General features: G+C 71.0%; 59 protein-coding genes, 1 tRNA gene and 2 pseudogenes (1 of these 62 cut by a window edge). 37 read left to right on the plus strand and 25 right to left on the minus strand.

The annotated features are described in order from the left end of the window. Window positions 1-73: pseudogene (locus tag EXE48_RS14650) on the minus strand (IS6 family transposase); the annotation flags it as partial. A 102-nt stretch (window positions 74-175) separates the two neighbouring features. Between EXE48_RS14650 and EXE48_RS14655 the strand changes: the two are divergent. From EXE48_RS14655 to EXE48_RS14670, 4 genes are all read left to right on the plus strand, one after another. Continuing rightward, the gene (locus EXE48_RS14655; protein WP_053770688.1) at window positions 176-544 is read left to right on the plus strand and encodes a universal stress protein; all 369 of its coding nucleotides are present in this window, start codon (window positions 176-178) and stop codon (window positions 542-544) included. Then, on the plus strand, window positions 541-1,131 hold the full coding sequence (locus EXE48_RS14660) for a GNAT family N-acetyltransferase (RefSeq protein WP_137711948.1): 591 nt from the start codon (window positions 541-543) through the stop codon (window positions 1,129-1,131). Before EXE48_RS14655 ends, EXE48_RS14660 begins: the two co-directional genes overlap by 4 nt. Before the next feature lie 50 nt (window positions 1,132-1,181). After that, entirely contained in the window at window positions 1,182-1,805 is a 624-nt protein-coding gene (locus EXE48_RS14665) for an adenylate kinase (RefSeq protein ID WP_053770690.1), read from the plus strand. Between the two features lie 115 nt (window positions 1,806-1,920). After that, a complete protein-coding gene (locus EXE48_RS14670) occupies window positions 1,921-2,826 on the plus strand; it encodes a DUF106 domain-containing protein (protein ID WP_053770691.1) in 906 nt (301 codons plus the stop codon). Between the two features lie 45 nt (window positions 2,827-2,871). On the opposite strand, the pseudogene EXE48_RS14675 reads toward EXE48_RS14670, so the two are convergent. The 4 genes and pseudogenes from EXE48_RS14675 to EXE48_RS14690 form a co-directional block, all read right to left on the minus strand. Beyond that, window positions 2,872-3,071 (minus strand): annotated as a pseudogene (locus EXE48_RS14675) (PfkB family carbohydrate kinase); the annotation flags it as partial. Window positions 3,072-3,075: 4 nt separating this feature from the next. After that, the gene (locus tag EXE48_RS14680; protein ID WP_053770693.1) at window positions 3,076-4,323 is read right to left on the minus strand and encodes a DHH family phosphoesterase; all 1,248 of its coding nucleotides are present in this window, start codon (window positions 4,321-4,323) and stop codon (window positions 3,076-3,078) included. Window positions 4,324-4,397: 74 nt separating this feature from the next. Continuing rightward, the gene (locus tag EXE48_RS14685) at window positions 4,398-4,862 is read right to left on the minus strand and encodes a universal stress protein (RefSeq protein WP_137711949.1); all 465 of its coding nucleotides are present in this window, start codon (window positions 4,860-4,862) and stop codon (window positions 4,398-4,400) included. Between the two features lie 129 nt (window positions 4,863-4,991). Beyond that, complete coding sequence (locus tag EXE48_RS14690) at window positions 4,992-6,623, minus strand: heme-binding protein (protein WP_053770695.1); 1,632 nt, start codon at window positions 6,621-6,623, stop codon at window positions 4,992-4,994. 379 nt (window positions 6,624-7,002) lie between these two features. On the opposite strand from EXE48_RS14690, the gene EXE48_RS14695 reads away from it, so the two are divergent. Further along, the gene (locus tag EXE48_RS14695; RefSeq protein ID WP_053770696.1) at window positions 7,003-7,599 is read left to right on the plus strand and encodes a PadR family transcriptional regulator; all 597 of its coding nucleotides are present in this window, start codon (window positions 7,003-7,005) and stop codon (window positions 7,597-7,599) included. 49 nt (window positions 7,600-7,648) lie between these two features. Here the strand turns inward: EXE48_RS14695 and EXE48_RS14700 are convergent, their stop codons facing one another. Further along, complete coding sequence (locus EXE48_RS14700; protein ID WP_053770697.1) at window positions 7,649-8,452, minus strand: SDR family NAD(P)-dependent oxidoreductase; 804 nt, start codon at window positions 8,450-8,452, stop codon at window positions 7,649-7,651. Window positions 8,453-8,595: 143 nt separating this feature from the next. Here EXE48_RS14700 and EXE48_RS14705 point away from each other — a divergent pair, with 143 nt between their 5' ends. The 4 genes from EXE48_RS14705 to EXE48_RS14720 all read left to right on the plus strand — a co-directional run bounded on the left by EXE48_RS14705 (window position 8,596) and on the right by EXE48_RS14720 (window position 11,674). Further along, entirely contained in the window at window positions 8,596-8,805 is a 210-nt protein-coding gene (locus EXE48_RS14705; protein ID WP_053770698.1) for a DUF8149 family protein, read from the plus strand. Window positions 8,806-9,036: 231 nt separating this feature from the next. Continuing rightward, window positions 9,037-10,059 (plus strand): ABC transporter substrate-binding protein, encoded by a 1,023-nt coding sequence (locus EXE48_RS14710; protein WP_137705417.1) that lies wholly within the window; start codon window positions 9,037-9,039, stop codon window positions 10,057-10,059. Beyond that, window positions 10,059-10,859 carry an ABC transporter permease gene (locus EXE48_RS14715; RefSeq protein WP_053770700.1) on the plus strand — a complete coding sequence of 267 codons (801 nt, stop codon included), beginning with the start codon at window positions 10,059-10,061 and terminating at the stop codon, window positions 10,857-10,859. Before EXE48_RS14710 ends, EXE48_RS14715 begins: the two co-directional genes overlap by 1 nt. After that, window positions 10,847-11,674: an ABC transporter ATP-binding protein gene (locus tag EXE48_RS14720; protein WP_137711950.1), complete on the plus strand. Its 828-nt coding sequence runs from the start codon at window positions 10,847-10,849 to the stop codon at window positions 11,672-11,674. The genes EXE48_RS14715 and EXE48_RS14720 overlap by 13 nt, the downstream gene beginning before the upstream one ends. 32 nt (window positions 11,675-11,706) lie before the next feature. On the opposite strand, the gene EXE48_RS18840 is transcribed toward EXE48_RS14720, so the two are convergent. Both EXE48_RS18840 and EXE48_RS14725 read right to left on the minus strand, forming a co-directional pair. Continuing rightward, window positions 11,707-11,877 (minus strand): hypothetical protein, encoded by a 171-nt coding sequence (locus EXE48_RS18840; protein ID WP_167551889.1) that lies wholly within the window; start codon window positions 11,875-11,877, stop codon window positions 11,707-11,709. Between the two features lie 86 nt (window positions 11,878-11,963). Then, window positions 11,964-12,188, minus strand: coding sequence for a hypothetical protein (locus tag EXE48_RS14725; protein ID WP_053770702.1), 225 nt, complete (start codon window positions 12,186-12,188; stop codon window positions 11,964-11,966). Between the two features lie 159 nt (window positions 12,189-12,347). On the opposite strand from EXE48_RS14725, the gene EXE48_RS14730 reads away from it, so the two are divergent. Both EXE48_RS14730 and EXE48_RS14735 read left to right on the plus strand, forming a co-directional pair. Further along, on the plus strand, window positions 12,348-13,502 hold the full coding sequence (locus EXE48_RS14730) for a BMP family lipoprotein (protein ID WP_053770703.1): 1,155 nt from the start codon (window positions 12,348-12,350) through the stop codon (window positions 13,500-13,502). Further along, entirely contained in the window at window positions 13,499-15,901 is a 2,403-nt protein-coding gene (locus tag EXE48_RS14735; RefSeq protein ID WP_137711951.1) for a methyl-accepting chemotaxis protein, read from the plus strand. The genes EXE48_RS14730 and EXE48_RS14735 overlap by 4 nt, the downstream gene beginning before the upstream one ends. Here EXE48_RS14735 and deoC read toward each other — a convergent pair. Together deoC and EXE48_RS14745 are read right to left on the minus strand one after the other, a co-directional pair. Beyond that, window positions 15,898-16,563 (minus strand): deoxyribose-phosphate aldolase, encoded by a 666-nt coding sequence (deoC, locus tag EXE48_RS14740; protein WP_053770705.1) that lies wholly within the window; start codon window positions 16,561-16,563, stop codon window positions 15,898-15,900. The two genes, EXE48_RS14735 and deoC, sit on opposite strands and share 4 nt — an antisense overlap. Window positions 16,564-16,717: 154 nt before the next feature. Beyond that, window positions 16,718-17,080 carry an Hsp20/alpha crystallin family protein gene (locus EXE48_RS14745; RefSeq protein WP_053770988.1) on the minus strand — a complete coding sequence of 121 codons (363 nt, stop codon included), beginning with the start codon at window positions 17,078-17,080 and terminating at the stop codon, window positions 16,718-16,720. A 223-nt stretch (window positions 17,081-17,303) separates the two neighbouring features. On the opposite strand from EXE48_RS14745, the gene EXE48_RS14750 reads away from it, so the two are divergent. Beyond that, entirely contained in the window at window positions 17,304-18,644 is a 1,341-nt protein-coding gene (locus EXE48_RS14750) for an aminotransferase class III-fold pyridoxal phosphate-dependent enzyme (protein ID WP_053770706.1), read from the plus strand. Between the two features lie 27 nt (window positions 18,645-18,671). Here the strand turns inward: EXE48_RS14750 and EXE48_RS14755 are convergent, their stop codons facing one another. After that, on the minus strand, window positions 18,672-19,328 hold the full coding sequence (locus tag EXE48_RS14755) for a non-canonical purine NTP pyrophosphatase (protein ID WP_053770707.1): 657 nt from the start codon (window positions 19,326-19,328) through the stop codon (window positions 18,672-18,674). Window positions 19,329-19,432: 104 nt separating this feature from the next. Between EXE48_RS14755 and EXE48_RS14760 the strand changes: the two genes are divergently transcribed. Then, entirely contained in the window at window positions 19,433-19,840 is a 408-nt protein-coding gene (locus tag EXE48_RS14760) for an SHOCT domain-containing protein (RefSeq protein WP_053770708.1), read from the plus strand. Between the two features lie 13 nt (window positions 19,841-19,853). On the opposite strand, the gene EXE48_RS14765 is transcribed toward EXE48_RS14760, so the two are convergent. Then, the gene (locus EXE48_RS14765; RefSeq protein ID WP_053770709.1) at window positions 19,854-20,954 is read right to left on the minus strand and encodes an Rv3195/Rv3626c family protein; all 1,101 of its coding nucleotides are present in this window, start codon (window positions 20,952-20,954) and stop codon (window positions 19,854-19,856) included. Window positions 20,955-21,053: 99 nt separating this feature from the next. On the opposite strand from EXE48_RS14765, the gene EXE48_RS14770 reads away from it, so the two are divergent. From EXE48_RS14770 to EXE48_RS14780, 3 genes are all read left to right on the plus strand, one after another. After that, window positions 21,054-22,130 (plus strand): M28 family peptidase, encoded by a 1,077-nt coding sequence (locus EXE48_RS14770; RefSeq protein WP_053770710.1) that lies wholly within the window; start codon window positions 21,054-21,056, stop codon window positions 22,128-22,130. Window positions 22,131-22,224: 94 nt separating this feature from the next. Next, window positions 22,225-22,299: transfer RNA gene (locus tag EXE48_RS14775), tRNA-Glu, on the plus strand. Window positions 22,300-22,481: 182 nt separating this feature from the next. Continuing rightward, on the plus strand, window positions 22,482-22,946 hold the full coding sequence (locus tag EXE48_RS14780; protein WP_053770711.1) for a DUF302 domain-containing protein: 465 nt from the start codon (window positions 22,482-22,484) through the stop codon (window positions 22,944-22,946). Between the two features lie 28 nt (window positions 22,947-22,974). On the opposite strand, the gene EXE48_RS14785 is transcribed toward EXE48_RS14780, so the two are convergent. Continuing rightward, window positions 22,975-23,205 carry a hypothetical protein gene (locus tag EXE48_RS14785; RefSeq protein ID WP_137705423.1) on the minus strand — a complete coding sequence of 77 codons (231 nt, stop codon included), beginning with the start codon at window positions 23,203-23,205 and terminating at the stop codon, window positions 22,975-22,977. Window positions 23,206-23,301: 96 nt separating this feature from the next. Between EXE48_RS14785 and EXE48_RS14790 the strand changes: the two genes are divergently transcribed. Next, window positions 23,302-25,197 carry a helicase C-terminal domain-containing protein gene (locus tag EXE48_RS14790; protein WP_121600168.1) on the plus strand — a complete coding sequence of 632 codons (1,896 nt, stop codon included), beginning with the start codon at window positions 23,302-23,304 and terminating at the stop codon, window positions 25,195-25,197. A gap of 325 nt (window positions 25,198-25,522) precedes the next feature. Continuing rightward, window positions 25,523-25,714, plus strand: coding sequence for a DUF7317 family protein (locus EXE48_RS14795; RefSeq protein ID WP_017344020.1), 192 nt, complete (start codon window positions 25,523-25,525; stop codon window positions 25,712-25,714). Between the two features lie 102 nt (window positions 25,715-25,816). On the opposite strand, the gene EXE48_RS14800 is transcribed toward EXE48_RS14795, so the two are convergent. Next, window positions 25,817-26,962 carry a 60S ribosomal export protein NMD3 gene (locus tag EXE48_RS14800; RefSeq protein WP_121600169.1) on the minus strand — a complete coding sequence of 382 codons (1,146 nt, stop codon included), beginning with the start codon at window positions 26,960-26,962 and terminating at the stop codon, window positions 25,817-25,819. Window positions 26,963-27,102: 140 nt separating this feature from the next. Here EXE48_RS14800 and EXE48_RS14805 point away from each other — a divergent pair, with 140 nt between their 5' ends. The 5 genes from EXE48_RS14805 (at window position 27,103) to EXE48_RS14825 (ending at window position 31,222) form a co-directional block, all read left to right on the plus strand. Beyond that, entirely contained in the window at window positions 27,103-27,456 is a 354-nt protein-coding gene (locus EXE48_RS14805; protein WP_053770715.1) for a DNA-binding protein, read from the plus strand. Beyond that, the gene (locus tag EXE48_RS14810) at window positions 27,457-28,050 is read left to right on the plus strand and encodes a DUF7411 family protein (RefSeq protein ID WP_053770716.1); all 594 of its coding nucleotides are present in this window, start codon (window positions 27,457-27,459) and stop codon (window positions 28,048-28,050) included. A 93-nt stretch (window positions 28,051-28,143) separates the two neighbouring features. After that, the gene (locus EXE48_RS14815) at window positions 28,144-28,599 is read left to right on the plus strand and encodes a DUF892 family protein (protein ID WP_053770717.1); all 456 of its coding nucleotides are present in this window, start codon (window positions 28,144-28,146) and stop codon (window positions 28,597-28,599) included. Between the two features lie 106 nt (window positions 28,600-28,705). Further along, complete coding sequence (gene hisS, locus EXE48_RS14820) at window positions 28,706-30,028, plus strand: histidine--tRNA ligase (protein WP_137705425.1); 1,323 nt, start codon at window positions 28,706-28,708, stop codon at window positions 30,026-30,028. An 87-nt stretch (window positions 30,029-30,115) separates the two neighbouring features. Then, entirely contained in the window at window positions 30,116-31,222 is a 1,107-nt protein-coding gene (locus EXE48_RS14825) for a CNNM domain-containing protein (protein WP_053770719.1), read from the plus strand. A gap of 82 nt (window positions 31,223-31,304) precedes the next feature. Here EXE48_RS14825 and EXE48_RS14830 read toward each other — a convergent pair whose 3' ends face one another. From EXE48_RS14830 to EXE48_RS18500, 5 genes are all read right to left on the minus strand, one after another. Beyond that, window positions 31,305-31,718: a DoxX family protein gene (locus EXE48_RS14830; RefSeq protein ID WP_053770720.1), complete on the minus strand. Its 414-nt coding sequence runs from the start codon at window positions 31,716-31,718 to the stop codon at window positions 31,305-31,307. 52 nt (window positions 31,719-31,770) lie between these two features. Then, complete coding sequence (locus EXE48_RS14835; protein ID WP_137711952.1) at window positions 31,771-32,613, minus strand: Nmad3 family putative nucleotide modification protein; 843 nt, start codon at window positions 32,611-32,613, stop codon at window positions 31,771-31,773. A gap of 17 nt (window positions 32,614-32,630) precedes the next feature. Beyond that, window positions 32,631-33,224: a DJ-1/PfpI family protein gene (locus tag EXE48_RS14840; protein ID WP_137705426.1), complete on the minus strand. Its 594-nt coding sequence runs from the start codon at window positions 33,222-33,224 to the stop codon at window positions 32,631-32,633. Between the two features lie 112 nt (window positions 33,225-33,336). Further along, window positions 33,337-34,248, minus strand: coding sequence for an acyltransferase (locus tag EXE48_RS14845; RefSeq protein ID WP_137711953.1), 912 nt, complete (start codon window positions 34,246-34,248; stop codon window positions 33,337-33,339). A 62-nt stretch (window positions 34,249-34,310) separates the two neighbouring features. After that, window positions 34,311-34,487 (minus strand): hypothetical protein, encoded by a 177-nt coding sequence (locus EXE48_RS18500; RefSeq protein ID WP_158293556.1) that lies wholly within the window; start codon window positions 34,485-34,487, stop codon window positions 34,311-34,313. A gap of 146 nt (window positions 34,488-34,633) precedes the next feature. On the opposite strand from EXE48_RS18500, the gene EXE48_RS14850 reads away from it, so the two are divergent. Beyond that, complete coding sequence (locus tag EXE48_RS14850) at window positions 34,634-35,707, plus strand: aldo/keto reductase (RefSeq protein ID WP_137705427.1); 1,074 nt, start codon at window positions 34,634-34,636, stop codon at window positions 35,705-35,707. Between the two features lie 479 nt (window positions 35,708-36,186). Here EXE48_RS14850 and EXE48_RS14855 read toward each other — a convergent pair whose 3' ends face one another. Then, window positions 36,187-36,582, minus strand: a complete 396-nt coding sequence (locus EXE48_RS14855) for a universal stress protein (protein WP_053770725.1) — start codon at window positions 36,580-36,582, stop codon at window positions 36,187-36,189. A 160-nt stretch (window positions 36,583-36,742) separates the two neighbouring features. On the opposite strand from EXE48_RS14855, the gene EXE48_RS14860 reads away from it, so the two are divergent. From EXE48_RS14860 to EXE48_RS14890, 7 genes are all read left to right on the plus strand, one after another. Continuing rightward, window positions 36,743-38,029 (plus strand): ABC transporter substrate-binding protein, encoded by a 1,287-nt coding sequence (locus EXE48_RS14860; RefSeq protein WP_053770726.1) that lies wholly within the window; start codon window positions 36,743-36,745, stop codon window positions 38,027-38,029. After that, window positions 38,026-38,880 carry an ABC transporter ATP-binding protein gene (locus EXE48_RS14865; protein WP_241992028.1) on the plus strand — a complete coding sequence of 285 codons (855 nt, stop codon included), beginning with the start codon at window positions 38,026-38,028 and terminating at the stop codon, window positions 38,878-38,880. Before EXE48_RS14860 ends, EXE48_RS14865 begins: the two co-directional genes overlap by 4 nt. Continuing rightward, the gene (locus EXE48_RS14870; protein ID WP_137711954.1) at window positions 38,880-39,713 is read left to right on the plus strand and encodes an ABC transporter ATP-binding protein; all 834 of its coding nucleotides are present in this window, start codon (window positions 38,880-38,882) and stop codon (window positions 39,711-39,713) included. The genes EXE48_RS14865 and EXE48_RS14870 overlap by 1 nt, the downstream gene beginning before the upstream one ends. Continuing rightward, a complete protein-coding gene (locus EXE48_RS14875; protein ID WP_053770728.1) occupies window positions 39,714-41,810 on the plus strand; it encodes an AMP-binding protein in 2,097 nt (698 codons plus the stop codon). It abuts the gene before it with no gap. Then, window positions 41,811-42,764 (plus strand): branched-chain amino acid ABC transporter permease, encoded by a 954-nt coding sequence (locus tag EXE48_RS14880; RefSeq protein ID WP_053770729.1) that lies wholly within the window; start codon window positions 41,811-41,813, stop codon window positions 42,762-42,764. It abuts the gene before it with no gap. Window positions 42,765-42,851: 87 nt separating this feature from the next. Further along, entirely contained in the window at window positions 42,852-43,898 is a 1,047-nt protein-coding gene (locus EXE48_RS14885) for a branched-chain amino acid ABC transporter permease (protein WP_053770730.1), read from the plus strand. Window positions 43,899-43,964: 66 nt separating this feature from the next. Next, window positions 43,965-45,128, plus strand: coding sequence for a phenylacetate--CoA ligase family protein (locus EXE48_RS14890; protein WP_053770731.1), 1,164 nt, complete (start codon window positions 43,965-43,967; stop codon window positions 45,126-45,128). A 54-nt stretch (window positions 45,129-45,182) separates the two neighbouring features. On the opposite strand, the gene EXE48_RS14895 is transcribed toward EXE48_RS14890, so the two are convergent. Together EXE48_RS14895 and EXE48_RS14900 are read right to left on the minus strand one after the other, a co-directional pair. Beyond that, a complete protein-coding gene (locus EXE48_RS14895) occupies window positions 45,183-46,028 on the minus strand; it encodes an amidohydrolase family protein (RefSeq protein ID WP_137711955.1) in 846 nt (281 codons plus the stop codon). Next, window positions 46,021-46,494, minus strand: coding sequence for a PaaI family thioesterase (locus EXE48_RS14900; protein WP_053770733.1), 474 nt, complete (start codon window positions 46,492-46,494; stop codon window positions 46,021-46,023). The genes EXE48_RS14895 and EXE48_RS14900 overlap by 8 nt, the downstream gene beginning before the upstream one ends. A gap of 151 nt (window positions 46,495-46,645) precedes the next feature. Between EXE48_RS14900 and EXE48_RS14905 the strand changes: the two genes are divergently transcribed. The 4 genes from EXE48_RS14905 to EXE48_RS14920 all read left to right on the plus strand — a co-directional run bounded on the left by EXE48_RS14905 (window position 46,646) and on the right by EXE48_RS14920 (window position 48,619). Further along, the gene (locus EXE48_RS14905; protein ID WP_053770734.1) at window positions 46,646-47,203 is read left to right on the plus strand and encodes a peroxidase-related enzyme; all 558 of its coding nucleotides are present in this window, start codon (window positions 46,646-46,648) and stop codon (window positions 47,201-47,203) included. Window positions 47,204-47,292: 89 nt separating this feature from the next. Then, window positions 47,293-48,033, plus strand: coding sequence for a helix-turn-helix domain-containing protein (locus tag EXE48_RS14910; protein ID WP_053770735.1), 741 nt, complete (start codon window positions 47,293-47,295; stop codon window positions 48,031-48,033). Between the two features lie 47 nt (window positions 48,034-48,080). Beyond that, window positions 48,081-48,269, plus strand: coding sequence for a hypothetical protein (locus EXE48_RS14915; protein WP_053770736.1), 189 nt, complete (start codon window positions 48,081-48,083; stop codon window positions 48,267-48,269). Window positions 48,270-48,379: 110 nt separating this feature from the next. Further along, window positions 48,380-48,619 (plus strand): HalOD1 output domain-containing protein, encoded by a 240-nt coding sequence (locus EXE48_RS14920; protein ID WP_121600179.1) that lies wholly within the window; start codon window positions 48,380-48,382, stop codon window positions 48,617-48,619. A gap of 45 nt (window positions 48,620-48,664) precedes the next feature. Here the strand turns inward: EXE48_RS14920 and EXE48_RS14925 are convergent, their stop codons facing one another. Continuing rightward, the gene (locus EXE48_RS14925; RefSeq protein ID WP_137711956.1) at window positions 48,665-50,023 is read right to left on the minus strand and encodes a M28 family peptidase; all 1,359 of its coding nucleotides are present in this window, start codon (window positions 50,021-50,023) and stop codon (window positions 48,665-48,667) included. Between the two features lie 81 nt (window positions 50,024-50,104). Further along, window positions 50,105-50,440 (minus strand): DUF7113 family protein, encoded by a 336-nt coding sequence (locus EXE48_RS14930; protein WP_053770739.1) that lies wholly within the window; start codon window positions 50,438-50,440, stop codon window positions 50,105-50,107. 124 nt (window positions 50,441-50,564) lie between these two features. On the opposite strand from EXE48_RS14930, the gene EXE48_RS14935 reads away from it, so the two are divergent. Beyond that, complete coding sequence (locus EXE48_RS14935) at window positions 50,565-52,433, plus strand: ATP-binding protein (protein ID WP_137711957.1); 1,869 nt, start codon at window positions 50,565-50,567, stop codon at window positions 52,431-52,433. A gap of 51 nt (window positions 52,434-52,484) precedes the next feature. Here the strand turns inward: EXE48_RS14935 and EXE48_RS14940 are convergent, their stop codons facing one another. Continuing rightward, window positions 52,485-52,895, minus strand: coding sequence for an RDD family protein (locus EXE48_RS14940; protein WP_053770741.1), 411 nt, complete (start codon window positions 52,893-52,895; stop codon window positions 52,485-52,487). Window positions 52,896-53,034: 139 nt separating this feature from the next. Between EXE48_RS14940 and EXE48_RS14945 the strand changes: the two genes are divergently transcribed. Further along, window positions 53,035-53,191 carry the 5' portion of a universal stress protein gene (locus EXE48_RS14945; protein WP_053770742.1) on the plus strand. It continues 305 nt past the right edge of the window, so 157 of the gene's 462 nt are visible here — the first part of the coding sequence; its start codon is at window positions 53,035-53,037; the stop codon falls past the right edge of the window.

Here is a 53,191-nt window from a genome sequence, read left to right on the forward strand (position 1 = left end):
GTGTTGCCTCTCGCTCCACAAACTCTAAGTTGATCTCGTCTAAACAGCCGCTGAGGCGGTCGTTTTCGGGCATAGAACACTTTGAAAACGCACCGCCTCACATTTCAAACCTTATCTGAACACCGCCTCGGACGCCGGAGATCCACTTTTGTACCGTCGCGTGGAGGGATGGGGCATGAAAGTGCTCTGCGGGATCGGCGGCAGCGACGACTCGTTCCGCGCGCTCGACCGGACGGTCGAGCGCGCGGCGGTCGCGGACGACGACCTGACGATCGCCGTGGTCGACAACGAGGACTCGTCGGTCGCCCCCGAGGACGTGCTGGACCGCGCCCGGGAGGCGGTCGACGACGCCGCGATAGACGCCGAGGTGCGGCGCGTCGAGGGCGACCCGGGGAGCCGGCTGGTCGAGATCGCCGAGACCGAGGGGTTCGAGGAAATCGTCCTCGGCGGCGGCCACACGAGCCCGATGGGGAAGATCACGATCGGGTCGATCGCGGAGTTCGTCCTGTTGAACGCAAAGACATCGGTGACGCTGGTCAGATGAGCGACCGAGGCTACCCGGACGCGGTGGCGGACGAGTTCCCGCCGCCGCCGACCGCGTTCACTGACCGCGAGGACCGCGAGATCGAGGTCCGGCCGTACGAGGGCGACGAGGCGGCCCGCGAGGCCCTGGTCGAGATGTACGACGACTTCGACCCGGCCGACCGCGCGCAGGGGATCCCGCCGGGCGGGGAGGAGCGCATCCGCGAGTGGCTCGGCGCCATCCTCGCCGACGACTGCTACAACGTGATCGCCTGGTGCGGCGACGAGGCGGCCGGCCACGCGACGCTCGTGCCCGACGGCGACGCCTACGAGCTGGCGATCTTCGTCCACCAGGAGTACCAGCGCGCCGGGATCGGCACCCACCTCATCCGCGGGCTGCTCGGGCACGGGCAGGCGAACGGCGCCGCGAAGGTGTGGCTCACCGTCGAGCGGTGGAACCGCGCCGCGGTCTCGCTGTACAAGAAGATCGGCTTCGAGACCTCGGACGCCGAGAGCTTCGAACTGGAGATGGGGCTGCGCCTCTGCGCCGCCGAGGCGGCCGCGGAGGAGGCCGGCGGATCCGCGGACGAGCCCGACGGCGACGAGTAGGGCTGGCCGGAATCTTCAAGCCTTTAGGGGCGGCCCGCGACCGCTCCGGTATGAGTCACCGAATTCTGCTGTTGGGGGCGCCCGGCGCCGGGAAGGGGACGCAGAGCGCGAAGCTCGCCGACGAGTACGGCGTCGAGCACGTCACGACCGGCGACGCGCTCCGCGCGAACAAGGAGATGGAGACGGAGTACGGGACGCCCAAGTCGTTCATGGACGCGGGCGAACTGGTCCCGGACCCGGTCGTCAACGAGATCGTGAAGGCCGCGCTCGAGGACGCCGACGGGTTCGTCCTCGACGGCTACCCGCGCAACCTCGACCAGGCCGAGTACCTCTCTGAGATTACGGACCTCGACGCGGTCGTCCTCCTCGACGTCGACGAGGAGGTCCTCGTGGACCGCCTCACCGGCCGCCGCGTCTGCGACGACTGCGGCGCGAACTACCACGTCGACTTCCAGCCCCCGGAGGAGCCGGGCGTCTGCGACGAGTGCGGCGGCGACCTCGTCCAGCGCGAGGACGACACCGAGGAGACGGCCCGAGAGCGCCTCGAAGTGTTCTACGACAACACCGAGCCCGTGGTCGACCACTTCCGCGACGAGGGCGTCCTCGTCGAGGTCGACGGCGAGGCGACCCCGGACGAGGTCTTCGAGCGGATCCGCGACGTCGTCGAGAACTGACGCGGCGCGCCGAGGGGCGACGCGCGCCGCCGCGAACCGATCCGCGTCGCCCCCGGAAGCGATTCGAGCGGCGATTCTACAAGGTTCTTAACCGTCGACCGCTAACCGGCCGGTAATGAGCAAAGTCGAACGGCGAGTCCGCTCGCTGGTCCGCGAGGACGGCGAGATGCGGGACGCCATCCAAGTCGTCCTCGACAACGCCAGCGGCGGCGAGGTCCGCTGGGTCGACGTTCGCGACGAGATCACGAGCGGGCAGTGGGGCCGGCTCATCGAGAAGGAGATCCTCGTCGACGGCGAGGAGGGGTTCGCGCTGGCCGACCGCGACGGCATCGAGGCCGGCATGGAGGACGACGACGGGGGCGGCGGCGACGTCGAGACGCCCGAGACGACCAGCTGGTCGAAGTGGGACAAGCTCGCCGGGCTGGCGACCGTCGGCGCGTTCGTCGGCTACGCGGTCCCGCCGGTCCGCGACGCGATCGCGGGCGCCATCGACGTGGTCCTCGGCCCGCTCCTGAACCTCGTCCCGTTCTACGTCGTCATCATGGTCATCGCGCTCGGGACGGGGCTGTACTCGACGCTCCTGCGCGCCGGGCTCATGGACATGGAGAAGATGGGCGCGTACCAGGAGCGGATGAAAGACATCCAGGAGCGCCGGAAGGAGGCCGAGAAGCGCGACGACGACGAGGCGCTCGACCAGATCCAGGAAGAGCAGATGGAGGCGATGGGCGACCAGCTCGGCATGTTCAAAGAGCAGTTCCGCCCGATGGTGTGGATCATGTTCCTCACCATCCCCGCGTTCCTCTGGATGTTCTGGGTGATCGGCTACCGCGGCTCCGACGCCGCGTACCCGGCCGTCGCCGCCCAGGAGCTCGTCGTCCCGCTCGCCGGGACCGTCACGTGGGACACGGGGATCGTCGGCCCGATCCAGATGTGGATCCTCTGGTACTTCCTCTGTTCGATGGCGTTCACGCAGCTCGTCCAGAAGAGCCTCAACATCGAGATGTCGCCGTCCTCGTCGTAGGCGACGCCCCGACCGCTCGGTTCGTTTCCTCCCCGCTCACTTTCGCTCCGCGAGGAGCTCCCCGAACGCGTCGTCGCCGAGGCCCGTCCGGAACGCGGGCGGCGAGCCGAGCCGCGCGAGGTCGACCGCGACGTTGGCGGGCGCGCCGCCGGGGCGGCGGGCGTCGCCGTCGACCTCGCGCAGCGTCTCCTCCGCCTCGGCGCGAAGCCGACGAGCGCCTCGCCGGCGACGAAGACGTCCGCCATCCACCTACTCGGCCGTCGCGGCCCCGTCCTCGCCGCCCGCGGCGTCGACCTCCTCGGCGACCGCCTCGAACGCCGCGAGGATGACGCGCTTACACGCCTGTCCCTCGGTGCTCCAGTGGTGGGCGTAGTCGAGCATGTCGTCGTAGATGTCGGGCTTACAGCCCGCCGCCTGCGGGTGGCCCCCGCCGTTCACGCGACCGGCGACCTCGTGCGCGTGGCGGAAGTCCTCGGAGCCGCGGATCGACGCCGACCCGGCGGGCTTGACGATCACGGCGGCGTCGGCGCCGGCCTCGCGGAGCGCCTCCGCGACCTCGTTCTGCGAGCAGCGGCCGTAGGTGACCGCGACGCGCCAGTCGCCGACCTCGTGGGTGACCGCGCGGCCGACCGCGAGGTCGATCCGGGCCTCCTTCTCGACGCGTCGCTCCTCGACGAACGACCGAACCGTCTCGGGGAGGTCGACGCCGTACGCGCCGATCACGGCCGCGTACTCCTCGGCGCCGGCCCAGTAGGAGTAGTCGGCGAGGTCGTCGGAGCGCGGGTCCTCCTTGATCCAGAGGTCGTGGTCGCGCGTGACCGCGGCGAGGTCGGTCCAGCGGTCGCCGAACGCGTGGTCGAGCGACCGGAGCGTCACGTCGGCGGTGCACTCCTCGTCGGAGTCGCCGACGACGAGGTCGACGCCCGCGTCGCGCACCGCGGCCGCGGTCGCGTCGTCCCACTGGTGGTGGTCGAACCAGCGGATCGCCGCGGTCGCGTCCGCGAGCGCCTCCAGCGGCTCCGCGATCGGCTCGTAGTCGTCGGGACAGAGGTCGCAGACGAACAGGTCGATCCCGTCGTCGGCGTACGCCTCGACCCGTTCGAGCGCGGTGTCGATCGAGTACGGCCCGGCCGAGAGCAGCCCGACCGGCGACTCGGCGTGGGCGTCGGCGAGCGGGTCGCCGTCCGCCGTCTCGTCGCCGTCGTCGTCCGCGTCGTCGCTCTCGTCGTCTGCCTCTTCCAGCCGCGCCGCGATGGCGTCCTCGAAGGGCGCGACGTCGAGCGCGGCGTCGTACGCCTCGCGGACCATCGCGGCGCAGGCGAGGCCGTCGGCGTCGCCGTCGGCGATCACGACCGCCTCGCTGCCCTCGATCGCCTCCCGCGCTCGGCGCTCGGCGCGCTCGTCGTCCAGCGAGTCCGGGTAGAAGAATCCCTTCCCCGGGAGCTTCGTGTACCGCGACCGGGGGGCGTCCCCCGCGTCGATGAGGTCGTCGTCCATACCGTCGTGGCGGGCGGCAGCCGGAAAACTCCGCCGCTCTCGCGTCGGCCGCGGCGTCGGGCCGCCACGCTCCCTCAGACGGTCGTCCGGCGCGGGTCCTCCTCGGTCAGTTGGCGGACCGTCAACACGGGGATCGGACAGGTCCGAACGACGCGCTCGGCGACGGAGCCGATGAGGAAGCGGTTCTCGCCGTGGCGCCCCCTGGTACCCATCGCGACGAGGTCGGCGTCGATCGAGCGGGCGTACGCGTCGATCTCCGACGCCGGCCGGCCCTCGCGGACCTCGATGGTCACGTCGAGGTCGCCGTCGCGTTCGTGCGCCGCGGTCGAGACGCGGTCGAGCGCGTCGCGCCCCTGGTCGTCGAGCGCGTCGCGGAGGTCCTCGCGGACCGTGTCCGGCGACGACTCCACCTCGCCGGCGTCGACGACGTACACCGCGTGGACCTCGGCGTCGAACCGCGCCGCCACGTCGACCGCGACCGAGACGGCCCGCCCGACGCTGTCCGAGCCGTCGGTCGCGACCACGATGGTGTCGAACATGCCCGTTCGTTCGCCGCAGCGCTACCTAAAACCCGGCGGTCGGAGGGGGACGCGCAAGCCCCGGACGGCGAGAGCCGATCGACCGGGTCCGCCCGACGGCGAGAGCCGACCGCGCGGTGGCCGAGCGACCTACGCCAGGAAGACGTGCCGCGGGCGGTCGGCGAGCACGTCGCGGCCCCACTGGACGGTCTCGGAGAACTCGTCGGAGCGGAAGAAGCCCATCGCGTCCTCCTTCGCGTTCCACTGGCTGGCGATGAACATGTCGTTCTCGTCTTCGACGTTCACCATCAGGTCGGTCTCGACGTGGCCGTCCATCTCGCCGAGCAGGTCGCCGACGTCGTCGAACGTCTCGACGAACTCCGACTGGTAGTCGGGCTTGACGGTGTAGAACATCCCCATCGTCCCGAAGCCGGACTCCTCGCCGGCGCGGGCGACGATGTCGGGCAGCTCCGAGAGGAAGCCGCCGGCCGTCTCCGCCGCCGACGCCGTGTCCCAGATGGAGACGACCGCGGCGCGGTCGGTGTGGCGCCCCTCGTACACCGCGGTCTTGACGTGGGTACCGTAGTGGTCGAAGTTGCCGCGGAGCCCCTCGACCTCGTCGAACAGCTCCTCGGTGTCGGCCTCGCTGTACAGCACGGTGGCGTACACGTCCTCGCCGTGAGGCTTCCCGGCGTAGATGTCGAGGTCGGCGAGCTCGCCGCGGATGTCCTCGTCGTCGGCCCCGTCGCCGTCGTGACCCCCCTCCTCGCCGTGTCCGCCGCCCTCGCCGTGGGGGTGGTCGCCCTCGCCGGCGTCTCCGTCGCCGTGCGGGTGGTCGCCGTGCGCGGGACCGCCGCCCGCGCCCGAGCGGTCGTGGCCCTCGCCGCGGCCGTGCCCGTCGTCGCCGTGATGGCTGCCCTCGTCGCCGTGGTGGCCACCCTCGTCGCCGTGGCCGCCCCCGCCGTGGGGGTGGCCGGCGCTGTCGCGCTCGGGGACGCGGCCGGTCGGGACCGTCTCCCCGGCGAGGAAGGCGTCGAGGTCGGTCGGCGGGAACCGCCGGCCGACGTAGAAGTCACCGAACTCGCCGTACCGCGAGGAGGCGGGGTCGAACCGCATCTCGTAGACGATGTCCTTGATGTCGGTCGGGTCCGCGCCGAACAGCGTGACGCCCCACTCGTGCTCGTCGAAGCCGACCGAGGAGGCGATCACCTGCTTGATTTTCCCGGCGTACTCCTTGCCGACCTCGCCGTGGCTCGCCATCAGCTCGGCGCGCTCCTCGAACTCGAGGTCGTACCAGTTGTGTTCCTCGCCGCGGCGCTTGCTCATCGGGTAGAAGCTGACGTACTCCTCGTCCGGGATATCGGGCTTCAGCTTCCCCTCGATGTACCGGCGGAGCCCCTCGTCGACGGCGTCGGCGCCCGCCTCGAAGTAGTCGTCGGAGACGTACCCCGACACCTCGGTGACGGAGACGTAGGAGGTCTCGCGCTCGGTGAACTTCGCGAGCGCGGTGTCCTCGAAGCGGCGCTCGATCGCGGAGAGGTCGTCGAGCGACGGCCGGAAGTGTAAGCAGAGGAGGTCGGCCTTGTGTCCGAGCACGGAGAACAGCGCCGACTCGCCGTCGTCGGCGTCGGCGACCAGTTCGCGGTGTTTCAGAAAGGCCTCGCCCTCTTCGATCGCCCGCTCTCGCTCGGACTCGGGCGCCTCGCGCCAGGCGTCCCAGTCGATCGAGCGGAAGTCGTGCAGCGAGAACCACCCTTCGGCGGTCTGTGGAGCCTCGACCATACGCCGGGTTGGTGCCCCGCGACTTAGGGGTTTGCGGGTCGTCCCGAGACGCGGTAACGGGCCGGACCGTCGCGGCTCGCGTCGGAGCGGAAAGCGGCACTGACGGTTCCGAAGTCCCAGCCCTTCGGATGTACCTGAGTACCTTGGCCAACAGGGACTCCGTTGCCGAGACCGCCGAAGCCCCAGCCCGCACCGCACCTCACGCCTCCCCAGCCTCGCCGCTCGCTTCGCTCGCGACTCCCTCGCGCGTGCTCCTCGGCCGCAAGGCGGCCTCGGAGGCACGCGCCGACAGCCGCTCGAATCGTCCGGATCGTCGCGGCTCGCGTCAGCAGTCACCGTGACCGAAACCCTTTCGACGCGACCCCGAAATGTCCGGACGATGCGGAAAAGCGGCCCGCCGAAAGGACTGATCTCGTACCTCGTGTTGGAGCTGCTCGACGAGCGACCGCGGTACGGGTACGAGCTGCTCGGCGAGATAACGGAGATCAGCGGCGGACACTGGGAGCCCTCCTACGGCTCGGTCTACCCGATCCTCTACAAGTTCGAGGAGGAGGGCGTCGCCGAGCGCGTCGAGCGCGCCGACGAGCCCGACCGGAAGTACTTCGCGCTCACCGACGCGGGCCGCGAGGAGCTGGCCGAGAAGCGCCGCGCGATCGGCGGCGAGGCGAAGGACTTCGGTGACGTCGTCCTCGGCTTCTACCACCTGTACGCGGCGCTCGCCACCGACGGCCGGTTCGAGGTCGACGGCGCGGACGCCGACTGGGCGTTCTCGGAGCGGTACAGCGCGTGGATCGTCGAGCAGATGATCCGCCACCACGAGCGCGACTTCGGCGAGTTCGAGCGGATCGACGCCTCCCCCGAGGAGTTCTACGCCCGGGAAGACGGCGCCGCGGCGGACGGGGCCGAGCCGGATTCCTCCGAGACCGAGCCCGCGGACGACGCCGAGGAGCCCTCCTCCGGCGCCGCCGACGACTGACGCGCGGCGCTCCGTCCGCGCCGGCGCTCCCGCCTCGCAGCGTCGCGACTCACCGGTTGAGCAGCCGCCACAGGAGCCCGCCGGGGAGCCCGGCGCGGACGAGCCGGTCGTACAGCCGGTCGGGGAGGACGCGCGCCAGCCGCGGCAGCCACCGCGCCCGGCGGCTCACCCGGTAGCGCGTCTCCGGTCGTTCCGCCGTCGCCGCGGTCACCACGCGCTCGACGACCGTCTCGACGTCGGTGGCGGCCGGGGAGTACCCCTCGAACTCCCGATAGGCGTCGGCGTACGGCCCCTCGCCGCCCGCGCCCTCGACCGCCGCGGCGGCCCGCTCGTTGAACCCCGTCTGCACCGGCCCCGGCTCGACCAGCGCGACGTCGACACCGAGCGGCTCGACCTCGCGGCGGAGCGCGTCGACGTACCCGTCGAGCCCGGCCTTCGCGGCGCTGTACGCGCCGTGGTACGGCAGCGCCACGGAGCCGACCATCGACCCGACGACCACGACGCGCCCGCCGCGCTCGCGGAGCGTCCGGAGCGCCGCGGACGCGGTCACGTGGACCGCGGTCAGGTTCGTGTCCACCTGCCGGCGGAACGCCCCGGCCGAGGTGTCCTCGACCGACGCGATCTCGTAGCCGCCGACGCAGGAGACGACGGCGTCGAGCGGGCGCTCCGCGAGCAGGTCGCGAACCGCCGCCTCGTCGCGGAGGTCGACGACGGCGGTCTCGACCGCGTCGGGCAGCGCCGCGAGGCCGTCCGCGTCGCGGTCGACGCCGAGGACATCGTGCCCGGCGGCCGCGAGCGAGCGCGCGACGCCCCCGCCGATCCCGCCCGCGGCCCCCGTCACGAGAACGTGCATGCCGGAGGATCGCGGCGGGGTTAGTAGACGGTGGCGGTTCGGGTCGCCGGAGGTGGACTCGGCCACGCGGGCGGCGCCGTCGGCGTCGGTCTCCCCGGTCGACGCCCGAAGGCATATATCCGACACGGGCGATGGTCGGCGTAATGTCCACCGACGAGCCGTCCGTCCCGATCGTGTGCGACGAGTGCGAGACGGAGACCCGCGTGCCGCTCGACGACCTCGCGGACGCGCTCGACAAGCACAACGCCCAGAAGCACGGCGGTGAGTCCGTCGCGGAGGTCGACCCTGCGATCAAGGACCGCCTCGCCGACCTCGTCGCCGAGGACTTGGGGCTGTTCGACGAGGAGGCGTGAGCGAGCGCCGCCGAACCCCCGTTCGCGAGCGCTCGCTGGCAGCGACACGCATCGACGCGGGAAGATGGGAGCAATAATTGCGTCGTTCGGTGACGGATTGTGATACTGAATAGGATGTTAACAGGGTTTTCGGCCCCTCTAACGTCGGATTCTACGATTGCTCTTGTCATCGGAATCCGCCGCAGTTGCTGGTGACGCGAGGGTGTTCCCCGCCCGGCGGCTTGGAATGGTATGTACGACTCAGATCGGACAGCGTCGCGGCGGTCGTTCCTCGCGGCGGCGGGCGGAACCGCGACGGTCGGCCTCGCGGGCTGTACGGGCGGCGGCGGCGGACTCGACGAACTGACGGTGGCGCACATGCCGATCTATCCCGACCTCCAGTGGTACGTGATGGAGGGCGAGGGGTACTTCTCCGAGGTCGACGCCGAGATCACCGGCCAGGAGTTCGGCAACGGTCCCGCGATCGTCCAGGCGCTCGGGGGCGGCGACATCGACATCGCCATGTTCGGGATCGTCCCCGCGATGATCGCGATCGACCGGGGTATCTCGGCGCAGGTGACCGCCGCGAACATCCGCGAGCCGATGGGGATCATGGCCGAGTCGTCGTTCCACGAGACGTTCGAGCAGCAGGGCGCAGACGCGTTCGCGGCGTGGGAGGCCGAGCGGGGCGAGCCGTTCACCTTCGGCACGTTCCCGCAGGGGAGCGTCCCGGACGTGCTGCTCCGCTACTGGCTCCGTGACGTCGGCGTCGACCCCACCGAAAACGACAGCGTCGAGATCATCGAGATCAACGGCGCGAGCTCCGTCTGGCAGGCGATCGCGAACGACGAGATCGACGGCACCTCGATCATGGAGCCGGTGCCGACCATCGCGCAGGCGGCGGGGTCGTCCGTGACGATGCTCCGGACCGCGGCCGAAGTCCTCCCCGGCCAGCCCGCCGCGGTCACGCTGATGAGCGACGCGGTGCGGGACTCACCGATCGCCGCACAGTTCCTCGAGCAACACGCCCGCGCGACGGATTTCATCGGCGAAAATCCGGACGCGACCGCCGAACACGTCAACGAGGGAATCGGGATGCCCGTCGACCGTGCGCGCGACGCGCTCGACTCGCCGTTGTCGAACTTCATTACCGACCCGAACGAGATCACGGACGCGACGCAGGTGTTCTCCGAGTTCGCGGCCGGGAACGGTCAGATCGACGAGCAGCTCTCGACCGACCGGATATTCGACCTGGAGGTGTACGACTCGCTCTGATGGCGACCGAAACCACCCCTGTCGGCGGGGGCGAGACGCTCTCGGGTCTCGGACTCGGCGACGGTCGGCGGCTGCTCCGCGGCGCCATCGGGGTCGCGGCGTTCCTCGTCGTCTGGCACGCCGTCTCGCTCACGCAGGACCCGTTCGTCCTCCCCTCGCCGGTCGCGGTCGCGGGCGCGTTCGCGAGCGAACTCGCCGCGGGCGACATGACGACGGCGCTCTACCAGAGCGTCCGGCACTGGATCCCCGGCACGGTCGCCGGAACGGGACTGGGGGTCGCCGCCGGCGTCGCGTTCGGGTGGAGCCGCCTGCTCGACGACCTGACGGCGCCGCTGGTACGGACGCTACGCCCGGTGCCGCCGCTCGCGCTGATCGGCTTCGCGATCGCGTGGTTCGGGATCAACGACTGGGGCGCCGCCTTCATCATCGCGGTCGGCGCGTTCTGGATCAACTTCTACGCGGCGTACGGCGCGGTCGAGGGCGTGAGCGAGGACCTCCTCGACGTGGGCCGGACGCTCGGCGTCCGCGGCGACCTCGACGCGGTCCGGTCGATCGTGCTGCCGGCGTCGCTGCCGGGGATCATGACCGGGATCCGGACCGGACTGGGCCGGTGCTGGATGCTCGTCGTCGCCTCGGAGATATTCGGCGTCCCCGGGGTCGGCCGCGAGATCATCCGCGCCAGCAACAACCTCCGCGTCGACCGGGCGATCGCGTACATCCTCGTGTTGAGCCTGATGTACCTGCTCGTCGACGTGGCGTTCCGCGCGGTCGAACGGAGGGTCTTGGCGTGGCGGGCGTGAACGGTGACGGGGCGGCCGACGCCGCCGAGCGCAACGGACGAGACCCCCCAGCGCCGAGCGAGGCGAGCGTCGCGCTTGACGGCGTCGGCAAGACGTACCCCGGTGACGGCGACGGCGGCTCGGTGCGAGCGCTCGACGACGTGTCCTTCTCGGTCGCGGACGGGGAGTTCGTCTGTCTGGTCGGGCCGTCGGGCTGCGGGAAGACGACGCTGTTCCGGATCGCGGCCGGGCTCACCGAGGCGACCGACGGCCGCGTCCTCCTCGACGGCGCCGAGGTCACGGGCCCGACGACGGACATGGGCGTCGTGTTCCAGGAGTACCACCTGTTCCCGTGGCTCACCGTCGCGGAGAACGTCGGCTTCGGCCTCGAACGGAGCGACCGCTCGCCCGCCGAGCGCGAGGCGCGCGTCGACGAGATGCTCGACCTCGTCGGGCTGACGGAGTTCCGCGACGCCTACCCGAAGTCGTTGTCGGGCGGCATGAAACAGCGCGTCGCCATCGCCCGGTCGCTCGCGGTCGACCCGGACCTCCTCCTGATGGACGAGCCGTTCGGCGCGGTCGACGCCCAGACCCGCGAGATGCTCCAGCGCGAACTGCTCGACGTGTGGGAATCGACCGGCAAGACCATCCTCTTCGTCACGCACGACGTGGCGGAGGCGGTGACGCTCGCGGACCGCATCGTCGTGATGGCCGCCGACCCGGGGCGCGTCCGCGCTATCGTCGACGTTGACATCGAGCGCCCGCGCGACCGCGGCGACGCCGCGTTCGCGGAGCGCGTGGGCCGCGTGCGAGAGCTGATCGGGGCCGGGCCGTAGCCGGCCCGACGCCGGCTCCCGCCCGTCGGCGCCTACGCGCCGTCCCCGTCGCCTTCGACGCTCGCCGCCAGCTCGTCGACGTGGGTCCGCAGCGTCGCCAGCGTCGCGTCCGCGTCGGCGTACCCCTGATCGTAGTCGCCGAGCGCGGCCGCCGCTCGGTCGAGAAAGCGTTCCACCGCCTCGTCGGTCGGCTCGTCGGACATGCGCGTCGCTCCGCCCGCGAGCGGCTTATGTCTCCCGGCGTCGCGGTCGCCGTCCCGGCGGGAGCGCCGCCGGTGCGCGGGCCTCGTCAGCGGCGCCGGAGCGCGTGCGTCGTGTATCCGACCGCGACGACGAGGGCCGCCGAGAGCAGCGTGCCGAGGACGGCGGGCGACGCGGTGACGTAGTCGCCGAACGGATCGGTCAGCGCGAACACCGCCACGATGAGCGCGACCGAGATGGCGATACCGACCGCGCCGAACGCCTTGAACGCCGCGTCGAGGTCGAAGCCCTGTGATCTCCGTTGGTGACTCATACACTACCGTACGGACTCCGGATATAAATCCGCCGAGTGGGATTCTCAGGTCGGGGGAACGGCGAGGCCGCGGTTTGTGAGACAGTGCGACAATATTCACTATTAGCGTTGATAATTTGCTCGCAGAAGTTTTACACCCCATTCATCGATGTCGCCGTGATGACCGACACGAGCGGTATCACGCACTCGCGCCGGCGGTTCGCGGTCGCCTTGGGGACGGGCGTCGCGGGCGCCGTCGCCGGGTGTCTGGGAACCGATCCGAGCGGAACGGCGTCGATCGACGACGGAGACGACGCGGCGAGCGACGCCGGCGACGAAGGGCCGGCGGTCTCGGCCGACGCGAGCGCGACGATCGGCATGGTGTACGCGCTCGGCGGCCTCGACGACCGCTCGTTCAACGACGCGGCCAACCGGGGGATCCAGCGGGCGCGCCTCGACCACGACGTGGCGTTCACCAACCAGGAGCCGAGCTCGATGGCCGACTTCGAGACGACGCAGGCGGCGCTGTCGGCGTCCGAACGCCCCGACTACGACCTGATCTGCTGTATCGGGTTCCTCCAGGCGGACGCGCTCTCGACGGTCGCGGGCGAGCACCCCGACCAGCAGTACGCCATCGTCGACTCCGTCGTCGACCGCGACAACGTCGCGAACTACGTGTTCCGCGAGCACGAGGGGTCGTTCCAGGCCGGCCACCTCGCCGGACTAGTGACGGGCCGCGACATCGCCGTGGGGGCCGGCGGGACCGTCGCCGAGGAGCGAACCGTCGGCTTCGTCGGCGGCGTCGAGTCGCCGCTGATCTCGAAGTTCGAGGCCGGCTACCTCGCCGGCGTCGCGCACGCCGACGGCGACGCCTCCGTGCTGCGGACGTACGTGGGCGCCTTCGACGACCCCGAGGCCGGCTACGACGCAGCCGCGGAGATGTACGATCAGGGCGCGGACGTGGTGTACCACGCGGCCGGCGGCAGCGGCCTCGGCGTCTTCCAGGCCGCACAGGAGTACGGCCGGTACGCGATAGGCGTCGACTCCGACCAGTCGCGGAGCAACCCGCGGTACGCGGACGTGATCCTGGGCTCGATGGTGAAACGGGTCGGGACCGCGGTGTACGACGCCGCCGAGCGGACGATAGAGGACTCGCTCCGGACGGGGTCGACGACCGCGCTCGGGCTCGCGGAGGACGGGGTCGCGCTCGTGTACGGCACTACGCTCGGGCCGGTGATCCCCGAAGACGTGCGCGCGGCCATCGCCGACTCCGGCGAGCGGATCGTCGCCGGCGAGCTGTCGGTGCCCACCGATCCGGAGGCGGTCGGCCGATGAGCGCCGGACCGCTCCAACGGCTTGCGAGCGCCGTCGGCAGCGTCCTCCCCGACGCGGTCCGCCGCCGGTACGCCGCCAAGTTCGCGCTCGCGTTCCTCGTCGTCGCCGCGGTCGTCGCGGCCGGCGGGGCGTTCACGTACCTCCAGACCGGGGACGCGGTGGAGACCGACGCCACGACCCAGCTGGCGGAGACCAGCGGGCTCCAGGCGGACGCGATCGGCTCGTGGACCGAGCGGATGACCACGCAGACCCGGTCGATGTCCGCGGCCGACGAGCTCCGGTCCGACCGCCGCGCGGCGGCGTACGTCCTGTTGAAAGACCAGCTTCTCTCCGAGGACATCGTCAGCATCCACCTCGTCGACGCGGCGCAGGACCGCGTCGTCGCCAGCACGGAGCGGCCCCTGGAGGGGCGCGCGCCGAGCGAGCTGAACGCGCCCTGGAGCGACGCCGACGTGCCCGAGGGCGTCGGCGAGGACGACCGCGTCTGGCGCTCCGCCCGGTCGTACCGCTCGCCCGTGCTCAACGACCGGCCGGTGATGGCGTTCGCCAGCTCCGTGCCGCGGGCCGACGGCCGGTACCTCGTCGTCGTGACCCGGATCCAGCCGCAGCTCGAACGGATCCAGGACACCGACACCGGCGAGGAGACGACGATCGTCAACGCCGCGGGCGAGACCGTGCTGGACGTCGACGGAACGGTCGACGGCGACCGCCACGAGGAGGGGGTCGCCGCGGTCCGCGACGGCAACGCCACGACCGCGACGCAGATCGGCGACGGCGAGGTCCACGCGTATGCGGCCGTGCCCGGCACCGACTGGGTGGCGGTGACGAGCGTCGCGAAGTCGACGGCGTTCGCCGTGCGCAACGACGTGGGGAACTCGGTGCTGCTGTTGCTCCTCCTCACGCTCGCGTCGCTCGGGGCCGTCGGCGTCGTGCTGGGCGGGCGCACGGTCGTCCCCCTCGCGCGGCTCCGCGACCGCGCCGAGCGGATCGAGTCCGGCGACCTCGACGTCGACCTGTCGACCGGCCGGGTCGACGAGATCGGGCGGCTGTTCACGAGCTTCGCCGAGATGCGCGACGCGCTCCGCGAGCGGATCGCGGAGGCGGAGACCGCCGCCGACGAGGCCGAGGCGGCCCGCGAGGAGGCCGAGGCGGTCACCCGCGACATGGAGGCGAAGGCGGCCGACTACAGCGAGGTGATGGGCGCGGTCGCCGACGGCGACCTCACCCGCCGGATGGACCCCGACGCGGACCGCGAGGCGATGCGCGAGATCGCCGAGGAGTTCAACGACATGGTCGCGCAGCTGGAGCGGACGACCGCGCGCGTCGCCGCCTTCGCCGGCGAGGTCGACGACGCCAGCGCGGAGCTGGCGGCGGGCGCCGACGAGGTCGAGACCGCGAGCGGGACCGTCAGCGAGCAGATCCAGGAGATCGCGGACGGCGCGGTCCGGCAGGACGAGCGGCTCGACTCGGTCAGCGACGAGATGAGCGACCTCTCGGCGAGCATCGAGGAGGTGGCGTCGTCCGCGGCCTCCGTCGCGGAGACCGCCGAGGCCGCCGCCGAGCGCGGCGAGGCGGGGCGCGAGGCCGCCGCCGAGGCGCTCGACGAGATGGACGCGATCGAGGCCCGCTCCGCGGCCGCGGTCGAGCAGATGGCGGCCCTCGACGAGCGCATGGACGAGATCGACGAGGTCGTCGAGTTCATCACGGACGTGGCCGAGCAGACGAACATCCTCGCGCTCAACGCCTCGATCGAGGCCGCCCGCGCCGGCGAGGCCGGCGAGGGATTCGCGGTCGTCGCCGACGAGGTCAAGCAGCTCGCGGAGGAGACGCAGGAGGCGGCCGCCGAGATCGAGTCGGAGATCGCGGCGGTCCGCGAGGAGACCGACGAGACCGTCGCGGACATCCGCGAGACGAACGCCCGGATCGACGAGGGGTCGGACACCGTCCGCGAGGCGTCGTCGTCGCTGGAGGCGGTCGTCGACGCTGTCGAGGAGACGAACCACGGCGTCCAGGAGATCAGCGAGGCGGCGGAGGACCAGGCGCGGTCGACCCAGCGCGCGGTCGAGGGCGTCGAGGACGTCGCCGAGGTGAGCGGCGAGGTCGCGAGCGGCTCCGAGCAGGTGTCCGCGGCCGCCGAGGAGCAGACCGCGACCGTCACCACCATCGCGGAGAACGCGGACCGGCTCCGCGACCAGGCCGCGTCGCTCTCGGAGTCGGTCTCGGCGTTCGAGGTCGACGTCGCGCCCGAGGAGATCGACGGCGCGGAGGCGGACGGCGCCGGCACCGACGGCGCGGCCGCCGGGTCACCGACCGAGACGGAGGGCAACTCGCCGGGCGACCTCGGCCTCGCCGCCGACGGCGACGGCCGGGACCGACCTGCCGAGGGGGACGACGCCTAGTCCGCCGACCGCGCCTCGCCGTCGGCCTCGGGGTGTCCCTCGGCGATGGCGACCCCCGACGAGGCGCCGATCCGGACCGCGCCCGCGTCGAGCATCGCCGTCGCCTCCTCGTAGGAGCCGACGCCGCCGGAGGCCTTCACCGGCAGGTACTCGCTCATCAGCTCGACGTCGGCGAGCGTCGCGCCGCCGTCGGCGAAGCCGGTCGAGGTCTTCACCATGTCGGCGTCGGCGGCGACCGCGGCCTCGCAGGCGCGGCGCTTCTCGGCGTCGTCGAGGAGCGCGGTCTCGATGATCACCTTCACCGGGACCGGCACGGCCGCGACCACGTCCGCGAGCTCGTCGGCGACCGCGCCGTCGTCGCCCGCCTTCAGCCGGCCGACGTTGATCACGATGTCGACCTCGTCGGCGCCGGCCTCCCAGGCCGTGACCGCCTCGTCGCGTTTCACCTCGGGGGCGTGCTGGCCGTGCGGGAACCCGACCACGGTGGCGATCGCCTCGGGCGCGTTCTCGTAGTCGGCCGCCTCCGCGACGTAACACGGCGGGATACAGGCGTTCATGCCGTGGGCGGCGGCCTCGTCGAGAACGGTCCGGGTGTCGTCCCAGGTCGTCTCCGGGCCGAGGACGGTGTGGTCGATGCTGGCGGCGAACTCCTCGCGGTTCATGCGTCTCCCCTCGCGGCGCGGCCTCAAAGGCGTGCTGGGTCGCACCGCCGGCTCCGGGCGAGCGACGCTGAAAAAACGCGGCTACGGACGAGAAACGAGGGACGGAACACGGACGGCCGCCGACCGGCGGCTCACCGGCCGGCGGGGGTCCGGCTCAGCTCTCGATCTCGATCTCCGTGCCGGAAACGGCGTCCTCGACGGTCACGGGGAGCCGCACCGTCAGGATGCCGTTCCGGTACTCGGCCCGGATGCCGTCCTCGTCGATCGCCTTCGGGAAGCGGAACCGCCGGTGGTACGTCCGGCGGGTCCCGCGCCGCTCGTCCTCGTGTTCGCCGGCGACGTTGAGCACGCCGTCGTTCCACGAGGCGGTGATCTCGGCGGGGTCGAACCCAGGTAGTTCGACCGAGAGGACGAACTCGCCGTCCTCCTCGTACAGTTCGTAGTCGTTGCTACCGGATTCGAACAGTCGGCTCGGGAAGTCGAGTCCTTGCGTCCAGGTGTTCGCCGGTTCGAGCATGGGCATTGGTGACCACCTCGAACTCGGTTACTAGTAGGGCGGCGATTCTATAAAAATCCAACGAATTTTGGGGGTAATTAACAACCGCTTTCGGACGGCGGACCGCCCCGGCGAACGGGCCCGTTGCCGGACGGTCGGTAAGGTGCGACGCGTTCGGTTGGATATTTCTCCAACGTTTTCGCGATCGCCCCGGATTTATTTCGTCCGCGTGCCACCCCGACGCATGGATCGCGACACCGTCACGCCCGCCGTCTCGGACCTCCCCGGCGAGCGCGCTCGCGAGTGGGTCGACTACCACCACGAGTCGGCAGCGCCGAGCACCTACGTCTACGAGTTCGTCTGGGACCGCACCGCCCCCGCCGAGGGCCCGTTCTGTACCGACGTCGACGGCAACGTCCTCATGGACTTCACCAGCCACGTCGCCGCCGCGCCGCTCGGCTACAACAACCCGCTGATCATGGACCGGCTCGCGGAGTTCGACCTCGTGGACCCCCTGAAGATCGCCGGCCAGGACTTCTACGCCGCCGGCGGCCCCGCGCCCGGGGACGGGATACCCGGCTCGTCGGGGCTCATGGACCGGCTCACCGACCTGACGAGCCACTACGACATGGACACCGTCTTCCTCTCGAACTCCGGCGCGGAGGCGGTCGAGAACGCCATCAAGATCGCCTACGACGCCTCCGACGGCGCGAAGTACGCGATCACCTTCGACGGGGCGTTCCACGGCCGGACGCTCGGTGCGCTCTCGCTCAACCGCTCGAAGTCCGTGTACCGCCGCGACTTCCCGGAGGTCAGCGGCATCACGGAGGTCCCGTTCTGCGAGGACCGGACCTGCTCGCCCGAGACCTGCTCGTGCGGCTTCTTCGCCGACGGCGTCTCCCGGCTCCGGCGGAAGCTCGACCCGAAGCGGGGGAACGTCCACCCGGACGACGTGGCGTACCTGATCATGGAGCCGATCCAGGGCGAAGGGGGCTACCGGTTCCCCTCCGAGGCGTTCACCGACGAGATCGCGGCGCTCGCCGACGAGCACGACATCACGGTGATCGCCGACGAGATCCAGACCGGCGTCGGGCGCACCGGCGAGATGTGGGGCTCGGACCACTACGCGTACGAGCCGGACGTGATCACGAGCGCGAAGGGGCTTCGGGTGGGCGCGACCGTCTCGCGGAGCGACGTGTTCCCCGAGGAGACCGGCCGGCTCTCCTCGACGTGGGGCGCCGGCGACGTGATCGCCGCGGCGCAGGGCGCGCTCACCCTCGACGCCATCGAGGAGGCCGACCTCATGGACAACGCCGTCGCTCGCGGCCGGCAGTTCACGGAGACGATGCGCGACGCCGCCCTCGACCCCGTCGAGGACGTGCGCGGGAAGGGGCTGCTGCTCGCCGTCGAGTTCGACACGAAGGAGCGGCGGGACGCGGTCGTCGACGAGGCGTTCGCTCGCGGCCTCCTCACGCTCGCGTGCGGCCACAAGGTCCTCCGGATCCTCCCGCCGCTCGACGTCACCGAACGCGAGATAGACCTCGGCGCCGACCTCCTCACGGACGCGATCGCGGCCGCGGTCTGAGGGCGCGATCGCCCCGGAACGACCGACCTACCGGTCCGCGTACCACTCCGCGAACTTCTCTAAGGCCCGGCCGCGGTGCGACACCGCGTTCTTCCGGTCGGTGTCCATCTCAGCGAACGTCTCCCCGTCGTGTTCGAAGATCGGGTCGTAGCCGAAGCCCCCGTCGCCCCGCGGCGCGACGATCCGGCCCGGCACGTACCCCTCGAACAGCTTGACCGGGAGCGGGTCGGCCGCCCCCGCGTCGCCGTCGCTTCCGCCGCCCTCACCCTCTTCGTCCGGCCCCGCCGCGGCGGCCGCGTCGCGGTCGCCCCGGTCCACCGGGTCGGGGCTCGCGGCGAACCCCTCGCCGTCGCAGTAGCCGAGGACGCAGCGGAAGGCGGCGCGGCGGTCGTCGAGGTCGGCGGCGATGTCGTGGACGCGCTCGATCCCGAGCGTCTCCTCGACGTACGAGGAGTACGGGCCCGGGAAGCCGTCGAGGCCCTCGACGAACAGCCCCGCGTCGTCGACGAGGACCGGCGCGTCCGCGTGGCGGTACGCCTCGCGCGCGCCCCGCGCCGCGATGGGGCCGAGCTCGTCGGCCTGGACCTCCGCGTAGTCGAAGTCGAGCCGCTCCACCGAGCCGTCCGGGAGGTACCGCTCCGCCTCGCGCACCTTCCCCGGGTTCGTCGTCACGTACCTGAGCACGGATCGCCGTGGGCGCGCCCGCGAGGAATAGGCGTCGGTCGCGGGCGGTCGCCCCGGCCGCCGCCGGCAGTACGTTTTTCTCGGGGCGACGACAGCACTCGCGTATGGCCCTCCCCACCTTCGAGAAGAAACGACTCATCGGGCTCATCGCGATCCTGTCGTTCGGTCTCACCTCGCTTTCCGCCGTGCTCTTCCCGGGCCAGTTGGTCGGGCTCGGACCCGCCCTCTTCATCACCGGGTTCTTCATCCTGATCCCGCTGGTGCTGGTGCTGGGCGAGGACTTCCCGCTCGTCGCGGCCGACGAGCCCGACGCGTCGGCCGCGGGCGACGCGACGGCCGAGCGGCCGGTGGCCGCGCTGCGCGACCGCTATGCGAGCGGCGAGATCGACGAGGCGGAGTTCGAGCGCCGGCTCGACCGGCTGCTCGCGACCGAGGACCTCGACGAGCGGCTCGACCGGGTCGAGTCCGACCGCGGCGACCGGCACCGGGAGCGCGACGTAGAACTGGAGTGAGTCGGCGCGGGGCTCAGGGGTCGACGCGGACGAGCCACGCCTCGGGGTCGTCGATCTCCGCCCCGGTCGGCAGGTTCTCGGCGCGCTCCCACACCGCGCCCGCGGCCTCGATGCCGCGCTCGTCGGCGACGTGCCGGAAGAAGGCGGCGCCGCGCTCGTACTGCCGGCGCTTGAGCCCCAGTCCGAGCAGGCGCTGCGCGAGCCGCCGCACGGGCCCGCCGCCGCCGCGGCGCTCGTCCAGCTTCCGCCGGAGGTCCGCGTACTCGCCGTCGAACGCGCGGTCCATCAGTACCTCGGCGTACCCCTCGACCGCGGTCATCGCGGCCTGGAGCTCCGCGAACGCGTCGGGGTCGAGCCCGCGGCCAGTCATCCCCTCGACGCCGCCCGCGCCGCCGACCATGCCCTCCACCCCGCGCTCGACGCGCGATTCGAGGTACTCCGGGAGCCACGGCGCCGCGCCGAACTCGGCGGCGTGGGTCACCTCGTGGAACGCGATCCAGCGGCGGAACCGCGGGTACGCCACGTCGAGCGCGCTCGCGACCGCGACGATGTTCGGGTGGACGAAGTAGAGCCCGTGCTCGGCGTCCGGCTCGTCGGCGAGCAGGAGGGGATCGTACTGGCCGAGGACGTTGCGCGCGAGGAAGCCTAGGGCGAACGCCATCGACCCCGTGTTTGCGACCCGCGAGAGGTCCCGGGCGAACCCGGCACCGGGCGCGGGCCCCACAGGGCCCGACGAGGCGTCGGCGATCACGTCCAGCGAGTCGGTGCCGGCGTCGCCGCCCGGGTCCGCGCCGATCCGACCGCCCGCGTCGCCCGCCGCGGCCGCCTCGATCGGGTCCATCACGCGCCGGAAGGTGTCGACGCTCGCGTCGATCCAGTGGTGGCGGTTCTGTACCTCGACGGTGTCGGGCACGTCGAACTCGATCCCGGCGACCGCGGCCAGCCGCGAGCGGGCGTCGCGCACGTCGCCGGCGTACCCCGCGCGCTCCGCGTCGGAGAGCGCGACCGATCCGGGGTCGGTGGCGTCCTTCGCGGCCGCCGCGGCCCGGTCCCAGTCGACGACGCCCGGCCCCTCGGCCTCGGCGACGGTCCGGACGCTTCGGAGGATGTCCATACGGATCGGACGGGCGGGCGCCTCAAAGCGCTTGTGTCGACCGGTCCCGGCCGGATCCGACACCGACGTGTTCTTGCCGGCCGCCCCACAGCCATCGGCATGGACGACGCGCGCAGAGCGTTCCTCGACGACCTCCTCGCGACGCCGAGCCCCTCGGGCTTCGAGACGGCCGCCCAGCGGGTGTGGACCGACTACGTCCGCGAGTTCGCGGACCGGGTCGAAACCGACGCCTACGGCAACGCCGTCGCGGTCCACGAGGGCGACCCCGACGCGCCGACGGTCGCGGTCACCGGTCACGCCGACGAGATCGGGTTCATCGTCCGCGACGTGCTCGACGACGGCTTCCTCCGGATCGGGCGGATCGGCGGCTCCGACCGCACCGTCTCGAAGGGCCAGCACGTCACGGTCCACGCCGACGAGCCGGTCCAGGGCGTCGTCGGACAGACCGCGATCCACCTGCGGGACCAGGCGGACGACGAGCACGAGGACGTCGCGGGCCAGTTCGTCGACGTCGGCGCCGAGGACGCCGCCGAGGCGCGCGAACACGTCGAGGTCGGCGACCCCGTCACGTTCTCGACGGGCCGTCGCGACCTCGTCGGCGACCGGATCGCCGCCCGCGGGGTCGACAACCGCGCCGGCGCGTGGGCGGCCGCGGAGGGGCTGCGACGCGCCGCCGACCGCGACGTCGACGCCACGGTCTACGCCGTCTCGACGGTCCAGGAGGAGGTCGGGCTCCAAGGCGCGCGGATGGTCGGGGTCGACCTCGACGCCGTCGACGCCTTCGTCGCGGTCGACGTCACACACGCCACCGACAACCCGGACATCGACCGCGAGCACCGCGGCCCGGTCGAACTCGGCGCTGGCCCGGTGATCGGTCGCGGCAGCGCGAACCACCCGGTCCTCGTGGACCTCGCCCGCGAGGCGGCCGCCGACGCCGGCGTCGACGTGCAGCTACAGGCGGCCGGCACCCGCACCGGCACCGACGCGGACGCGTTCTACACGGTCCGCGGCGGCACCCCGGCGCTCAACGTCTCGATCCCGAACCGGTACATGCACACGCCGGTCGAGGTGATCGACACCGGCGACTTGGACGAGGTCGCCGACCTCCTCGCCGCGATCGGGGCCGCAGCGGGCGATCACGCGGCCGGGCCGGAGCCGTTCGCCGTCGACGTCTGAGCGAGATCTGCCACGACAAACCGGGGCACGGCGTGGTCGAAACGGAACTGTTTTACAATCCGCTCACCTACCGTTGATTGCGTCGAACGGACGCGCTCTGGTGGTGTAGTCCGGCCAATCATCTTGCCCTCTCACGGCAAGGACCTGGGTTCAAATCCCAGCCGGAGCATCTCACTTCGTCGCCTTCTCGCCGCCCGGACCGGCTCCGTAGCGGCGTCCCCGTCGGTCCGCGGCTTCGCTCTCTACTCACCACAGCGCCGCCGCTCCGCGGCTCGACTGCTGTCCGTTCGAGGTAGCGGCAGGTGTTGAACGGCGAGACGGGTTTTACACGCTGGCGTGCGAGGCGTTGCCATGAGCGACGCCGCACGCCCCGCGCCGACCGCCGCCGACGCGCTCCACACGACCGTCGACCTCCCCTTCGACGACGCGGTGCCGTTCGTCCAGCTCGAACACGAGCTCGCGGACTTCGAGACGGTGCGCGTCACGCGGCTCGACGAGATGATCGAGGGGATGCTCGGTCACGACGACGTCGGGCGGACGGCACTGATCGTCGTCTGTCACCCCGAGATCGCGTACGACGCGCTGCGAATCGACCCGACGCTCGCCGGCATGCTCCCGTGTACCACCGTCGTCTACGAGCGCGCCGGTGACGACCGCGTTCACGTCCATCACGTGTCGGCGACGAAGGCGATCCGCGACCTCGGTTGCGCGTCGGCCACCGGGGTCGACGAGGACGCCGTCGAGGACCTCGTGGCGAAGACCGGCGAGCTGATGGCGGTCGTCTGGGAGCACATCGAGACGCACGGCCGGGAGTGAGCGCCGCGGTCGACGCGAGCGCGCCGCTTCAGCGGTTCAGCCGCCAGCGGATCACCGCGGCGGCGACGAGGACCGTCCCGAACGTGACGGCGCCGGAGATCAGCGCGCCGCGCGCGCTCGTCGCGCCGGTCGCGAACGCGCTCGCCGAGGCGGAGCCGCCGACCACCGCCGCCCCGCCCGCCAGTCCGCCGAACCCGATACAGCAGAGGCTCAACAGGCCGACTGCGGACAGCGACCCGAGGATCCCGTCGTCGCTCATCGTCGCTTCTCCCTTTCGCCCCGGACTACCAATAGGTGTCGCCCCCAGCCGACCGCCAAGCGAGGGTTTAATTCCGACAGCGCGCGAGGGCGTCGTGTGGACCCGAGCCGGATCCCCGCCGAGTTCCCCGCGCCGAGCTTCCGCGGCGCGCAGGAGCGGGCCCTCGCCGACATCCGCGACGCGTTCGCGGCCGGCAACCGGGTCGTCTTGGTGCGCGCGCCGACCGGCAGCGGCAAGTCGCTGCTCGCCCGCGCCATCATGGGCGCGGCCGAGACGGCGGGCGAGGCGGCCCCAAGCGAGGCGACGGGCGCCTACTACACGACCCCGCAGGTGTCGCAGATCGACGACGTCGAGGCCGACGACCTCCTCGACGACCTGGCCGTGATCCGCGGCAAGTCGAACTACGACTGCGTGCTGCCCGGCGAGCACGACACGCCGGTGAACCGCGCGCCCTGCGCGCGCCAACAGGGGTTCGACTGCTCGATCCGGCACCGCTGCCCGTACTTCTCCGACCGCGCCATCGCCTCCGGCAACCGCTTCGCCGCGATGACGCTCGCGTACTTCATGCGCACTGCCGGCTCCGAGGTGTTCCGCAAGCGCGACGCCGTCGTCATCGACGAGGCGCACGGGCTCGCCGAGTGGGCCGAGATGTACGCGACCATCGATATCTCGCCCGAGCGCGTCCCGGTGTGGGACGACGTGGGCGTCCCGGACGTCGCGGCCGACGCCGGCCCCGAGGAGGACGCCGTCGACCGCACCGCGCGGTTCGTCGAGGCGCTCCGCGACGTGGCGATCCGCGCGAAAGACGAGCTGGTGGGGCGGCCCGAGCTCGACCGGGAGGAGGTCGCCCGGCGCGACCGGCTCCAGGAGCTCATCGGCGAGCTCGGCTGGTTCCTGGAGGACTACCGCGACCCGCAGTCCCCCACCTCGTGGGTCGTCGACCAGCCGGGCGGCGAGGGGTCGGCGATGGAGATCAAGCCGCTCGACCCCGCGCGGTACCTCAGACACACGGTGTGGGACCGGGGCAACCGGTTCGCGCTGCTGTCGGCGACCATCCTCTCGAAGGAGGCGTTCTGCCGCGGGGTCGGGCTCGACCCCGCCGACGTCGCACTCGTTGATGTCGAGCACACGTTCCCGCTCGCGAACCGCCCGCTGTACGACGTGACGCAGGGGTCGATGACCTACGAGCACCGCGACGAGACGACCCCGAAGATCGCCCGCCTGATCGTCCGGCTGATGGCGGAACACCCCGACGAGAAGGGGCTGATCCACGCGCACTCGTACGACATCGCGGAGCGGATCACCGAGCGGCTCGGCGAGTTCGGCGTCGCCGCGCGCGTCAGGCGCCACGACCGGTCGAACCGCGACGCGGAGCTGGAGGCGTGGAAGGCCAGCCCGGACCCGGAGGTGTTCGTCTCCGTGAAGATGGAGGAGGCGCTGGACCTGAAAGGCGACCTCTGTCGCTGGCAGGTAGTCTGTAAGGCGCCGTACCGGAACACGAACGACTCGCGGGTCGCCCGCCGGCTGGCGGACGGGCAGTGGGCGTGGTACCACCGGACCGCGCTGCGCACCGTCATCCAGGCGTGCGGGCGGGTCGTCCGCGCCCCGGACGACCGCGGCGCGACCTACCTCGCCGACGACTCGCTGCTCGACCTCTTCGAGCGCGCGGCGGCGGACACCCCCGACTGGTTCCGCGACCAGGTCGACGCGATGACGACCCCCTCGCTGCCCGCGTTCGACCCCGAGGCCGCGCTGGCCGGCGTCGACGCGTCGCCGTCGAGCGGCGCGGGAGCGGGTCGCCGGAAGAGCCGCCGTGCGGGCGGGTCGGCCGGTACACCCGGCGGTCGCTCGTCTCGGGACGGCTCAGGTCGAGGGCGCGACGGCGGCGACGCGACCGGCGACGGCGGCGACGACCCCGTTCGGACCCGGTCCGAGCAGGACGCCGAGCGGCGGGAGAACCACCCGCTGTCGGACGTGTGGGGCGACGGCTGACGGGGACCGCCGCCGAGGCGCGGTGGGCGATCGGCGCAAGAGCGGGGACCGGCGGCGTGCGCCACGCGCCGGTTACAGTAGCGAGACGCCGTACGCCACCATGGAGCTCACCATGAGAAACGCGAAGAACAGCGCCATGAGCTGTTGTCTGTCCATGTCGCCGTGTCAACTGCAGAGCCGTATAACTCCTGCGGGCGACGGGCGGCCGGGTGCGAGTCATATTACCACCCCGAGCCGATCACTCGTTAATATATATCGTATAAGGTGTATCAGGTCCCTCAATGAAGTAGTAACCTTCATAATCCCTCACCCGACTACTGGGTGTATGGCCACGAACGGGCTGTCGAGTGCGCTGACGCTGTACGGTGCGCGAACCCTGACGCTGTCGCAGGCGGCCGCACAGGCAGGGCTCAGCGAGGCCGAATTCATCGAGCAACTCGAACGCCGCGGCATCGAGGTAACCGAGTCCGAGCGCGCCGCGGCGCTCGGTCGCGAACAGCCCGCTCGCGCCGACTGAACGGTGCTGCGTCGCCGCCCGCGAGGGCGGCGCGCCGCGCCGGCGCTCCGACTCGTCCTACGAACGATCAGTTCTCGCTGACCAGCGAGCCGCGAGGCTCCCCTACTCCCGGTTCGAGACCGACTCCGCCGACCGCTCCGCGTCCTCGTCCGGCACGAGGTGAACGTCGCCGCCGTGTTCGAAGGCGAGGACCGACTCGGCGCCGTCGTCGACGAACGCCGGGTTCGGCACCGTCTTCGCCTCGTAGGTGACGGGGTCGAGCACCTGGATCGCGTTCTCGTCCTCGACGGTCACGACCGTCGTCTCCGCCGCGTCGTCGCGGGTGCCGAGCCGGGTCGCATCGGGGGCGTCGCCGTCCGCGAACGCCGAGGTGTACTCCGCGCCCGTGGCGAGCCGGACCCCCTGGAGGCGGCCGGAGACGCCCGTGACGAGGACCGGGCCGTCCCCGTCCTCGGGGTCGACGATCTCGCCTTCGGCGTACCTCGGGAGCCGGACCGCGAACGTGACGCGGTACACCTCGTTGCCGTCGCCGTCCTCGGTGACGAGCGTCGGGTACGACTCGAAGCTCCCCCCGAGCGACTCCGTGATCCGCGTCGCCACGTTCTGCGCGAGGCGGTTCGACGAGAGCTTGATGTCCGGCCCGTCGTCGGTCTCCGTCACCTCGGTGATGAACGCCTCCCGGTCGCCGTCGGCCTCCTGGTCGGCGACGTACCGCTCGGCGATGTCCAGCGCCTCCGCGCGCTCGGCGGGCGTGAGGTCGCGCTCGTCGGCGCGGACCTGGACGATCCCGGCGTAGTAGCCGCCGGCGATGCGCCCGCAGCGGTCGCAGGTCCCCCGCGAGATCTTCACCGGGACGGTCACCTCCGCGGAGCGCAGGGTGCCGCGCACCACGCCGGAGAAGCGGCAGTGCATCCGGACGGTGTTCTCGTCGACCTGCTCCGGCTCCACGCCCCACTCCACGTCTTCCGCGTCGACGTGGACTCCGAGGGACTCGGCCACCTCGTCGACGGCGACGTCGGTGTAGTCGCGCGCCCCCACGTCGCGCCACGACTCGCCGCGCCTGACGGCGCCGCAGCCGGAACAGACCAGCACCTCGATCCGGTCGGGCGCGTCGACCAGGTCGAAGTCCTCGAAGTAGCAGTCGTCGCACAGCAGGGCGTCTCGCCCGCGCGGCTCGCCCGGAAGGGGGTCGCGCCGCTCGGGGACCGGGTCGCCGCAGCGCGGACAGAACTCCCGCGACTCGCTCATTGGCGCCCGCTACGCCGAGGACCGGTTTAAACGGCGCGGACCGCCCCCGTCGGCGCCGACGCCGCGACGGCGGCTCCGGCCGCTCCGTGCGGATCCCGACCTCCGAAATGGTTTTTCGCACGGACCGAGAACGGGCGTGTATGAGCGGTAACCCCGACGACGAACGGCTCGAGGAACTGCGCGAACAGAAGATGGAGGAGCTCCGCGAGCGGCAGGGCGGCGAGGGCGACGCCGCCGAGGCCCAACAGCAGGCCCAGGAGCGCGCCGAGGCCCAGCAGGAGGCCGTGCTGAAACAGTACCTCACGGACGGCGCCCGCCAGCGGCTCAACGCGGTCGAGATGTCCAAGCCGCAGTTCGGCGAGAAGGTGAAACAGCAGGTCGCCGCGCTGGCGCAGAGCGGGCGGATTCAGGGACAGATCGACGAAGAGCAGATGCGCGAGCTCCTCAAGGAGCTCCAGCCCGACCAGAAGAGCTTCGACATCCGCCACCGGTAGATGGAGCTCGCGCTGCTGTACAGCGGGGGGAAAGACTCCTCGCTGGCCGCCCACCTGCTCGACCGGTTCTACGAGGTCCGCTGCGTCACCGGGAGCTTCGGGCTCACGGACGACTGGGAGCACGCGGAGCGGGCGGCCGCCGAGCTCGGGTTCCCGTTCGAGCGCGTCGAGCTCGACCCGGAGGTCGCCGAGAACGCGGCCGAGACCATGGTCGCGGACGGCTACCCGCGCAACGGGATCCAGCGCGTCCACGAGCACGCCTTAGAGACCATCGCCGCGCTCGACGTCGACGCCATCGCGGACGGCACCCGCCGCGACGACCGCGTCCCCACGGTGTCGCGGGCGCAGGCGCAGAGCCTCGAAGACCGCAACGGGATCGATTACATCTCACCGCTCTCCGGGTTCGGTCGCCACGCCGTCGACCAGCTCGTCGACGCCACCTTCGACGTCCAGCAGGGCCCGAGCGAAGAGGTCCCGAAGGCGGACTACGAGGACGAGCTCCGCACGCTCATCGCGGACCAGTACGGCGAGGGGACCGTCGGCGACGTGTTCCCCGACCACGACCAGACGTACGTCCACGGCCGGAGCGACTGACCGGCCGGTGCGGCGCTCCGCCCGCGGTCGGCGGCCTCCCGTCGGCCCGGAAGTGCCGGAACTACTTTCGACCCCGGGGTCGTAGCGTCGACCATGTCATCCGACCGAGTCGTCGACCTGCTCCGGACGGCGTACGCCGACGAGATCGAGACCGTGATGAACTACCAGACGAACGCGATCGTCCTCGACGGCGTCCGCGCCGAGGAGATCAAAGAGAGCCTCAAACAGGACGTCCAGGAGGAGCTCGGCCACGCCGAACAGCTCGGCCAGCGGCTCAAACAGCTCGACGCGCGGCCGCCCGGCTCCGCCGAGTTCACGGCCGGCCAGGAGTCGCTACAGCCGCCCGAGGACTCGACGGACGTGCTTGCCGTCATCAACGGCGTGCTGGACGCAGAGGAGGACGCGATCGCGACGTACCGCGAGCTGGTCGACGCCGCCGACGAGGCGGGCGATCCGGTCACCGAAGACCTCGCCGTGACGCTGCTCTCGGACGAGGAGGCCCACCGGACCGAGTTCCGCGGGTTCCAGAAGGAGTACCAGCGCGAGTAGACCGGGCGAGGCGCCGCGTTTCGACGTCCGCGACCTCCACGTCGACGTCCGCGATCGCCGCCCCCGAAAGGATGCTTTCAAGCGGGCGCTCGCCGAAGCGACGCGTATGTACGACGGCCTCAAGGGATTCCGCGACTTCTACCCCGGCGAGCAGTCCGCCCGCCGCGAGGTGACCGACGCGGTCGAGGACGCCGCGGCCCGGCACGGCTTCCGGGAGATCGCCACCCCCGCCTTGGAGCGGACGGAGATGTACGTCGACAAGTCCGGCGAGGAGATCGTCGAGGAGCTGTACGCCTTCGACGACAAGGGCGGCCGCGGCGTCTCGATGACCCCGGAGCTCACCCCGACCGTCGCCCGGATGGTCGTCGCGAAGGGGCAGGAGCTGTCGAAGCCGATCAAGTGGGTGTCCACCCGCCCGTTCTGGCGCTACGAGCAGGTCCAGCAGGGCCGGTTCCGCGAGTTCTACCAGACGAACATCGACGTGTTCGGCTCGTCGGCGCCCGAGGCCGACGCCGAGGTGCTCGCGGTCGCCGCCGACGCCCTGACCGACCTCGGGCTCACCGGCGACGACTTCGAGTTCCGGGTCTCCCACCGCGACATCCTCGGCGGCCTCGTCCGCTCGCTCGCGGCGGACCCCGACGCGGTCGACACCGCGGCCGCGATCCGCGCGGTCGACAAGCGCGCGAAGGTCGACGACGGCGAGTACCTCGGGCTCCTCTCGGACGCGGGCCTCGCCCGCGACACCGCGCGCGACTTCGACGACCTCATCGCGGACGTGGAGACGGTCGCCGACCTCGACGCGGTCGCCGAGGCCGGCGGCGAGGCGGTCGAGGCCGCGGTCGAGAACCTCCGGAACGTCCTCGCCGCGGCCGACGACTTCGGCGCGGGCGAGTTCTGCGAGGTGTCGCTGACCACCGCCCGCGGGCTCGACTACTACACCGGCGTCGTCTTCGAGTGCTTCGACTCCACCGGCGAGGTGTCCCGGTCCGTCTTCGGCGGCGGCCGCTACGACGACCTCATCGAGAGCTTCGGCGGGCAGCCCACTCCCGCGGTCGGGGTCGCCCCCGGGCACGCGACGCTCAAGCTGCTCTGCCAGCGCGCCGGCGTCTGGCCCGACGAGGAGCTGACGACGGACTACTACGTGCTCAGCGTGGGCGACACGCGGAGCGAGGCGGCCGCGCTCGCGGGCGACCTCCGCGCGCTTGGCGACGACGTGGTCGTCGAGCAGGACGTCTCCGGCCGCTCGTTCGGCGCCCAGCTGGGCTACGCAGACTCGATCAACGCCGAGACTGTCGTCGTCGTCGGCGAGCGCGACCTGGAGAACGGCGAGTACACGGTGAAGGACATGGCGAGCGGCGACGAGACGACGGTCCCGGTCGAGGAGTTCCCGCCGGACGAGGGGCTGCCGACCTACGAGGACTACGAGTAACGGCGCGGCGCGCCCGTGACCCGTCCCGCCGGCCGGGCGACGCGATCCCTGAACGCTTTTGGGTCGCGCGTCGGGACGGTGGAGACGATGATCCCGCTCGCGACGGCGATGCCCCCGACCGAGGTCGCCCTCCGCGTGGCCGCGGGGGTCCTCCTCATCCTGATCAACGCGTACTTCGTGGCTATCGAGTTCGGGCTGACGCGTCTCCGGCAGTATCCCGAGTCGGAGATGGACACGCCGGGGCTGCGGCGCGCCTGGGAGATGACCGACGACCTGGAGTTCTACCTCACGACCTGTCAGGTGTGGATCTCCGGCACGTCCATCGCGCTCGGTATCGTCGCCGAGCCGGGGCTGGCGGCGCTTTTCACGCCGATCTTCGAGAACACCGCGCTCTTCGCGCCGGTCTTCGAGAACACGGCGCTGGCTTCGGCCAGCGCCGGGTCCTTCCTCGGCTTCTTCCTCATCAACATGGTCCACCTGACCCACGGCGAGCAGACGCCGACGTACCTCGGCGTCGAGCGCTCGAAGCAGGTCGCCCGGTACGGCTCGCGGCCGCTCTACTGGTTCGCGTGGCTCATCTCGCCGCTGATCAAGGTCGGCGACTGGGTCGCGAAGGCGACGCTCGGACTGTTCGGCGTCGAGATGACCGCCTCGTGGACCGAGGCCGAAGAGGAGGTACTGGAGACGCGCGCCGAGCTCCGCAACCGTCTCGGGTCGATGATGGAGGAGGTCGAACTCCCAGAGGAGCGCCGCGAGGAGGTCCTCAACGCGCTCGACGTCGACCGGGTGACCGTCGCGGACGTGATGACCGCGCCCGAGGAGGTCGTCTCGCTGACGACGGGGGCGTCCGTCGACGAGAACCTCGACCGGATCCGGGACACGCCGCACACCCGCTTCCCGCTCGTCGGCGACGACCTGACCGACTTCGAGGGGATCGTGTACGCCCCCTCGATCGTGAGCCGCTACGACGAGCTTCGCGACGGCGACCTGACGTTCGCCGAGGTCGCCGCCCCGCCGATGACGGTCGCGGCGGACGCGAGCGTCAGCGACGCGTTCGACCGGTTCCAGGCGGAGTCCCAGGAGCTCGCCTTAGTCATCGAGGACGGCGAGGTCGTCGGCCTGATCACTGCGACGGACGCCATGGAAGCGGTGATGGGCCAGCTCGAAGACCCGCTGGACGCCGGGAACCTATAAGAGACGCCGGTGTCCGCCGCCGATCCGGCGGCTGATCAAAAACAGGCGGCCGGAACCTCGGCCCCGCGCTCCGCGCCGCCGTTCACCGCTTGTACGCCTCGCGCAGGAACACCAGCGCGCCGCCGAGCATCGCGAGGTTCCCGAAGAAGGCGAGCCGCTCGCCGCTCTTGTCGTCCTCGTCGGCGTTCCAGAAGTCGTGCATCGTCGCGGTCACGACGGTCAGGAACGCGACCGCCGCGCCGGTCGCGATCCGGGGAAGCCGCCAGAGCGCGATGCCGAGGCCGGCGACCACCATCATGCCGGAGGCGAACGGCGCGGCGAGGTCCGGCATCGGGACGCCCGCCGACTCGGCGTACTCGATCGTGTCGTCCATGTCGCGGAAGTCCTCCGAGGCCTGCGCGGCGAGGCCGACGCCGAGCAGGACGCGGCCGAGCCGCGAGGGCGCGCCGCGACCGTCGCTCTCCGCGGTCGTCTCAGTGGGTTCGTCGTCGCTCATACGTCTCGTAACGGCAGCCGACAGTATAAATCGCGGTGGCGCCAGCCACGGCTCATCCTCGGACCGCATCGATCCGCGCCAGCAGCCGCCCCGTCGCCGCCGCGTCGAAGGCCATCGGGCGGCGCCACCACGGGCCCTTCCCGGAGTCGCTCGACAGGTCGGTGACGATCCGGTTCGCCTCGCTCCCGGCGTCGGGCGCGCTCAGCGGGACGACGCGGTCGAACGGGCCCGACACCGCCGGGTCGCCGACCGCGACGACGCGGGCGTCGAACGGGTCGCGCTTCAGGTGCGCGTTGGTCGGCGCGGCCCTCACGGCGGCCGCGCGGTCGACGGCGTCGCCGCCGCCGTCCGTAGCGAGCACCCGCTCGACCCGCATCCCCGCGAAGAGGTACGCGCCCCAGTCGGGGGCGAGGTCGTCGTCGACGGCGACCCCTCGCTCGCGGAGCCACGCGCCGTCGCGGTCGTCCGTTCCGCCGTCGCGGTCGCCGGTCGCGTCGTCGGGACACCCGTCACCCGGTCCCGCCCAGTCGCGCGGCCGCAGCGTGAGCGTCGCGTAGAAGAGGAGCCAGTCGCCGGGGTCGAGGGCGGCGATCCGGCCCGCCTTCACGGCGTACGGGTCGCCGTAGGTCGCCCGCTCGCGGCCGTGGACGCCCGGGAACTCGGGGTCGGCGTGGACCGGCGTCCCGCGCAGGTCGGCGGGGACCGCGAAGGGGAGGTCGAGGTCGCCGTACGTCGGGAGCGGCTCGTCGACCGGGAACCGGTCGCGCGGCAGCGTCGCCGCCGGCTCGGGGATCGGGACGTACGCGAAGGAGCCGTCCGGGTAGACGGGGCCGCGGAACCCCGGCTCGTTCGTGTTGGCGGCGACGTTGACGGCGACCGCACGGGGGTCGGGCATGCGGAACAGTCGGGGACTCAGTCCGCCGTCGCGGCGGGCTCCTCGTGTTCGACCTCGGTCCCGAGGAGGTCGAGGAACTGCGCGATCCACTCGGGGTGGTCGGGCCACGCCTGCCCGGTGACGAGGTTGCCGTCGGTCGTCACGCCGTCGACCCACGAGCAGCCGGCGGCCTCGACCTCGGGCCTGACCGCCGGGTACGCCGTCATCTCGTAGCCGTCGAGCACGCCCGCGGCCGCGAGGATCTGCGGGCCGTGACAGATCGACGCGACGGGCTTGTCCGCCTCGAAGAAGTGCCGCACCGCGTCGAGCACCTCGTCGTAGCCGCGGAGGTACTCGGGGGCGCGCCCGCCGGGAACGACCAGGGCGTCGTAGTCGGCCGGGTCGACCTCGTCGAGGCCGTGGGTGAGCTCGAAGTCGTGGCCGCGCTCCTCCAAGTACGTCTGGTCGCCGCGGAAGTCGTGGATCGCGGTCTTGACCGTCTCGCCCGCTTCCCGGTCCGGGCAGACCGCGTGGACCTCGTGGCCGACCGCCTGAAGCGCCTGGAACGGGACCATGATCTCGTAGTCCTCTCCGAAGTCGCCGACGATCATCAGTATGCGCTGTCCTGTCATGCGTGTACCACCGGTCGCCGGTACGTGCTACTGTCGGATAACGATGCTGGCGAGCGGTAACACACCACGCGCTCCGGTTCAGGTCTTCCGCGGGGTCGGCCGCACGGCGGCGTCAGCGCGGTCGGTTCGGCGGCCGGAGGTCCCGTCGGAACTCGTCGAACTGATCGAGGTCCTCGGGGAGCTCGTACTCGATCTCGCGCCCGTCCTGGTTGTCGGGGAGCCGCCCGTCTTCGAGGTCGTCGGCGACATCCTCCCACCCGGGCTTCACGCGGACGGAGCGCGCGGGCGACCCCACGACGACGTGGTGGTCGGGCACGTCGCCTTGAACCACGGAGCGCGCGCCGACGACGCTGTTCTCGCCGATCCGGCAGCCCGCCCTGACCATCGCGTCGTAGGTGACCCGGGCGTCGTCCCCGACGATCGTGTGGAAGTTCCGGACCTCCGTCTGGTCGACGATGTCGTGGTCGTGGCTGTAGAGGTGGACGCCGTCGGAGATGGAGGCGCGGTCGCCGATCGTCAGCTTCCCGCGGTCGTCGAGGTGGACGTCGTCGTGGATCACGACGTTGTCGCCGACCTCGATGTTGTGGCCGTAGGTGACGGAGATGCCCTTGAAAAAGCGGCAGTCGTCCCCGCACTCGGCGAACAGGTGGTTCCCGAGCATCTGCCGGAAGCGGAGCGCGAACTCGACGTTGTCGGCCATCGGCGTGGCGTCGAACTGCCGCCAGAGCCACTGGAGGTGCTTCGAGCGCCGGAAGCGGTCCTCGTCTTTCTCGGCGTAGTACTCCGACTCCAGGGTCGCGTTACACGGGTCGTATCCCTGGAGGCGGACGCGCTCGGCGCGCGACACCGACTCGCCGTCCTGCCACGCCTCCCACGCCTCCCGGTCGCCGTGGAGGTCGATCAGCACGTCGCGGACGACCTCGCAGGTGTCCTCGTCCGAGGAGAGCCGCTCGTCCACCTCGTCGATGAACCCTCGGACCCCGGCCTCGGCGCCGTCGGGCAGGGACACGTGTCGCTTTGTCATCGGCCCACCTTCGTCGCCGCCCCTCAAATGGATTCGGTTGTGCGACCGCGGCGCCCGATCCGTCAGTACAGCTCGGCGCGGACGAACAGGCCCGCGAGGACGCCGACGAACGCGACGGTGAAGACCGGGGCGATCGCAGCCCTGCCGAACGAGAGCAGCAGGGCGGTGACCGAGACGACGGCGACGACCGCGAGCAGGGCGACGACGGCGTCGAGCCGCCGGCGGAGGGCGTCGTCCATGAACGTCGGATCGGCGACGGGCGAGTAATATCCACCGGTGCCGGCCGCGGCCCGAGACGGCGGTCCGTCGCTGCCGTGCCGGGGTCGGTTCCACGGCGCCGAGAGCGACCGCGCCCGATAAGTGTCCCGACCGCCAAGCGGCCGGTATGGAACACCGCGAACTCGGTAACTCGGGCGTCGAGGTCTCGGAGATCGGCTTCGGCGCGTGGGTCGTCGGCACCGACTGGTGGGGCGACCGCTCGGACGACCAGGCGGTCGCGATGGTCGAGGAGGCGCTCGACGCGGGCGTCACCTACGTCGACACGGGCGACGTGTACGGCCACGGCGACAGCGAGGCGATCATCGGCGAGGCGATCGACGGCCGCCGCGACGAGGTGACGCTGTCGACGAAGATCGGCTACGACTTCTACGACAACCCGCAGGCCGGCCACGGCGAGCTCCCGAAGGAGCTCAACCGCGAGTACCTCACGGAGGCGTTCGAGGCCTCGCTGGACCGCCTCGACACCGACTACGTCGACGTGCTCCAGCTCCACAACGCCAACGTCGACGAGGTGACGCCCGAGGTGCGCGACCTCCTCCGCGAGTGGAAGGAAGACGGGCGCGTCCGCGCGCTCGGCTGGGCGCTCGGCCCCTCGATCGGCTGGCTCGCCGAGGGCGACGCGGCCGTCGAGTACGAGGAGTTCGACGCGGTCCAGACCGTCTTCAACCTCTTCGAGCAGGAGCCCGGCCGCCACTTCGTCGAGACGGTCCGCGAGAGCGATTCGGACACCTCCGTCATCGCGCGCGTCCCGCACTCCTCCGGCCTGCTCAACGAGCAGGTGACACCCGACACCGTCCTCGAGGACGGCGACCACCGCTCGCACCGGCCGAAGGAGTGGTACGAGACCGGCTGGGAGAAGGTGGAGGCGATCCGCTTCCTCGAAGACCCGGAGGGCGTCGAGGGGACCCGGACGATGGCGCAGGCCGCGATCCGCTGGCTGCTCGCGCACGACGAGGTCGCGTCCGTCACGCCCACCTTCCGCGACGGCGACGACATCGCCGAGTGGAGCGCCGCCGCCGACGTGCCGCCGATCTCCGACGCCGAGTACGAGCGCTTGGAGGAGCTGTACGCCCGTAACTTCGACGTCGACCGCGACGACGGGATGGACGTGCTCCGTACCTCCGTCGACGGCGAGGACATCGAGGCCGCCGGCCTCGACAAGCGCGCCGCCTCGTACTGACCGGGGGCACCCTCGTCCGCCGAGCGATCGACGCCGACCGACCCGCCCTTTTCGCCTCGAAACCGCCGGACTGCGTGCAGTTGACACGGCGCTGAATCACTTTCACCGCGCTCCGTCGCTCGGCGCCGCCCCGCGGGGTGTCGACGACCGCTCGGGGGCGGCACGGTCGCGCCGCTGGCGAGGGCGGAAGGTGGCTCGGTGGAAACCCGTCGTCACAGGGGGCTCAGTGGGGGTAACCGACTCGTCATCGCCACCACGGTGCGATCTACTCGCTCGCGGATATAAACTGATCGCGACGGTCTCCGACGACCGGCGGCCGCGGTCGCGGTGACCGCCCGACTGCCGACCGGTCGCCCGGACTGCCTGAGATGCTAGACCGCCCTGACTGCCCGTGCCGCTAGACTGCCGGACTGCCCGAGCCGCTGGACCGCTCGGACTGCCCGGGAGGCTCGACTGCCGGCCGCCGGGGTCGACCCGTCTTAGTCGCCCCCGCTACAGACGAGGACCGGCCGTTCGGTGTCGAGAATGACGCTCTGCGTGACGCTGCCGAACAGGACCTTCCCGGTCGGGGTGCGCTTCCGCCCGGCGACGACGATCTGGTCGGCGTCGTGCTCGTCGGCGACGTTGAGGATCGCTCGGGCCGGGTCGCCGCCGTACCCCTCGGGTGTCACCTCGATCCCGGCGTCCTCGAGCCGCGACCGAGCGACCCGAACCGACTTGACCTGCTCGACGGTGCCGCCCCCCTTGTTCTCGCTGAACGAGTGGACGAGGACCGCCGTCACGTCGTCCGCCTCCAGCGGCATCGACGCGATCGTCTCGGCCTGCGCGGTGGCCCGGTCCTCGTCCGTGTCGATACCCACAACAAACGTGAACATGCGACAGCCGTCGCGGCACTCGCATTTGACTGTTTCGGCGCACCGGATCGATCCGCACGACGCCCGCGAGCGCGGCGGCGACCGGATAACCGCCCGCAGGCGAGTGAATCTATCCCTAATGATTATGTAGTATGTGGCTCTGGGTAGTAGGTAGACACTCATGACAACTGATAACACGGGAAATTCGACGAGGCTATATCGGCGGCGCAACGTCCTGAAAAGCGGTGCCGCCGGAGCGGCGACGCTGGCGCTCGCCGGCTGTATCGGCGGCGGGGACGGCGGAGACGGCAGCGGCGGCGGGGGGAACGGGGGCATGGCCGACTCCGTCACGGTACCCGGGATATACGACGAGAGCGGCGCGACCTCCGACGTGGGCCGGCCGACGGCCATCGGCTCTCGCGACACTATCACCTACATCAACGAGAACGACCTGTTCGACGTGAGCATCGACCACCCGAACAACGACTACGCCTACGAGGTGCCGCAGGCCCAGCAGTACTACCAGCAGTACACCTCGGAGTCGTCGCCGCCGCTGATCATCGGCTGGGGGACCGCAGACACCGAGGCGCTGGCGGGCACCGTCGCGGACGACGAGGTGGTGTACGTCTCCGCGTCGTACTCCGCGAACCTCGTCACCGAGGAGTTCCCGTACAACTTCTTCGGGAACCTCGATTACACCAGTCAGGCCCGCGCGCACCTGCGGTGGATCGCTGACAACGACCCCGAGGCGACGGTCGGGTTCATCTTCTCTAACACGGCGTTCGGGCGCTCGCCCGTCGAGGGCGGCAAGCAGTACGCCGAGGAGCTCGGGCTTGACGTGGCCCCGGACATCAACCTCCCGCTGACCGCCAACTCCGCGACCACGCAGCTCAGGCAGGCCCGCGACCAAGAGATCGACTACCTCATTCACCAGAACACGTCTGCGCCGATGCGGGTGCTATTGGAGGACCGACAGGACATCTACCCCGACCTGACGGTGTGCGGCCTGACCTACACCGTCGACGAGCGCGTGGTCCAGCAGTCGCCCGACATTTTCGAAGGCGTGCGATACGTCAACGCGTTCCGCACGTTTCAGGGCGCGCTCGACAGCGGCGGCCGCGGCGCGGAGATCATCGAGGCGAACTTCGAGCGCGAGGGGCGCAGCATGGACGACCCCGAGATCGCTCAGCTCAATTACGTGCGCGGCGTGATCCACGCCCTGCTCGCGCTGAAGGGCATGCAGAACGCGGCCGAGGCCGGGAACGACGTCACGAGCGGACCGAACGTCAGACAGGGGATGTTCGGCATCGAGGACGACGACATGTTCGGGCTCGCCGAGCCGTTCAGCTACGAGGCGGGCGACCGCCGCCCGACGATGAACGGGCGGCTGTTCGAGGTCACCGACGGCAGCCTGAGCTTCGACACCAGCGTCGAACTGCCCCGCCGCGACTCCTGGATCGGACTATGATGGCGACCGACGAGCAAATGACCGCGGACGCGGCGGACGCGACGGGCGACGGCGACGTCCCGGTCGTCGAACTCGACAACGTCGAGATCGTCTACGACCGGCACTTCCTCGCCGTTCAGGGCGTCTCGATGTCGGCCGACGAGGGCGACATCGTCGCGCTGCTCGGCCCGAACGGCGCGGGCAAGTCGACGATCCTGAAGATGATAAGCGGCATCGGTCGGAGCGAGCGCGGCGAGGTCACCCGCGGAAGGGTGTTATACCGCGGCGAGGACGTGACCAACGACGGTGCCAACGAGATGGTCGGACGCGGTATCACGCACATCCTCGAAGGCAGGCGGGTGTTCGAGGACCTCACCGTTGAAGAGAACCTCCGGTGCGGGCTCTACCGCGAGGGCCGCCGGTTCCGGTTCGACGAGGACGACTACCAGATCGCCTTCGAGTACTTCCCGCAGTTGGAGGACATCATGGACCTCAAGGCGGGCTACGCCAGCGGCGGCCAACAGCAGATGCTCGTCATCGCGCGAGCGCTCATCCACCGGCCGAACCTGCTTCTGTTGGACGAGCCGTCGCTCGGGCTCGCGCCGAAGCTTGTCAGGGACATCTTCGAGACGCTCGTGGAGATCAACAGGCGGGAGGACATCACGATGCTCATCGCTGACCAGAACGCCAAGCGCACGCTCGGGATCGCCGACTACGGCTACGTCATGGAGAACGGGCAGATAGAGCTCCACGATCCGGCCGACGAGCTGGTCCAGCGCGAGGAGATCAAGGAGTTCTACCTCGGCACGTCGGGCGAGGACTCCCGCTACACCGACGTCAGACACTACAAGATCCGCAAGAGGTGGACCTGATGAGCGCCGATCAGGAGGCCGAGACGCCGGCGGCAGCGCTCAGGGGCGGGGCCCACGTCTCCCCTGAGGCTGCCGCGATCGGCTGCCGGAACGTGACCAAGACGTTCGGCTCGATCACCGCCGTTGACGACGTGGACCTCGGCGTCGCCGACGGCGAGTGGGTGTCGATCGTCGGGCCGAACGGGGCCGGGAAGACCACGCTGTTGAATATCCTCAACGGCTTCTACACGCCGGACGCCGGCAGCGAGGTGTTCCTGAACGGCGAGGAGGTCAGCGGCAGGCCGGAACACTACCGCGCGCGCCACGGCATCGGGCGGACGTTCCAGGGATTGGAGCTGTTCGAGAGCGAGGACGTCTTGGAGAACGTGATGACGACCCGGGCCGTCGCCGAGCGCCCGAACGTGCTCTCGGCGATGCTGTACTACGGCGGCGGCCGGAAGACGGAGGCCGAGAACATGCGGTTCGTCGAGGAGATCCTCGACTACCTCGAACTGTGGGAACACCGCCACACGACGGTGTCGACGCTGCCGCTGGGGGTCCAGCGGCGCGTCGACCTCGCCCGCTCGCTCGCGCTCGAACCGGACGTGCTCCTGCTCGACGAGGCGATGAGCGGGCTCACCTTCGACGAGAAGTACGACATGATCCGCTTCCTGACCGACCTCCACGAGGAGGAGGGGCTGACGCTCGTGATGATCGAGCACGACCTCGAAGTCGTCACCGCCGTCTCCGAGCGGATGATCGTCATGCAGAAGGGCGGCGTCATCGCCCGCGGGCCGCCCGAGGAGGTGACGAACGACCCCGAGGTCGCCCGCGTCTACACGGGGGTCGAGTAGATGGCGGCCGACAACGCCGAGAGCGACGGCGTCGCGTCCGGCGGCTCCGCCGAGTCGGGCGCCGCCGCCGACTCGGGGCTCTCCGTCGAGCGCGTCCTGACCGCGCCGGAGGGCGAGTCGGTTCCCATCGTCTCCGACCGGGCGCTCCCCGAGATACTCATCGACCACGCCGCCGAGCACCCGGACGACATCGCCCTGCGCTGGAAGCGGTACGGGGTCTGGCAGGAGTTCACCTGGGAGGAGTACTACGACCGGGTGGAGCGGTTCGCGCTCGGCTTGGAGGAGTACGGGTTCGGCGACGAGGACGTGCTGTTCACCATCGGCTACAACCGCCCGCACCAGCTGTGGGCGTGGATCGCCGCGCAGTCCCTCGGCGGGATGGCGGCCCCGAACTACGAGGACATGCTGCCCGAGGACATCGAGAAGCAGCTCCGCTTGATGGAGCCGGAGATCGTGTACGCGGAAGACCAGGAGATGGTGGACAAGCTCCTCCTCGTCTCGGACGACGTGCCGTCGCTGTCGACCATCATCTACCGGGACGACAAGGGGATGTTCCGGTACGAGAACGGCGAGAAGACCGAGCCGGGCGACCCGGAGATCGTCGCATACGAGGACGTCGAGGAGCGCGGCCGTGAGCGCCGCGAGTCCGGGGCCGTGAGCGACGATTACCTCGCGTCCGAGATCCAGGCCGTGCCCGCGGAGGCGACCGCGATGCTCGCGCCCACCTCCGGGACGACGGGGATGCCGAAACGCGTCCGGCTCTCGCATTTCAACCTCGTAAACCTCGCCAACGCCGCCATCGACATCGACCCGCTGCCGAAGGAGTCGGACTACTTCTCGTACCTCCCGATGGCGTGGGTGGGCGAGCAGATGATCCTGCTCGCGGCCGCGTTCGTCGCCGGCTGGACCGCGAACTTCCCGGAACAGCCCGAGACCGAGGAGGACGACCTCCGGGAGATCGGACCCGAGATCATCTTCTCGTCGCCGAAGCGGTACGAGGCGTGGGTCGCGGACGTCAAGGCGAAGATCGAGAACACCACCCGGCTCAAGCGCTGGGTGTACGAGACGGCGACGAGCATCGGCGAGAAGTACGCCGAGTACGTCATCGGCGACAGGAACGACGAGGAGCCGCCGGCGTGGCTGCGCGGCGCCCACTGGCTGTCGTACTGGGTGGCGTACCGCCCCATACTCGACAAGATCGGGCTGAAGCGCGCGAAGAACGTCTACACCGGCGGCGGCCCGCTCGGGGAGGACCACTTCGAGTACTACCACGCGATGGGCGTCCCGCTCAAACAGATCTGGGGACAGTCCGAGGTGTGCGGCTTCGTGACGATGCACCGCGACGACGACGTCCAGGTCGAGACAGTCGGCGAGGTGTTCCCGAACGTCGAGGTGGGCATCACGCCGGGCGGCGAGCTCCTCGTCCGAGGCCCGGTCGTCACCTCCGGCTACTACGGAATGCCGGAGAAGACGGAGGCCGCGTTCGAGGACGGCTGGCTCCACACCGACGACTTCGGCGCGCTCACCGACGACGACCACGTGCGGATCTTCGACCGGATGGACGACGTGTTAGAGATGAGCGACGGCACCGCCGTCGCGCCGATAAGCGTCGAGACGAAGCTGAAGTTCAACCCCTACGTGAAGGAGGCGATGGTCGTCGGCGACGACCGCGCCGAGCTCACCGCGGTGCTGAACATCCGGTACGACAACGTTGCGGAGTGGGCCGACCAGCGGGACATCCAGTACGCGGGGTACAGCGACCTGACGCGGAAGGAACCGGTCTTAGAGCTGCTCCGCGGGGTCGTCGCCGAGACCAACGAGGACCTCGACAACCCGATCCGGCGGTTCGTCCTCCTCTTCAAGGAGTTCGACGCCGACGACGGGGAGCTCACCCGCACCGGGAAGCTCCGCCGCGAGGTCGTCGTGGACCGGTACAGCGACCTCGTGACCGCCCTGTACGACGGCAGCACCGAGATAGCGATGGAGCTTACGATCACCTACCAAGACGGCAGAGAGTCCGAGGAACGCGGAGTGATGCGCATCGTGGACGTGGACCAACCAGTCCTCGACGAGGACCGCGAACTGGAGGTGAGCTAGATGGTCAACTGGGTCACGTTCATCGACATCTCGCTGAGCGGGCTCGGACTGGGCGCGCTGTACGCGCTCGTGGCGATGGGCTTCTCGCTCATCTACAAGGTGACCGGCGTCCTGAACTTCGCGCAGGGCCAGATCGCGATGGTCGGCGCGTACGGGGTCGTCATCTTCGGCACGGCCACCGTGCTCCCGGCGGCGATTCCCGCGTGGACCGCGGTGCTCGTGACGGTCCTGCTCGGCCTCGTGCTCGGGCTGGTGCTCGAACGCGTCGTGTTCCGCCAGTTCATCGGCGAGCCGGTGCTGTCGGTCATCATCGTGACGCTGGCGCTCGGCAGCATCCTCGAAGGGGTCGTCTTCTTCCTGTACGGGCAGAACGCGCAGGCGTACCCGTCGGCGCTGACGTTCGGCGGCCAGCTCAGTCTCCCGCTGGGCACATCGATACAGGCGGCGTACGCCGTCGCCGTCGCCATCGCGCTCGTCGTCGTCGCCGTGCTGATGCTGTTCTTCCGCGAGACCGTCACCGGGTCGATCCTCCGGGCGTCGGCCAGCGACGAGCAGGCGGCGATGGTGCTCGGCGTCTCCATCGAGCGCACCATCGCGCTCGCGTGGACGCTCTCGATCGCCATCACCGCCATCGGCGGCATCCTGCTTGCGACCTCCAGCGGCGGGGCGGCGGTCTCCATCGAGAACACCGGTATCATCATCTTCGCGGCCGTCGTGTTGGGCGGCCTCGACAGTATCCCCGGGGCGTTCATCGGCTCGATCGTCGTGGGCGTCCTCCAGGAACTGGGGTCGTACTACCTCGTGGGCGGCACGGCGGTGTACGTCCCCTTCACGGACGTTCAGGCCAACTTCGGCGCGGGGTTCGGGGAGATACTCCCCCTCATCCTCCTGCTCGTCGTCATCCTGGTGAAGCCGTACGGCCTGTTCGGCACCGAGCGGATAGAGAGGCTCTGACGATGAACGGACACAGTTCGCGCGCCACGCGGCGCTCCGGCGGCGTACCGACGACTCGACCGGCCGCGGCCGAAGGGGGGTGGTCGCATGCCCTGCGGTGAGTACTTCACCGACTACGAGTCGCGAATGGGCCTCGTCCGGTGGCGGACGCAGAAGATCGCGCTCGCTCTGGGGCTGCCGATCCCCTTCATCGCGCCGTTCCTGCTCGGCGGCGGAACCGTGACGCTGCTGACGCAGGCGTACATCTTCGCCATCGCGGTGTTGGGGCTCAACGTCATCCTCGGCTACGCCGGCGAGATCGTGCTCGCGCAGGGCGCGTTTATGGCCATCGGCGCGTACAGCACGAGCAGACTGCTCGCCGTCGGCGCGGGGCTGTTCCCGGCGCTCGCCGTCGGCGGCCTCATCTCCGCGCTGGTCGCGGTCGGCTTCGGCCTCCCGTCGTTCCGGGTCAAGGGGTTCTACATCGCCATCTCGACGCTGGCGCTCCAGTTCATCGCCGAGGAGTGGTTCTTCGTGAACCCGCAGCTCGCGTTCATCCACGGCGGGACGACCCAGTCGGTGCCCTCGAACGTGGGCCTCGTCGGCCCAGTCGGCGCTCTCGGCACGACCATCGACAAGTACCTGCTCGCGCTGGTGCTGTTGTTGGTGTTCGCGCTGCTGTCGCTGAACCTCTCGCGGACCGGCATCGGAAAGACGTTCCGCGCGATCCACGAGAACGATCTCTCCGCGTCCGTCCTCGGCGTCAACGTGTTCAAGAACAAGCTGCTCGCGTTCGCCATCGGCGGGTTCATGATCGGCGTCGCGGGCGGGCTGTTCGGGTTCCAGATCGGCTTCATCAACGCGGAGTACTTCACCCTCGGGCTCACGCTCGAACACTACGTCATGCTGCTGTTCGGTGGCCTCGGACGCGTGTGGGGCGCGCTGCTGGGCGTCGGCGTCGTCACGCTCGTCCAGGACTACCTCAACGACGGCCTCAACTACCTCGCCGACCTCACGGGCACCAACGCGACCGCCCTGCTGCCGGTGTTCTTCGGCGCGATCATCATCGTCGTGCTCGCCGTCGAGCCGAAGGGGGTGTTGGCCGGGCTAGGCAAGATCAAGGAGTACCTGCGCACGTGGCCGTTCGCGTACTGAGCGCGACGGCCCGCGCGCCGCGCCCGTGACGGAGATTTATGTGCTAGTTTGACGTGTGTTAACGCGATGTACGACGACAGCACACTGGCCGCGGTCGGGGAGCAGTTGGAGCGGGTCGTCGACCGCGACTTCTACGCCGAGAAGTTCGCGGACGCGGGCGTCGACCCGACGGCGGTCGACTCGTGGGCCGACTTCCGGTCGCTCCCGTTCACCACGGCGGGGGAGATCGAGGCCGACTTCGAGGCCGCGCCGCCGAGCGGCTCGCTGTACGACGGCGCGGCGATGGTCACGTTCTCGCCGATGGGCGAGCAGCTGCGGCCGGTGTTCGACACGGCCGACGACCTCGACGCCCAGGCCGCAGCCAACGCGGACGTGCTCGAACGCGCGGGCGTCGAGCCCGGCGACCGCGTCGTCAACACGTTCGGCTACGAGCTGTTCGGCACCGGGTACGTGCTCCATCGGGCGCTCGAACGCCTCGGCGCGGAGGTGTTCCCGCTCGGCCCCGGCGACTCCGAGCAGGCCGCCGCCACCATCGAGGCGTACGACGTGGACGCCGTCGTGGGCAACCCGAGCTTCGCGCTGAAGATCGGCGCGGAGGGCGGTTCGGTCGACACGTTCGTCGGTGCGGGCGAGCCGTTCACGTCGATCCCCGGCCGCCGCGAGGCGGTCAAGGACGCGCTCGGCGCCTCGACCGCAGTGGACTACTTCGGCACGCGACACATCATGCCCGTCGCGGCCGAGACCGCGGCCGAGGACGGCCTCCGCGTCGTCGACGATTACGCGGTGGTAGAGGTCGTCGACCCGGACACCGGCGAGGCGGTCGCCGACGGCGAGCGCGGGGAAATCGTCGTGACGCACCTCCGGAAGGAGGGGGTTCCCCTCGTGCGCTACCGGACCGGCGACCTCGCCGAACTCGCGGTCCGGGACGGGACCGTCGTGCTGCCCGACGGCGTCATCGGCCGCACGGACGAGCGGCTGAAGGTCAAGGGCGTGAAGGTGTATCCGGAGAGCGTCGAGACGGTGATCGCCGGTTTCGAGGGGCTGACCGGCGAGTACCGCGTCGAGGTGTCGCAGCCCGAGACCACCGACCGCCTCGTCGTGATCTGCGAGGGCGAGGCCGACGCCGACGAACTGCGCGCCGCGCTCGCCGACCGCCTCATCGTGACCCCGGACGCCGTCGAACTGGTCGCCGACCTCGACGAGCCCGGCGTCGTCGACGAGCGGTACTGAGCGCCCGCGCCGCTCGCCGGGCGCTCGTCGCCGTCGAGGAGGCGGCTTCGCCGCTCAGTCGCCGTCGAGGAAGCGCCGCGCGGTCCGGGAGAAGATGTCGCGCTGGACCTCGACCGGCAGGTCCCGCGAGAGCAGGTGCTCCCGCTCTCGGGCGTACGGATACGGGATGTTCGGGTAGTCCGAGCCGTACATGATCGACGCCGAGAGCTCGATCAGCGTCTCGTCGGCGACCGTCGCCGGGTCGAAGTCCATGTACGTCTCGGCCACGCTCGACATGGCGAAGGTGGTGTCGAGGAACACGCTGTCGTGGTCGCGGGCGAGGTCGACGAACGCCTCGACCTCGTAGGTCCCCATGTGCGCGGCGCACACCCGCACGTCGGGGTAGGAGGCGAGGAACGACTCGAAGCGCTCGACGCCGACGTGGGGGCTGTCCTCGAACATCGGCGCCGTCCCGGCGTGGAGCAGGACAGGCGCGTCGCGGGCGGCGACGGCCTCGTAGACCGGATCGAGCCGCGGGTCGTCGGCCGCGAACCCCTGGACCGGAAGCTGGAGCTTCAGCCCGCGCGCCCCCGCGTCGAAGGCGTCGGCGACGACGGTTTCCGGGTCGTCGTCCGCGGCGTGGACGGTGGCGAACGGGACCGCCATCTCGGAGTCCGCGGCGGCCTCGATCACCCACTCGTTGAGGTCGGCCGCCGTCCCCGGGCGCGCGGCGTACGGGAGCGCGGCGTACCGCTCGACGCCGGCGGCGCTCAGCGCCGCCTCCATCCGGTCGCGGTCGGTCGGGTGGTCGAACGCCCAGCCGGCGGCCTCGCCCAGCGCCTCCCGGATGGCGGCCATCAGCCGGTCTGGCATCAGGTGGACGTGCGCGTCCACGACGTCGCCGACGGGGAACTCAGTCATCAGTGAGCTTGTAGACGCCCGTCCCGGTCGCGCAGACGGCGCCCCCGGACTCGACTTCGACGCTCGCCACGCCGATGTCGGCGCCGCGCCGGTCCACCGTGGCCGTCGCGTACAGCGGCTCCCGGCCGGCGGCCTCGAGGTAGTTCACGCGGAGGTCGATGGTGGGCGTGAACGCCTCGCGCCCGCCGACGAAGACGGCGGCGCCCGCGAGGTCCACGAGCGCGCTCACGACGCCCCCGTGGACCGCGCCGAGCTCGGGGTTGCCCACGAGCCCGGGGTCGAACGCCAGCTTGACGCTGGCGCGCTCCGGGGTCACGGCGAGCACCTCCAGGTCGTGCCGCCGGTGGAAGGGGACCTCGCCGTACAGCCGCTCCACGACCGCCGTCCGGTCGGCGCCTTCCGAACCCGGCGCCTGCCGGCCGTCGCTGTCGCCGGCTCCCGGACCGGCGTCGCTCGGGTCGGGCATGCGTGTGCCGACGCACGGCACGCCCCCGCATAAATCAACCGCCCAAGTCGGTGAGACCGCTCGCGACGCGGGAGAGAAGCGAGGCGACGGGTGGTCCGAGGGAACGGCCTTGTGGTCGCGCCGCGCGCCTGACGGTACGAACGAAAACGCGATGCGACGGTTCCCCGTGCCCGACTACGAGGACCTCCCCGAGGACCTCTGCGACCGCATCGACGAGGAGACGGAGGACGCCGGGTTCACGCCGAACGTGTTCTCGGCGTTCGCGTACACGCCCAGCCACTTCCGGGCGTTCTTCGCGTACCACGACGCGCTCGTGTCCGACACGTCACTGGCTCGGGAGGGGGTCGAGACGGTAGTCGTCGCGGTGTCGGGCGCGAACGACTGCCTCTACTGCGTGGTCGGTCACGGCGCGCTCCGTCGGATCTACGCCGGCGCGCCGAAGATCGCCGACCAGCTCGCCACGGACCACCGACAGGCCGACGTCTCCAACCACCACATGGCGATGCTCGACTTCGCCGTCACACTCACGAACTCCCCCGGGACCGTGGCCGCCGAAGATATCCAGCGACTCCGCGACGCCGGTTCCTCCGCGGAGGAAGTGTGGGACATCGCCTCCGTGGCGGCCTTCTTCAACCTCTCGAACCGCATGGCGACCGTCGCGGACATGCGTCCGAACGACGAGTTCTACGCGATGGGCCGCGGCGACTGACCGCCCCCGCGCCGGCGCCTTCGACACCGACGAGGAGGGATCGCGACGGGTCCGGAACCCGTTTGAACCTCGGCGGCCTCACTGCGGTCATGCGCGAAGTGACGTTCCGGATCCGCCACGCGGGGGAACCGGAGTGCGAGGTGAGCGCGCGCCACCCGGAGGTGCGGTACCGGTCCGTCTCCTCGATGACGGGCAGCGGCCCCGAGCGCAAGCGGATCGCCGAACTCACCGGACCGCCGGCGGAGATCGAGGCGTTCGTCGAGGAGTTCCGCGAGTTCGACCTGGTCGTCTCCGCGGAGCCGCTGGCGCCGATCGAGGGCACTCACGCCTACGTCGCCCTGACGATCGACGCGGGGGCGGCCGACTGGGAGGGCATCGGCGAGCGGTTCTCGCGGATGGGCATCCACTACCGGACCGGGACGACCATCGCCGGCGGCGTCGAGCGCTGGACGGCGTACCTGGAGGACGACGACGACCTCTCGGCGGTGATGCGCGAACTGGAGCGCGGCGGCAACGAGGTCGAGCTCGCGCGGAACGTGGAGCTGTCGTCGATCGAGCGCTCGCCGCAGCTCCCCGCGTCCGGGCTCCTCGACGGACTCACCGACCGGCAGCGAGAGGTGCTCGCGACCGCCATCGCCGCGGGCTACTACGACCACGGCGGGGGCGTGGGCGTCGAGGAGGTCGCCGCCGAGCTCGGACTCGGCTCGACGACGGTGTGGGAACACCTCTCGCGCGCCGAGTCGTCGGTGATGAACGCGCTGTTCGAGCGGTTCGCGGAGGGCGAGCCGATCGGCGCCGTGCGCGAGACGGACCGGTCGGAATCGCCGTGAGCGGGCTCAGACCAACGCTTTTGTAGCTTCGGGACGGAGCGCCGCGTATGGACGACGGAACCGTCTCCGTGCCGGACGAGCAGTACGAGCGCCTCGCGGCCCTCGCCGCCGCCCGCGGCGTGAGCCCCGAGACGCAGCTGGCCCGGCTCATCGACGACGCGTACGCCGGCCTCGACGGCGACGAGACCCCCGAGACGCTCCCCCTCGGCGTCTGCGACGACTCCGCCGAGGAGTGAATCGCGCGCCGAACCGGCGAGGCGTCCGTGAGCCGCCGCACCGCACTACACCCCGGGCAACAGGGCACGTGGTGAGATCGATTCATTATCGCGTACCGCGTGGCGATCCCATGACTCCGTCCCAGCGGATCCTCGAACGCGTCGCGGAGCTCGAAGGCGTCCCGCCGTCGGCGATCGACGAGCCGCTGTTCGAGGCGGTCGCCCCCGACGCCCTCGACGTGCTGTTCCGATCGGTGCCGGACGGTCCGACGAGAGACGACGGCGAGATCCGCTTCGCGTACCTCGGCTACGACGTCACCGTCCGCGCCGAGGGCACCGTCACGGTCCGCTCGCCATTCCGGGTCCGGTGAGTCAGGCCGTCCCGTCGCGCTCGCGTTCCGGCGGTTCCGCGGCGCTCACTCCTCGTACGGCCACCGCCCGCCCGTCTTCAGCTCCTCGACGTACCCCTCGTCGATGGCGTCGCGGATCGACTCCCGCGAGCGGTGTTCGGCCGCCACATCGCCGGTCGCGAGCCGGTAGACGGCCGCGGTCACGAGCGTCGCCACCTCGCGGAGGTCGCGGGAGTCGAGCTTGTCGAGGGTGTCGGCGTGGGTGTGGCCCCAGCCGCGCCCGGACTGGTCGCTCGTCGTGGAGGCCATCACCGCCGGGATCCCCTCCTGGACGAACGCCCACTGGTCGCCGTGCGGCGAGATCGTCTCGCCGGTCGTCAGGGGCGCGTCGAACGCCTCGGCGACCGCCTCGAACGTCGAGCGCATCCCCTCGAACCCGTTCGTCCCGACGCGGAGGTCCCGCGAGCTACAGGCGCCGTCGAGGTTGACCACGCAGGCGATGTCCTCCTTCGCGGTCGTCTCCGCGGCGTGGTACGCCCCCCACAGCCCGATCTCCTCGGACCCGAACGTGACGAGTCGCACCCGGGTGTCGAGGTCGCCCTCGACGGTCGCGAGCAGGCGCCCGACCTCCGCGACGAGCGCCGAGCCGGCGCCGTTGTCGTTGGCGCCGTCGCTCACGTCGTGGGCGTCGACGTGGGCGGTGAGGTACACCGCCTCGTCGGTGTCGGGGCCGACCTCCGCGACCGCGTTCACCGAGGTCGTCGGCTCGTTCCGGCAGTCGACGCCGAGCGAGACGGTCGGGCGGTCGCCGCCCTCCTCCGCGGCGAGCCGCGAGAGCCGGTCGCCGACCTCCTTCGAGACGCCGACCGCGGGGATCGGGCCGGGCCGGTTGTGGTAGCCGATCTCGCCGGTCGGCGGGAGCGCGCCCTCGATGTGGTTCCGGAAGACGAACCCGACCGCGCCGCGCTCCGCCGCCGCGACGTACTTCTCCATCCGGTGGATCCACCGGTCGTGGGAGTCCGGCGTCCGCGAGGAGGCCATCGCGACCGCGCCCTCCAGGTCCCCTTCCGCGGCCGCGAACTCCTCGTCGGTGCCGTCGCCCACGTCGACGAGCGGGGCCGACGCCTCGCCGCTCGGCGTGCCGGGCAGCGCGATCACCTCGTGCGAGCCCTCGTGGTGGCGGTCCACGGCGCCCGTCACCGACAGCGACGACTCGCCGCGCCACCAGCCGGGGATCTCGAACTCGTCCAGGCCGGCGTTCCGCAGGCCGGCTTCCTCGAACGCCTCGACGACGCGCTCGGCGCCGCGGCGCTCGCCCGCCGATCCCGCCATGCGGTTCCCGATGTCGGTCAGGTCGGTGAGGAGGTCCCACCCGAAGTCGCTCGTCCGCGCGTCGCCCACGACGCGGTCCGGTAGCTCGGTCATACGGTCCGGTTGGGCCCCGGGCGAAAAGGGGTTGCGGGAGGCGGAGCCGCGGCCCGACCGGACGGCTCGGCGCGTCCGACCTCAGGCCGGGTCGGCCGCGGTCACCTCGACCTCGACGGCGTCGGGGTCGACGCCGATCCGGGCGAACTGCGTCCGGACGTGCTCGCGGGCCGCTTCGACCGCCTGGTCGCGGGTGTCGAACCCGCGGGGCATCGGCTCCTCGAAGGCGACGCGGATCTCCTCGCCGTCGACGACGAGCGGCGAGCCGCCGCTCTCGACCTCGTAGAAGGAGTCGCACACCCACACGTACGGGGCGTCCTCGTCGGGCGCGCCCTTGTACGCGGGCGGCTCCTCGCCGCGCTCGAACACCGTGCCGGTGAGGTCCGTCCCGCCGCCGCTGCCGCGAACGAGTATCATGCCACGGGTACGGGGTCGAGCCGGATAAGGGCCCCGTGACCGGCGCTCTGCGCCCGGTCGTGGACGGGCGGCGGCCCAGGGCGCGAGGGCAAACGCTTTCGGCCCGGCGACCGGTGGATACGCCATGACGCTGGAGGATTTCACCGAGTTCAGCGGTGACGACGACGCCGACGGCCGCGCGGACGATGTCGACTCCGCGGCCGACGGCGGAAGCGCCGCTGACGCCGCTGACGCGCTCGGGGACGCGTCGTCGGCCGGGTCCGGGTCCGACCCGAGCGGCGACGCCGAGGACGAGTTCGCCGCCTACGACGCGACGCCGGCCGGCAGCGACGCGGGGCTCGGCGTCGTCTCCGTCTCGCAGGGGCTCCGCGTGGCCGAGGAGGAGGAGGAGACGTCGCTGAAGGCGTTCGTCACGACCGGGAACCGCGAGTCGGTGCGGCTCGGGAAGTACCTCCTGATCCCGTACCCGGACGGCGAGCGGCTGTTCTGTCGGATCACGGGGCTGGAGTACGCCCAGGAGTTCCAGTCGGACGACGCGACCGAGATCCACGCCCGCCGGCAGATGCGCCGCGACGAGTTCGCCGAGCGCGACTACAAGTTCGTCGCCGACCTGGAGCCGATGTCCGTCGTCTACGGCGAGGGCGACTCGATGAAACGGCGGATGACCGACCGGGTCCCGAAGCCCGGCGCGGTCGTCGAGGAGGCGGCCGACGACGCAGAGATCAAGACGGGGCTGAAGATCCCCGACGACGGCGTCTTCCTCGGGCACCTCTCCGTCGGCGGCGAGAAGGTCCGGACCGCCGCGGAGCCCCCCACGGTCGACTACCGCGTGAAGGACGACTACGCCGACGGCGACCCGCTCGCGTTCCGGCACACGCTCGTCGCCGGCGGGACCGGGTCCGGGAAGACCCACGCCTCGAAGAACGTCCTCCGGCAGTACCTCGACGACGACCGGACGTACCCGATGGGCGACGGCCGGGAGTCGCGCATGGCGGTCGTCCAGTTCGACCCGCAGGACGAGTACGCGCAGATGCACGACGACAACCCCGACCTCGACGACGGCTTCGCCCGCCGGCTGGAGCGGGAGGGGATCGCCCACGGCGGCCACGACGACACCGTCGCCTTAGTGCCCCGCGTCGCGAACGCGACGTACCCCGGCGAGGGCCACCGCGCCGAGCGCGTCGAGTTCACCATCCCCTTCTCGCTGGCGCGGGACATGCCGTGGCTCGTCGCCGGCTCCGGGCTCAACGACAACCAGTACCCGGCCCTCCTGACGCTGCTCAACCGCTTCTTCGACAGCTACGGCGACTCGGGGACGTACAGCCAGTTCCTCTCGTACCTCGACGACCCAGCGCTGAAAGAGGAGCTCCACGAGAGCGGCCGGGTCCACGAGGCCACCTTCGACGCCGTCAAGCGTCGGGTCCGGGGCGTCCCGAGCGGCGTGTTCGACCAGGACGCGAAGCCGATCACGGAGCTCGACCACACGCTCGTCCGGCCGGGCGGCCTCTCGGTCATTCCGACCTACCACCTGCCGACCTCCCGGCAGAAGGAGATCGTCGTCCTCGCGGTCGCGGGGCTGCTCATCGACGACAAGCTCTCGAACGACCCGGACAGCGACCGGATCAAGGAGACGCCGCTGTTGGTCGGGATGGACGAGGCCCACAACTTCCTCGCCGACGCCGACAACGTCCAGGCGCAGAAGGTGGTCCAGAAGTTCACCGAGGCGGCGAAGCAGGGCCGCAAGGAGCGGCTCGGCCTGTTCCTGATCACCCAGGACCCGCAGGACGTTGCCGAGTCGGTGTTCAAGCAGGTGAACACGAAGGTCGTCTTGAACCTCGGCGACGAGGACGCAATCTCCAGCGTCAACATCCCGACGAACCTCGCCGGGAAGGTGCCGTACATGGAGAAGGGACAGATGGTCGTCTACTCGCCCGACAACTCCGAGCCCGTCGAGCTGATCGGCCTCTCGGAGTGCGTGACGCGGCACGACTGACGGCCGGCCGCCCCGGGCCCGTCGGGTCGCCGACGGGGGTCCCGACCCGACTCAGACTCGCACGACCAGCGTGTCCGCCCACCGGTCGCCGAGCCGCTGGCTGTTCGGCGAGTCGGCGATGAACACGACGCCCGCGAGGATCAGCAACAGCGAGGCGCCGCCGACGATCTTGGTGACGTTCCGGACGACCGCGGCGACGGCGGAGACCTCGTCGCCGTCCGTGTCGACGACTCTGATCCCGACGACCCACTTTCCGGGCGTGTGTCCCCAGACCGCCTCCGACGCGACGTACCAGCCGAACGCGACGAGGAGGAACACGAGGTCGGCGAGGACGGCCGAGACGGCGCCGACCGCCAACGAGACGACCGCGGCGACGGCGACGCTCGCGACGATGTCGACGAGCCACGCGCCGCCGCGAGCGGTGACCGACGCAAGCTGCGACTGCGCGTACGGGGTACTCATACGAGACGGATGAACCGGCGCTCGGCAAGTGTCTTGTGACCGACCGCTCTACGGTCCCGAGACGCCCCGATTCCGGCGGATTGTCGCCGGCCCGGAGTCGCCGTCGCCCTTTTTATCCGGTGCGGGCGAATTCCCGCGCATGAGCAAACGCATCCTCGTCGCGGTCGACGGGTCGGAGGAGGCCGCCGAAGCGCTCTCGTTCGCCGTCGCCGAGTGGCCCGGCGCCGACCTGACGGCGCTGTACGTGGTCAACCCGGCGGACTCGACCACCGGCGCGGAGGGCGGGTTCCCGGGCG

The organism is Halorubrum sp. ASP1, from assembly GCF_005435135.1.
GTDB classification, from domain to species: Archaea; Halobacteriota; Halobacteria; order Halobacteriales; family Haloferacaceae; genus Halorubrum; species Halorubrum tropicale.

Bases quoted from the DNA above. Each gene is read 5' to 3' on its own strand.
- EXE48_RS14815 (WP_053770717.1), top strand. From the start codon at position 28,144: ATGTCATCCGACCGAGTCGTCGACCTGCTCCGGACGGCGTACGCCGAC.
- EXE48_RS14850 (WP_137705427.1), top strand. From the start codon at position 34,634: ATGGAACACCGCGAACTCGGTAACTCGGGCGTCGAGGTCTCGGAGATC.
- EXE48_RS14855 (WP_053770725.1), bottom strand. From the start codon at position 36,582: ATGTTCACGTTTGTTGTGGGTATCGACACGGACGAGGACCGGGCCACC.
- EXE48_RS14920 (WP_121600179.1), top strand. From the start codon at position 48,380: ATGACTCCGTCCCAGCGGATCCTCGAACGCGTCGCGGAGCTCGAAGGC.
- EXE48_RS14825 (WP_053770719.1), top strand. From the start codon at position 30,116: ATGATCCCGCTCGCGACGGCGATGCCCCCGACCGAGGTCGCCCTCCGC.
- EXE48_RS14690 (WP_053770695.1), bottom strand. From the start codon at position 6,623: ATGGTCGAGGCTCCACAGACCGCCGAAGGGTGGTTCTCGCTGCACGAC.
- EXE48_RS14830 (WP_053770720.1), bottom strand. From the start codon at position 31,718: ATGAGCGACGACGAACCCACTGAGACGACCGCGGAGAGCGACGGTCGC.
- EXE48_RS14875 (WP_053770728.1), top strand. From the start codon at position 39,714: ATGGCGGCCGACAACGCCGAGAGCGACGGCGTCGCGTCCGGCGGCTCC.
- EXE48_RS14680 (WP_053770693.1), bottom strand. From the start codon at position 4,323: ATGGACGACGACCTCATCGACGCGGGGGACGCCCCCCGGTCGCGGTAC.
- EXE48_RS14870 (WP_137711954.1), top strand. From the start codon at position 38,880: ATGAGCGCCGATCAGGAGGCCGAGACGCCGGCGGCAGCGCTCAGGGGC.
- EXE48_RS14940 (WP_053770741.1), bottom strand. From the start codon at position 52,895: ATGAGTACCCCGTACGCGCAGTCGCAGCTTGCGTCGGTCACCGCTCGC.
- EXE48_RS14705 (WP_053770698.1), top strand. From the start codon at position 8,596: ATGTCCACCGACGAGCCGTCCGTCCCGATCGTGTGCGACGAGTGCGAG.
- EXE48_RS14865 (WP_241992028.1), top strand. From the start codon at position 38,026: ATGATGGCGACCGACGAGCAAATGACCGCGGACGCGGCGGACGCGACG.
- EXE48_RS14915 (WP_053770736.1), top strand. From the start codon at position 48,081: ATGGACGACGGAACCGTCTCCGTGCCGGACGAGCAGTACGAGCGCCTC.
- EXE48_RS14890 (WP_053770731.1), top strand. From the start codon at position 43,965: ATGTACGACGACAGCACACTGGCCGCGGTCGGGGAGCAGTTGGAGCGG.
- EXE48_RS14780 (WP_053770711.1), top strand. From the start codon at position 22,482: ATGAGCGACGCCGCACGCCCCGCGCCGACCGCCGCCGACGCGCTCCAC.
- EXE48_RS14730 (WP_053770703.1), top strand. From the start codon at position 12,348: ATGACCGACACGAGCGGTATCACGCACTCGCGCCGGCGGTTCGCGGTC.
- EXE48_RS14700 (WP_053770697.1), bottom strand. From the start codon at position 8,452: ATGCACGTTCTCGTGACGGGGGCCGCGGGCGGGATCGGCGGGGGCGTC.
- EXE48_RS14770 (WP_053770710.1), top strand. From the start codon at position 21,054: ATGGACGACGCGCGCAGAGCGTTCCTCGACGACCTCCTCGCGACGCCG.
- EXE48_RS14765 (WP_053770709.1), bottom strand. From the start codon at position 20,954: ATGGACATCCTCCGAAGCGTCCGGACCGTCGCCGAGGCCGAGGGGCCG.
- EXE48_RS14900 (WP_053770733.1), bottom strand. From the start codon at position 46,494: ATGCCCGACCCGAGCGACGCCGGTCCGGGAGCCGGCGACAGCGACGGC.
- EXE48_RS14885 (WP_053770730.1), top strand. From the start codon at position 42,852: ATGCCCTGCGGTGAGTACTTCACCGACTACGAGTCGCGAATGGGCCTC.
- EXE48_RS18840 (WP_167551889.1), bottom strand. From the start codon at position 11,877: ATGTCCGACGAGCCGACCGACGAGGCGGTGGAACGCTTTCTCGACCGA.
- EXE48_RS18500 (WP_158293556.1), bottom strand. From the start codon at position 34,487: ATGGACGACGCCCTCCGCCGGCGGCTCGACGCCGTCGTCGCCCTGCTC.
- EXE48_RS14695 (WP_053770696.1), top strand. From the start codon at position 7,003: ATGCGGAAAAGCGGCCCGCCGAAAGGACTGATCTCGTACCTCGTGTTG.
- EXE48_RS14880 (WP_053770729.1), top strand. From the start codon at position 41,811: ATGGTCAACTGGGTCACGTTCATCGACATCTCGCTGAGCGGGCTCGGA.
- EXE48_RS14660 (WP_137711948.1), top strand. From the start codon at position 541: ATGAGCGACCGAGGCTACCCGGACGCGGTGGCGGACGAGTTCCCGCCG.
- EXE48_RS14935 (WP_137711957.1), top strand. From the start codon at position 50,565: ATGACGCTGGAGGATTTCACCGAGTTCAGCGGTGACGACGACGCCGAC.
- EXE48_RS14860 (WP_053770726.1), top strand. From the start codon at position 36,743: ATGACAACTGATAACACGGGAAATTCGACGAGGCTATATCGGCGGCGC.
- EXE48_RS14930 (WP_053770739.1), bottom strand. From the start codon at position 50,440: ATGATACTCGTTCGCGGCAGCGGCGGCGGGACGGACCTCACCGGCACG.
- EXE48_RS14905 (WP_053770734.1), top strand. From the start codon at position 46,646: ATGCGACGGTTCCCCGTGCCCGACTACGAGGACCTCCCCGAGGACCTC.
- EXE48_RS14670 (WP_053770691.1), top strand. From the start codon at position 1,921: ATGAGCAAAGTCGAACGGCGAGTCCGCTCGCTGGTCCGCGAGGACGGC.
- EXE48_RS14800 (WP_121600169.1), bottom strand. From the start codon at position 26,962: ATGAGCGAGTCGCGGGAGTTCTGTCCGCGCTGCGGCGACCCGGTCCCC.
- EXE48_RS14715 (WP_053770700.1), top strand. From the start codon at position 10,059: ATGGCGACCGAAACCACCCCTGTCGGCGGGGGCGAGACGCTCTCGGGT.
- EXE48_RS14785 (WP_137705423.1), bottom strand. From the start codon at position 23,205: ATGAGCGACGACGGGATCCTCGGGTCGCTGTCCGCAGTCGGCCTGTTG.
- EXE48_RS14655 (WP_053770688.1), top strand. From the start codon at position 176: ATGAAAGTGCTCTGCGGGATCGGCGGCAGCGACGACTCGTTCCGCGCG.
- EXE48_RS14760 (WP_053770708.1), top strand. From the start codon at position 19,433: ATGGCCCTCCCCACCTTCGAGAAGAAACGACTCATCGGGCTCATCGCG.
- EXE48_RS14725 (WP_053770702.1), bottom strand. From the start codon at position 12,188: ATGAGTCACCAACGGAGATCACAGGGCTTCGACCTCGACGCGGCGTTC.
- EXE48_RS14895 (WP_137711955.1), bottom strand. From the start codon at position 46,028: ATGACTGAGTTCCCCGTCGGCGACGTCGTGGACGCGCACGTCCACCTG.
- EXE48_RS14665 (WP_053770690.1), top strand. From the start codon at position 1,182: ATGAGTCACCGAATTCTGCTGTTGGGGGCGCCCGGCGCCGGGAAGGGG.
- EXE48_RS14910 (WP_053770735.1), top strand. From the start codon at position 47,293: ATGCGCGAAGTGACGTTCCGGATCCGCCACGCGGGGGAACCGGAGTGC.
- EXE48_RS14835 (WP_137711952.1), bottom strand. From the start codon at position 32,613: ATGCCCGACCCCCGTGCGGTCGCCGTCAACGTCGCCGCCAACACGAAC.
- EXE48_RS14745 (WP_053770988.1), bottom strand. From the start codon at position 17,080: ATGCTCGAACCGGCGAACACCTGGACGCAAGGACTCGACTTCCCGAGC.
- hisS (WP_137705425.1), top strand. From the start codon at position 28,706: ATGTACGACGGCCTCAAGGGATTCCGCGACTTCTACCCCGGCGAGCAG.
- EXE48_RS14840 (WP_137705426.1), bottom strand. From the start codon at position 33,224: ATGACAGGACAGCGCATACTGATGATCGTCGGCGACTTCGGAGAGGAC.
- EXE48_RS14710 (WP_137705417.1), top strand. From the start codon at position 9,037: ATGTACGACTCAGATCGGACAGCGTCGCGGCGGTCGTTCCTCGCGGCG.
- EXE48_RS14805 (WP_053770715.1), top strand. From the start codon at position 27,103: ATGAGCGGTAACCCCGACGACGAACGGCTCGAGGAACTGCGCGAACAG.
- EXE48_RS14925 (WP_137711956.1), bottom strand. From the start codon at position 50,023: ATGACCGAGCTACCGGACCGCGTCGTGGGCGACGCGCGGACGAGCGAC.
- EXE48_RS14795 (WP_017344020.1), top strand. From the start codon at position 25,523: ATGGCCACGAACGGGCTGTCGAGTGCGCTGACGCTGTACGGTGCGCGA.
- EXE48_RS14750 (WP_053770706.1), top strand. From the start codon at position 17,304: ATGGATCGCGACACCGTCACGCCCGCCGTCTCGGACCTCCCCGGCGAG.
- EXE48_RS14845 (WP_137711953.1), bottom strand. From the start codon at position 34,248: ATGACAAAGCGACACGTGTCCCTGCCCGACGGCGCCGAGGCCGGGGTC.
- EXE48_RS14810 (WP_053770716.1), top strand. From the start codon at position 27,457: ATGGAGCTCGCGCTGCTGTACAGCGGGGGGAAAGACTCCTCGCTGGCC.
- EXE48_RS14735 (WP_137711951.1), top strand. From the start codon at position 13,499: ATGAGCGCCGGACCGCTCCAACGGCTTGCGAGCGCCGTCGGCAGCGTC.
- deoC (WP_053770705.1), bottom strand. From the start codon at position 16,563: ATGAACCGCGAGGAGTTCGCCGCCAGCATCGACCACACCGTCCTCGGC.
- EXE48_RS14685 (WP_137711949.1), bottom strand. From the start codon at position 4,862: ATGTTCGACACCATCGTGGTCGCGACCGACGGCTCGGACAGCGTCGGG.